This is a genomic window from Brachybacterium sp. AOP43-C2-M15, from assembly GCF_052446295.1.
Lineage (GTDB): Bacteria > Actinomycetota > Actinomycetes > Actinomycetales > Dermabacteraceae > Brachybacterium.
Map to the genome: position 1 here is coordinate 1 of NZ_JBQSWB010000015.1, position 57,671 is coordinate 57,671.

At 70.2% G+C, this 57,671-nt stretch carries 43 protein-coding genes (1 of these 43 running past the window's edge); 21 read left to right on the forward strand and 22 right to left on the reverse strand.

The genetic code is table 11. From position 1 onward, the window contains the following. Positions 1-197 precede the first annotated feature (197 nt). Together ACT3SP_RS15160 and ACT3SP_RS15165 are read left to right on the forward strand one after the other, a co-directional pair. Positions 198-1,259 (forward strand): hypothetical protein, encoded by a 1,062-nt coding sequence (locus tag ACT3SP_RS15160; RefSeq protein WP_444588139.1) that lies wholly within the window; start codon positions 198-200, stop codon positions 1,257-1,259. Positions 1,260-1,342: 83 nt separating this feature from the next. Beyond that, the gene (locus ACT3SP_RS15165) at positions 1,343-2,848 is read left to right on the forward strand and encodes a hypothetical protein (protein WP_444588140.1); all 1,506 of its coding nucleotides are present in this window, start codon (positions 1,343-1,345) and stop codon (positions 2,846-2,848) included. Here ACT3SP_RS15165 and ACT3SP_RS15170 read toward each other — a convergent pair. From ACT3SP_RS15170 to ACT3SP_RS15200, 7 genes are all read right to left on the reverse strand, one after another. Next, positions 2,811-4,136, reverse strand: a complete 1,326-nt coding sequence (locus ACT3SP_RS15170; RefSeq protein WP_444588141.1) for a D-glucuronyl C5-epimerase family protein — start codon at positions 4,134-4,136, stop codon at positions 2,811-2,813. The genes ACT3SP_RS15165 and ACT3SP_RS15170 overlap by 38 nt on opposite strands. 108 nt (positions 4,137-4,244) lie before the next feature. Further along, positions 4,245-5,681: a hypothetical protein gene (locus ACT3SP_RS15175; protein WP_444588142.1), complete on the reverse strand. Its 1,437-nt coding sequence runs from the start codon at positions 5,679-5,681 to the stop codon at positions 4,245-4,247. Between the two features lie 332 nt (positions 5,682-6,013). Continuing rightward, positions 6,014-7,276 carry a glycosyltransferase family 4 protein gene (locus ACT3SP_RS15180; RefSeq protein WP_444588143.1) on the reverse strand — a complete coding sequence of 421 codons (1,263 nt, stop codon included), beginning with the start codon at positions 7,274-7,276 and terminating at the stop codon, positions 6,014-6,016. A gap of 195 nt (positions 7,277-7,471) precedes the next feature. Then, positions 7,472-9,223 (reverse strand): hypothetical protein, encoded by a 1,752-nt coding sequence (locus tag ACT3SP_RS15185; RefSeq protein WP_444588144.1) that lies wholly within the window; start codon positions 9,221-9,223, stop codon positions 7,472-7,474. Between the two features lie 146 nt (positions 9,224-9,369). Continuing rightward, complete coding sequence (locus tag ACT3SP_RS15190) at positions 9,370-10,158, reverse strand: ABC transporter ATP-binding protein (protein ID WP_444588145.1); 789 nt, start codon at positions 10,156-10,158, stop codon at positions 9,370-9,372. Further along, complete coding sequence (locus tag ACT3SP_RS15195; RefSeq protein ID WP_444588146.1) at positions 10,155-11,240, reverse strand: taurine ABC transporter substrate-binding protein; 1,086 nt, start codon at positions 11,238-11,240, stop codon at positions 10,155-10,157. The genes ACT3SP_RS15190 and ACT3SP_RS15195 overlap by 4 nt, the downstream gene beginning before the upstream one ends. A 5-nt stretch (positions 11,241-11,245) precedes the next feature. Beyond that, positions 11,246-11,932, reverse strand: a complete 687-nt coding sequence (locus ACT3SP_RS15200) for an ABC transporter permease (RefSeq protein ID WP_444588147.1) — start codon at positions 11,930-11,932, stop codon at positions 11,246-11,248. Positions 11,933-12,457: 525 nt separating this feature from the next. On the opposite strand from ACT3SP_RS15200, the gene ACT3SP_RS15205 reads away from it, so the two are divergent. From ACT3SP_RS15205 to wecB (ACT3SP_RS15215), 3 genes are all read left to right on the forward strand, one after another. Further along, the gene (locus ACT3SP_RS15205) at positions 12,458-13,870 is read left to right on the forward strand and encodes a sodium/glutamate symporter (protein WP_444588148.1); all 1,413 of its coding nucleotides are present in this window, start codon (positions 12,458-12,460) and stop codon (positions 13,868-13,870) included. 50 nt (positions 13,871-13,920) lie between these two features. After that, positions 13,921-15,549, forward strand: coding sequence for an amidohydrolase (locus ACT3SP_RS15210; RefSeq protein ID WP_444588149.1), 1,629 nt, complete (start codon positions 13,921-13,923; stop codon positions 15,547-15,549). Between the two features lie 74 nt (positions 15,550-15,623). Further along, positions 15,624-16,688 (forward strand): non-hydrolyzing UDP-N-acetylglucosamine 2-epimerase, encoded by a 1,065-nt coding sequence (gene wecB / locus ACT3SP_RS15215; protein WP_444588150.1) that lies wholly within the window; start codon positions 15,624-15,626, stop codon positions 16,686-16,688. Positions 16,689-16,739: 51 nt separating this feature from the next. Here wecB (ACT3SP_RS15215) and ACT3SP_RS15220 read toward each other — a convergent pair whose 3' ends face one another. From ACT3SP_RS15220 to ACT3SP_RS15240, 5 genes are read right to left on the reverse strand one after another with little or no spacing between them, the layout of a single operon-like run. Then, positions 16,740-20,399 (reverse strand): glycosyltransferase, encoded by a 3,660-nt coding sequence (locus ACT3SP_RS15220; RefSeq protein WP_444588151.1) that lies wholly within the window; start codon positions 20,397-20,399, stop codon positions 16,740-16,742. Between the two features lie 52 nt (positions 20,400-20,451). Beyond that, the gene (gene wecB, locus ACT3SP_RS15225; RefSeq protein WP_444588152.1) at positions 20,452-21,624 is read right to left on the reverse strand and encodes a non-hydrolyzing UDP-N-acetylglucosamine 2-epimerase; all 1,173 of its coding nucleotides are present in this window, start codon (positions 21,622-21,624) and stop codon (positions 20,452-20,454) included. Between the two features lie 35 nt (positions 21,625-21,659). Then, positions 21,660-22,703, reverse strand: a complete 1,044-nt coding sequence (locus ACT3SP_RS15230; RefSeq protein ID WP_444588153.1) for an ABC transporter ATP-binding protein — start codon at positions 22,701-22,703, stop codon at positions 21,660-21,662. After that, positions 22,684-23,580, reverse strand: coding sequence for an ABC transporter permease (locus ACT3SP_RS15235; RefSeq protein ID WP_444588154.1), 897 nt, complete (start codon positions 23,578-23,580; stop codon positions 22,684-22,686). Before ACT3SP_RS15235 ends, ACT3SP_RS15230 begins: the two co-directional genes overlap by 20 nt. Beyond that, positions 23,570-25,378: a glycosyltransferase family 4 protein gene (locus ACT3SP_RS15240; RefSeq protein WP_444588155.1), complete on the reverse strand. Its 1,809-nt coding sequence runs from the start codon at positions 25,376-25,378 to the stop codon at positions 23,570-23,572. The genes ACT3SP_RS15235 and ACT3SP_RS15240 overlap by 11 nt, the downstream gene beginning before the upstream one ends. A gap of 297 nt (positions 25,379-25,675) precedes the next feature. Here ACT3SP_RS15240 and ACT3SP_RS15245 point away from each other — a divergent pair, with 297 nt between their 5' ends. Then, positions 25,676-26,392 (forward strand): hypothetical protein, encoded by a 717-nt coding sequence (locus ACT3SP_RS15245; RefSeq protein WP_444588156.1) that lies wholly within the window; start codon positions 25,676-25,678, stop codon positions 26,390-26,392. A gap of 9 nt (positions 26,393-26,401) precedes the next feature. On the opposite strand, the gene ACT3SP_RS15250 is transcribed toward ACT3SP_RS15245, so the two are convergent. Beyond that, positions 26,402-27,910 (reverse strand): sodium:solute symporter, encoded by a 1,509-nt coding sequence (locus tag ACT3SP_RS15250; protein WP_444588157.1) that lies wholly within the window; start codon positions 27,908-27,910, stop codon positions 26,402-26,404. A 234-nt stretch (positions 27,911-28,144) separates the two neighbouring features. Between ACT3SP_RS15250 and ACT3SP_RS15255 the strand changes: the two genes are divergently transcribed. From ACT3SP_RS15255 to ACT3SP_RS15280, 6 genes are all read left to right on the forward strand, one after another. Then, positions 28,145-28,468, forward strand: a complete 324-nt coding sequence (locus tag ACT3SP_RS15255) for a nucleotidyltransferase family protein (RefSeq protein ID WP_444588158.1) — start codon at positions 28,145-28,147, stop codon at positions 28,466-28,468. Between the two features lie 7 nt (positions 28,469-28,475). Further along, positions 28,476-28,760, forward strand: coding sequence for a hypothetical protein (locus tag ACT3SP_RS15260; protein WP_444588159.1), 285 nt, complete (start codon positions 28,476-28,478; stop codon positions 28,758-28,760). A gap of 117 nt (positions 28,761-28,877) precedes the next feature. Next, positions 28,878-30,116, forward strand: a complete 1,239-nt coding sequence (locus tag ACT3SP_RS15265; protein WP_444588160.1) for a hypothetical protein — start codon at positions 28,878-28,880, stop codon at positions 30,114-30,116. Positions 30,117-30,280: 164 nt separating this feature from the next. After that, on the forward strand, positions 30,281-31,009 hold the full coding sequence (locus tag ACT3SP_RS15270; RefSeq protein ID WP_444588161.1) for a CoA transferase subunit A: 729 nt from the start codon (positions 30,281-30,283) through the stop codon (positions 31,007-31,009). A gap of 1 nt (position 31,010) precedes the next feature. Then, positions 31,011-31,652, forward strand: a complete 642-nt coding sequence (locus tag ACT3SP_RS15275; RefSeq protein WP_444588162.1) for a CoA transferase subunit B — start codon at positions 31,011-31,013, stop codon at positions 31,650-31,652. Between the two features lie 202 nt (positions 31,653-31,854). Continuing rightward, a complete protein-coding gene (locus tag ACT3SP_RS15280) occupies positions 31,855-32,370 on the forward strand; it encodes a gamma carbonic anhydrase family protein (RefSeq protein ID WP_444588163.1) in 516 nt (171 codons plus the stop codon). A 116-nt stretch (positions 32,371-32,486) separates the two neighbouring features. Here ACT3SP_RS15280 and ACT3SP_RS15285 read toward each other — a convergent pair whose 3' ends face one another. Beyond that, positions 32,487-34,991: a sigma-70 family RNA polymerase sigma factor gene (locus tag ACT3SP_RS15285; RefSeq protein ID WP_444588191.1), complete on the reverse strand. Its 2,505-nt coding sequence runs from the start codon at positions 34,989-34,991 to the stop codon at positions 32,487-32,489. A 213-nt stretch (positions 34,992-35,204) separates the two neighbouring features. Here ACT3SP_RS15285 and ACT3SP_RS15290 point away from each other — a divergent pair, with 213 nt between their 5' ends. Together ACT3SP_RS15290 and ACT3SP_RS15295 are read left to right on the forward strand one after the other, a co-directional pair. Beyond that, a complete protein-coding gene (locus ACT3SP_RS15290; RefSeq protein WP_444588164.1) occupies positions 35,205-35,675 on the forward strand; it encodes a hypothetical protein in 471 nt (156 codons plus the stop codon). A 53-nt stretch (positions 35,676-35,728) separates the two neighbouring features. Beyond that, a complete protein-coding gene (locus tag ACT3SP_RS15295; RefSeq protein ID WP_444588192.1) occupies positions 35,729-37,057 on the forward strand; it encodes an adenosine deaminase family protein in 1,329 nt (442 codons plus the stop codon). A 167-nt stretch (positions 37,058-37,224) separates the two neighbouring features. Here the strand turns inward: ACT3SP_RS15295 and ACT3SP_RS15300 are convergent, their stop codons facing one another. From ACT3SP_RS15300 to ACT3SP_RS15320, 5 genes are all read right to left on the reverse strand, one after another. Then, entirely contained in the window at positions 37,225-38,511 is a 1,287-nt protein-coding gene (locus ACT3SP_RS15300; RefSeq protein WP_444588165.1) for a glycosyltransferase family 4 protein, read from the reverse strand. Continuing rightward, complete coding sequence (locus ACT3SP_RS15305; protein WP_444588166.1) at positions 38,508-39,155, reverse strand: PRC-barrel domain-containing protein; 648 nt, start codon at positions 39,153-39,155, stop codon at positions 38,508-38,510. Before ACT3SP_RS15305 ends, ACT3SP_RS15300 begins: the two co-directional genes overlap by 4 nt. Before the next feature lie 87 nt (positions 39,156-39,242). Then, a complete protein-coding gene (locus tag ACT3SP_RS15310; RefSeq protein ID WP_444588167.1) occupies positions 39,243-39,977 on the reverse strand; it encodes a TetR/AcrR family transcriptional regulator in 735 nt (244 codons plus the stop codon). A 133-nt stretch (positions 39,978-40,110) separates the two neighbouring features. After that, on the reverse strand, positions 40,111-41,223 hold the full coding sequence (locus ACT3SP_RS15315; RefSeq protein WP_444588168.1) for an aspartate-semialdehyde dehydrogenase: 1,113 nt from the start codon (positions 41,221-41,223) through the stop codon (positions 40,111-40,113). Further along, positions 41,220-42,587: an aspartate kinase gene (locus ACT3SP_RS15320; RefSeq protein ID WP_444588169.1), complete on the reverse strand. Its 1,368-nt coding sequence runs from the start codon at positions 42,585-42,587 to the stop codon at positions 41,220-41,222. Before ACT3SP_RS15320 ends, ACT3SP_RS15315 begins: the two co-directional genes overlap by 4 nt. Before the next feature lie 1,362 nt (positions 42,588-43,949). Here ACT3SP_RS15320 and ACT3SP_RS15325 point away from each other — a divergent pair. Beyond that, on the forward strand, positions 43,950-44,822 hold the full coding sequence (locus tag ACT3SP_RS15325; protein ID WP_444588170.1) for a hypothetical protein: 873 nt from the start codon (positions 43,950-43,952) through the stop codon (positions 44,820-44,822). Positions 44,823-45,223: 401 nt separating this feature from the next. Here ACT3SP_RS15325 and ACT3SP_RS15330 read toward each other — a convergent pair whose 3' ends face one another. Together ACT3SP_RS15330 and ACT3SP_RS15335 are read right to left on the reverse strand one after the other, a co-directional pair. Continuing rightward, complete coding sequence (locus ACT3SP_RS15330) at positions 45,224-46,807, reverse strand: mannitol dehydrogenase family protein (protein ID WP_444588171.1); 1,584 nt, start codon at positions 46,805-46,807, stop codon at positions 45,224-45,226. Positions 46,808-47,184: 377 nt separating this feature from the next. Next, entirely contained in the window at positions 47,185-48,258 is a 1,074-nt protein-coding gene (locus ACT3SP_RS15335; protein ID WP_444588172.1) for a sugar-binding transcriptional regulator, read from the reverse strand. 198 nt (positions 48,259-48,456) lie between these two features. On the opposite strand from ACT3SP_RS15335, the gene ACT3SP_RS15340 reads away from it, so the two are divergent. From ACT3SP_RS15340 to ACT3SP_RS15350, 3 genes are all read left to right on the forward strand, one after another. Further along, entirely contained in the window at positions 48,457-49,845 is a 1,389-nt protein-coding gene (locus tag ACT3SP_RS15340; RefSeq protein WP_444588173.1) for an ABC transporter substrate-binding protein, read from the forward strand. A gap of 56 nt (positions 49,846-49,901) precedes the next feature. Further along, on the forward strand, positions 49,902-50,873 hold the full coding sequence (locus tag ACT3SP_RS15345; RefSeq protein WP_444588174.1) for a carbohydrate ABC transporter permease: 972 nt from the start codon (positions 49,902-49,904) through the stop codon (positions 50,871-50,873). A 102-nt stretch (positions 50,874-50,975) separates the two neighbouring features. Then, positions 50,976-51,863 (forward strand): carbohydrate ABC transporter permease, encoded by an 888-nt coding sequence (locus ACT3SP_RS15350; protein WP_444588175.1) that lies wholly within the window; start codon positions 50,976-50,978, stop codon positions 51,861-51,863. A gap of 244 nt (positions 51,864-52,107) precedes the next feature. On the opposite strand, the gene ACT3SP_RS15355 is transcribed toward ACT3SP_RS15350, so the two are convergent. Then, on the reverse strand, positions 52,108-54,435 hold the full coding sequence (locus ACT3SP_RS15355) for an NAD(+) synthase (RefSeq protein WP_444588176.1): 2,328 nt from the start codon (positions 54,433-54,435) through the stop codon (positions 52,108-52,110). Between the two features lie 263 nt (positions 54,436-54,698). On the opposite strand from ACT3SP_RS15355, the gene ACT3SP_RS15360 reads away from it, so the two are divergent. The 3 genes from ACT3SP_RS15360 to ACT3SP_RS15370 form a co-directional block, all read left to right on the forward strand. Continuing rightward, positions 54,699-55,985, forward strand: coding sequence for an LLM class flavin-dependent oxidoreductase (locus tag ACT3SP_RS15360; RefSeq protein ID WP_444588177.1), 1,287 nt, complete (start codon positions 54,699-54,701; stop codon positions 55,983-55,985). Continuing rightward, positions 55,982-57,355 (forward strand): NtaA/DmoA family FMN-dependent monooxygenase, encoded by a 1,374-nt coding sequence (locus ACT3SP_RS15365; RefSeq protein ID WP_444588178.1) that lies wholly within the window; start codon positions 55,982-55,984, stop codon positions 57,353-57,355. The genes ACT3SP_RS15360 and ACT3SP_RS15365 overlap by 4 nt, the downstream gene beginning before the upstream one ends. Before the next feature lie 269 nt (positions 57,356-57,624). Further along, positions 57,625-57,671, forward strand: the beginning of a protein-coding gene (locus tag ACT3SP_RS15370; RefSeq protein ID WP_444588179.1) for a carbohydrate ABC transporter permease. Its footprint extends 817 nt past the window's final position; the window shows 47 of its 864 coding nt (coding positions 1-47); it begins with the start codon at positions 57,625-57,627; its stop codon lies off the right edge, out of view.

Below are 57,671 nucleotides of genomic sequence, written 5' to 3' on the forward strand. Positions count from 1 at the left end.
AGTTTACCAGCCGAACCGCTCGATCCCGGAGTGTTCGCAGACCGGTTCGCGCCTGATCTGCGTCGCTCACGAGACCATCATGATCCGGGCCCTGGGCTTCGCGGTCCGCGACTCGGACTCACCTGTCGCACGGCGGCCCCGGCTCGCCCTCGACGTGACGGCTCGTCGCACATCGGCCCCGGCTACAGTGGCTCGTCGTGAGCGAACTCTTCTCGGATCCCGCCCCCGACGACGCCCGTGAACGCAGATCGCCTCGGTGGGTCCGCTGGAGCGGCTTCCTCGCGGGGGCGCTCGTCCTCATCGTCCTCACGGCTGTGGTCACGCTCGGCGTGACACGGCCGAACACCCCGACTCCTGACCCGGGGGACTCTGGTTCGGAGACGGCCGAACCGCACAACGACGTCCCGCTGGCCTTCGGCGCCCAGGACACGGTGGTCGCCACCACCACGGTTCCCGCCGGTCCGAGCCGCTCGCATCTCCTCCAGTTCGACGTCGCCGTGGGTGCGACTCCGACGGCGACTCCGCGCGCCGCCATGGTCGGGCTCCGGGTCGAATGCCACGACGAGAGCGGTCGTGTCGAGATGCAAGCAAAGGGCAACCAGACGACGAACATGTTCGTCTCCAAAGGGGGCTCCATGTCGGGCCAGGCTCTGTCTCCTGAGACCGATCAAGAGCTGCGCTGTGATCTCCTGGCTTCCGCGCCGTACATCGAGGTGGAGGAGGATGGCCATTCCTCACTTCCCCTCACCGCCGAGCTGCGGGTCGAACCGACCGACGGGGCACACCACCTCGCGCTGCACCGCTTGGACGACGCCACGCTCGTTCGCGAGGGCAGGACCGTCAACGTGCTGAGCCGACAGATCGATGAGCCCCGTGATCTCGAGCGGATGAGCACCACCTTGCGCCTCACATCCTGCACGGTGGTCGGGGGCTCCCGCGATCGGGGCCCCAACCGATGCACCGCGTCTATGACCGGCGAGGAGTCGTCCACGGTGCGGGTGAAGGTCATCGGCCGGTGGCTCGACGACGAGGGGGAGATCCGGTCGGCATCGACCTACTGGGACGAGGTCCTGGCCATCGACTATGACACGCACCATGTGCCTTGGACCCTTCGGCAGGACGCCATGGGCGACATGGTGCCCGAGGACGCGTCGAGCATGGTCCTCGTGGTCCAGGTCGAGAGCATCGCCGGGACCCCGTTCGTCGTCCACGCGGACGGATCAGACTCGGTGATCACCACGGTGCCCAGGGGGTCTTGAGCGAACTCCCGGGCTGCCGCGGTAACCTCGCGGCTCGACTCGAAGAATCGCGCGCGCATCAGATGTGCAGAGGGAGGTGCTTCATGGATCACGATGCCGTCCCCTTCGGGATCTCCGGCCCGCGCACCCATCGGATCTCGGACCTCCGCGAGGCCTATCGGCGGTACACCGAGCACGGGCTCGTCACCATGACGGAGAAGATCGCTGCAGAACGTGCCTATGCCTCGAACGACGCAGGACACTTCGCATGGGACGTCTCGTACCTCGTGCGTGCGGCGTGCATCGCCTGGCGCGCAACGGGAGACTCCAGCCACCTGCGCCGGGCAGCGAACTGGGCCCAGCACATGGTCGGCCGCACCGATGAGGCCCGTGGGGTCGAGGACTGGCGCGGCAGGAGCGCTCCGGTCTGGTCGGCAGGGAGTCGCTACACGGCCGGCACCGCAGTCGTCGGAGAGGTCGGAGGCGTGCCGCTCTCCCTCCAGGCGATGGCGGCGGGAGTGCGCATCGAGCGTCCCAGTTCCGGCACCGCGATCATCCACACGCACCGGCCGGATGGATCGGGCTGGTCCTCGCCTGAGGGCTCTCTACTGCCGGGCGAGAAGGACTATCTCCCGGATGTCCTCGCCCGCCGCAGCGGAATGCACTCGGTTCTCCTCCGAGGCCTTCCTGCACCCGTCGACCTGACCTCGCTTCCGGCGGGCGAGCACTCGCTCCAGGAGCAGATCGCCCCGCACCTGGTGCACACGGGGCTGATCGCGCGCGCCCTGATCGAGGCCGCCGCGACGATCGAGGACGCGGCCCGCGACGGCGTGACCACCGAGGTCGAGGCCGAAGAGCTCTACAGCGCTGCGCTCCGGGCGCTGCTCGTCCACGACGACGAGATCCGGACCCGGTCCGGGCAGTCGTGGTACGTCACCCCCGAGGACTTCCCCACCCGGCGTCTCGGTCTCGAACTGCCGCACAACCACGTAGTGGACGCCGCGACCTCCTTCCTCCTGCTGGGACGGCGCCGGGGCGATGCAGGTCTCGAGAGCCTGGGGACATCGTTGACGAGGCGATTCCTGAAGGAGATCACCGCTTACGACGTCGGGGAGCTCCGCCACCCCTGGTTCTACTATCCCGTTGACGCCGACACCTTCTCCGGGGTCTCACGCTCGGCGCCCATGGCTGAGCGATCCGTTCCCCCTGTCGCTCGAGGTGAGGACAGCTCCCACACGACGATGCGCGTCCGCGCGCTCCTCGAGTGGCGGGCCTTCGACAGGGACCTGGTTCCGGATCAGGCGCTGAGCGTGGTCGCGCTGGCTTTCCGGCGCTTCTTCATGGCCCGACGGAACGGGATGGCGTCATTGCGCTGGCTCCCCGGGGACGACAACGACTCGCCCCGCTTCGGTCACAGCGACACCTTCTCCGGTGCGTGGGGGGCACTCGCACCTTGGGACGCCACCATCAAGCGTCGCATCAACTCGATGGCCTACCGCCACCCTCCGACCACGGTCTTCGGAGCCACCGTGATCTCCGCAGCAGAGATCCTCGCACTGAATACGGGCACGCCTACTTGTGCTTCTTGGGATCGAACCTCTCGAGGGTGATCCGCTCGTCCTGATATGCGGGGATCTGATGCCATCTGCTCGGAGAGTGCGCCCATCGGTCCCGGTAGTAGCGCAGGAGGTCGCTTCCCGTCTCGTCGACGATCTTGCCAAGGGTGTCGACGTGGATCCAGTGGTACTGGTTCACCTGTCGACCGGCGATCCTCTTCCCAAAGTTGGTCGGATACGCGACATGCTCTGCATGAATCCACGGGACTTCGATGTCGAGCTCATTGATGCCCTCGACCACGTCGAACCGCCCGAGCTCGTGATGGAACCTGACCGGGAGTGCGCTGGTCAGCGGGTCGTATACGGCATCTCCGATCTCCACCAGGACGGATCCGGCACCCTGGGCATGCACCGTGAGGTGCACCCGGTTCGGTGCCGGCCAGGTCATCCTGCTCAACAGGAGGTTCGCCGACGTGGAGCGACCGGCGGGGATCACCCGTTCCCCAGCCTTCAGCGCCTCCCCGGCGGGATCGCCCTGGAGGTTGCCTGCGAAGACTCCGCTGCCCGGCATCTCGACCTTGCAGTCGGACAGCACGAGGTCGGTCTCCTGTGCGGTGAGTCGGAAGCTGGCACGCCCCGTGAGCTTGTACCGCGACGACGCATAGTCGGGGGCGTCGTAGAGCGCGATGAGGTCCTCGATCCCCTTGACGGAATGATGGAAGAGGTCCCATGCCTGGTCGTCGCGCATCTCCTCCGCATAGTCACGGAGGATGCAGGTCGCGGTGGTCCACCCGTTGAGCGTGCAGTCAGGCGCCTCCGAGGGATACTCCTCGATGACCAGCCCGCCGGCGTCGGTGAAACGAGCGACACCGCCCGCCTCCACCGGCACTTCGAGGCTCTCGAGGATCATCGACATCGGCTCCCGGAAGCGCTCGGTCCCCGGAAGCGCGAGGAGCTTGCGGAACGCTTCGACATAGCGCGCCTGGGTCAACCCGCTGTAGAAGGGCCGGGTGCGGCTGGAGACCTTCGTGGCGTCCTGGCTGTACACGAAGGCCAGCCCTCCCCCGATCTCGGTCATCTGATCCACCGCCGCATCCGCGACCCGGCAGGCTGCCGCGAGGTACGCATCGTCCTTCGTGCGGCGGTACTGCGCGATGTAATCGGCGATGACGTACGACCCGTAGATCGGATGACCGTAGAGCACGTCGCCGGTGCGGCGCCCGGGGTACCCGCTGGGGAGGAACTCGATGCGGTAGTAGTCCCACACGGCTCTGCGCGAGGCCTGCAGCGGAGGCAGCCCGACCTCTGCCTCGTTCGTGATGTACACCGTCTCGTCGCTCATTCCTGCTCGTTCCCTCGTGATCTCTGTCGGAATCTCACGTCCGTGTGATCGACTCCCTGTCGCTGCCAACATTGTCGCGGGAGCAGTGCGCGAAAGCCGCGCGCCCGCTCAGCTGCGGGCGCGAAGTCGCTTCACACGATCGGCGGTCCGCGCCGACGCCTCCGCGATCTCCTTCACGAACTCCCTGAAACTGATCTCCCAGATGACCCTGGTCAGCGTGGTCTCATGGATGGCAGTCGCGGCACCGTCCTCCGCTTCGCGGATCATGGTGCGCACCACCTCGCCGTCGAAGGTCTCGAGATCCGCGACGCCGTCCCGGATGGTCTCCGAGATCTCCGTCCAGTCCGGGTTCTCCCACATCTTCGGCGCCGTCCTGGTCTGTGACGTCCCCTTGTAGAAGGGGATCTCCGCCCATTCGGGGATGAGGGAGCGCAACAGGCGCCGGTGCACCTCACCGTACGGCACCACGTGCTTCATCGAATACATCGTGCGCGGCAGGAGCTGGGGTGAATACAACGGCAGGAGCGTGGATCCTGTCGCCTGCGGATGCGACCAGAACGGCATCTTGCTGAAGTGGTAGAAGTGATCGAGGACCATGAACGCGTCATCATGGCCGAGCGCGACCGCGTCCGCGAAGAACGACTCCACGACGGCGCGGGAATCGTTCATCGCACTGTCCGAGACAGCCCTCGCTCGCATCCCGGCCAGCTTCAGCAGCTGGTCGCGCCCTGCTTCCGGGCCCTTTCCGGCCAGCCTCTCGCGCACCGATTCCCCGATGAGGGTCCTTCCCTGGATCGCCTCACCCCCCAGCCCGTTGATCCGAGCGGCGCGCTCCGGCTTGAATCCCGCAAAGCCCTTCGCGCGGTAGGCGGACGTCGCGTTGTACGCACCTTCCCACGCACGGTGCAACGAGGCGTACCGTGCGAGGGCGCCATCCTCCGGAGACGCAGGAGGCGAGACCTGGTCCACCCGATGCCGGATGTCCTCGCCTCCGTGGCGCATGAGCTCTTGAGCTGTCGTCACCTCGCCGGGATCCGTGTTGACGGTGCGCACGGTGTCCACGACGCCCGCCCTGATCGCTGCGGCAGCGGTGACGCGGGAATCCTTCCCGCCGGACAGGTCCGCCACCGGCCGACCGTCCCACCAGGAAGCAGTCTTCGCCGCTCGGATCATTCCCTCGGCAGCGGCCGGATCGTCTGGGATCCCACCGTCGATCGAGGCGTGGATCCACTCGGGAAGGTCCGCTGACCTTGACACCCTCCCAGAGGCGTCGGCGGCGCAGGTGACGCTCGCGCGCATCTGCTGTCCGTCTCCGAGCAGCGAGTGCCCGGCGGCCGACCAGCCGAAGGTCGCCATGTCGCTCCAGGCCGACTCCGAGACATCGGGCGACATCCCTCCGAAGACGTGAGCGAGTCCGGGGCGACTGCTCCACAGGTGACCGAGCCCGGGGACGTCGAACTCGTACAGTCGCACCATGCCCAGTCGGTCGTTGACGATGCGCAGTCCTTCGGCGTCCCAGTGAAAGGCGGCACACGGAGCACCCATCTCCGCACGATCGACGACACCCCGGGTGACGTCCCTGGCCAGCGTGAGAGCGTCGACGCCGCTGTCGCGGCCGCCTGCTGCGGCCGGCACGTGGAGCCACGCCGCTCCCTCCGCTCCGCGGCTCACGACCGTGGGCCATGTGAGGTGCCGATTCTGATGGAGCCAGACGAGGAGACCGGACCGGCGATCCCCGATGTGCACCAGTTCGAGCTCAGTCGAGGCCAGGCGTGTCAGGTGATCATGAGCGCCCTCAAGACGAATGGCGAACTCGTCTGCCGATGGTGGGTGCTCCTGGTCGAACGCGTACGCGAGGACGAACTGACTGCTCGACATCAGCGTGCCTCCTTCCCGAACAGCTGCACGATCTTCCGCCAAGCCGACTGCAGGACGCTCGGCGACTCCTCCGGCATGGGAACCAGCTCACGGTACAGATCCAGCAGGTGCGGCTCGTAGTTCTGCCAGTTCTCCGCGGCCGCGTAGGCACCGCAGTTCTGCTTCATGCGCGCGAGGTCGGCGTCCGACAGCCCGTTCACGGCGTCGGCGATGTCCTGAGGATCGAGGCGGCGGTCCACTGTCACTCCGATGTCGTACTCATCGATCTTCCTCTTCATCTCGGGCATGTCGCTCGCGAGGATCGGAACACCTGCTGCCGGGTACTCCCAGAGCTTGTTCGGCGAGCAGTAGAGATGGTTGAGACCGGTGTTCTCGTAAGGGATCGTCCCGAGCGCCGCACCTGCCGTCCAGCTGAGGAGCTCGTCGTGAGGCGCACTGGGGACCATGGCCACTCGCGGCCTGCCCGGCGGACGGTCCGCGAGGTCCTCGGCGTGGGACCGGATCTCGTCCTCGAGCTTCCCCCACCCCATGAACACGAGGGTCCAGCGCTCATCAAGCTGCCCGGATGCCTCGAGGAGTGCGGGGATGCCCCGATGCGGGGAGTACCCGCCCTGGAAGAGCAGCACTCTCTGATCCGCGACGAGACCCGCCGCCTCGTGAAGTCGGCCGTCGTAGCTGGACTGCGCGACGCGCTCGACGGCGTTGGGCAGCAGCACGGGAGGCGGCAGCTGCGGGTAGTTCTCCCGGTAGAAGCCACCGATGCTCTGGTTGAGGGTGATGAATCCGTCGACGTACTCCACGTTCTCCCGGATGATCCGCGCGTTGACCGCCGCGCGGACGTCCTCGATGCTCGCGAGGTCCTCGTAGATCTCGTGAGCGTCCCAGACGAGCGGGCACCCGAAGGCCTCCTTGTACCGCTTCGCAGCGGTGAGTGCCAGATGATCGTGGATGTGCACGATGTCCGGCACGAAGGTGTCCCGGAGGCTCTCGAAGACGAGGTCGCCCTGAGTCCGGAAGGACGTCCAGATGGAGCTCTCGCGCCCGCGCTCGAGCCCCTCCTCCTCCACTCTCGCCCGAACACCGGTGAGGTCGCGGTGCTGAAGATGCACCGGCACCCCGTTCGGGAGGACGAAGTCCTCGGACTCCTCGGCCGTCAGGCCGAAAAGTCGCACGTCGTGCCCGCTGGTCTTGAGGGAAGCAGCGCCTTTCAGCACCCGAGCATCGCGCTTGACCTCGTTATGTACTACGACCGCGATTCGCATGGCTCTGCGTTCCTCCATGAGGGTTGGTGGCAGGTCGGCGGGCTGCATGCCGACATGCATGATCGTACCCACTCGACGACGGTGCGCCCGCCGCGCAAGAGGAGGAGCGGCACGGATGCGGGGCAGGTGGCTCTTCATGCCGAGGACGAACTGGGGCAGACCCTCATGGACGGTGCTCAGGGACGGCGCTGCCCGTCAACGGACCAGCTCCCACGCGCTGCTCCGCATCGTCTCGAGGCCGGCGACATGGCCGGGCAGGGCGTCCACGACGTAGGCCTTGTTGAGAACGGACTCGTGGACCGAGGCCCCCGCTCCGGCGTGCACCTCCGCCTCCAGCGCGAGCATCGAGGACTCGTCGAACCAGTTCTTCCACTCCTCGCGTCCATGGAGCATCCGCTCCATGGAACCGGGTGAGGTGTTCCACATCCTGTTCTGCTGGACGAGGTCGGACTTCTTGAAGTCCTCGGCGCTCGCCTTGTAGTACGGGTGCCCGCTCCATCCAGGCACCAGTCGTCGCGTCATCTCGGCCTGCATGAACCGCTCGAGCCTCTGTTCCGGTGTGAGCGCGATGGCTGCTCTCACGAAGTGGGGGTTGGCCAGCAGGACGAACGAGGTACCGGTCAGCTGCGAGTTCAGCCATCGTCGATACTTCGCCATCATCTGGAAGATGTTGAGAGCGGTAGCGTCACGCTGCCCGAGGGACCGCAGGAAGTGCGCCATGCCCTCGAGATATGCGTCCGTACTCTCCGCGACGCGCTGCACGTTGCACCGGGGGGCGAAGGCCTTGGAGATCCGAAGGACAGGATGGTCGAGGGACCGGACGAGAGCGAGCATGCGCTCATTCCCGTAATACATCGGGTGCATGATCTCCCCGTTGCCCCCGCCGATCGAGAGGACGCTCCGCCGCGGGGGTCGGACGATCGGCGCGCGGAGGTTGCCGGGGGCGAAGTCGCCGTCCCATTGCCGCAGCCCTGCGGTGATGCGGTCCTCGAGGGAGTATGTCGCGGTCCTGCGCGGATTCGTGGTCGTGACCCGGTGGACCAGCCCGCGCGCCTCCAGAGACCGCTCCTCCTCGAGCACCGAGACCAGGGACGTCGCCACGTCGACCTCGCCCTGCAGGTTGCCGACAGTGCTGATCCGGCCTGTGCGGCCACCCGCGATCCAGGCGGCCGCGGTCAACCGGGAGTCCTGGCCACCGGAGAGATGAACCGTCGGCACGCTCATGGTCAACGCACCGACATTCGAGGTCGAGAGCGCGAGCGAGGCCGCCACCGCGTCGAGGTCCGGCCCGGGACGTCCGGACTGGAAGAACTCCTCTTCCGTGGCATACCGGCGGCGCGAGACCTCGTCGTGGATGCCGACCGCGACGACCTCCGCGGGGCCGAGGCGTCGGACAGCGGTCATCGGAGAGTTGTCGAGCGGCCAGAAGCCGATCTGCGAGAGCACATCCGCCCCGAACTCGTCGACCTCGAGTGGGGTCGAGGAGAAGACGGAGACCATCCCGATGTGATTTCCGACCGCGACGAAGTCTTCGTTCTGCACGATGTAAAGACGCGAGAAACCGAAGACGTCGCACCACATCTCCATCCCACCGTCCTTCCACAGGGAGATGCCCGTGTACCCCGGGTGGACGGTGCGTCGGCCCACGTCGCTGCGCAACGTCGCCAGTGCCCAGCGCGGCCACTCGGGCTGGGTCACCTCCGTCTCGTAGGAGACGGGCGGCTGGGACAGCGCGAGTGCGCCGTGCTCGTCCTCGAGCCACGTGGGCGCGTTCCAGGTCTCCTCGAGCGCTCGGGCGTTGATCACAGCACGCCGCTCGGTCTTCTCCATCCGCGCGTGCTCGAGATCGAAGGCCTCGCCACCCATACGCAGCGCCGCATCCCACAGCGGTGTCAGGAGTGCTCGCCCGCGTTCCGAGATCGCCGCCACCCCGAAGTTGATGTTCACTATCCCTCGCCCTTTCCCTGGCTGACGGCTTTCGCCATCGTGGAACCAGGTCTCGGGATCTGACTATATGTCAGCTCGGAACCGCGTCAGGTGCTCTTTCGTGAGCGGCCGACCGGTCACGCCCGTCGTCCCGTCGCGCACCGGTCTCAGTGCGCGATCGCCCCCGCGATCCTCTCCCGCAGCTCGATGAACTCCGGGAGGCGTCGCATCTCCTCGCCGAGCGTCCTTCCCGCCTGCGCGGAGAACGTCACGTCCTGATCGAGCACCATCCGTCCTGGCCGCGCACTCATCACCAGCACGCGGTCGCCGAGGAACACGGCCTCGTCCACGTCATGGGTGATGAAGAAGACGGTGCGCTGCTGGGCACGCTGGATCCTCAGCAGGTCCGCCTGCAACCTGGCCCGGGTGATGGCGTCCAGGGCACCGAACGGCTCGTCCATGAGGATCACGTCGGTCTCGTTCGCGAGCACACGGGCGATCTGAGCACGCTGCTGCATACCGCCGGAGAGCTCGTACGGCTTGGCATCACCGGAATCGGCGAGCCCCACCAGCTCGAGATGCTCCTGCGCCTTCTGCGCGCGCTCCTTCTTGCCCACCTTGCGCACCCGCATACCAAGGGCCACGTTGTCCCTCACGGTGAACCACGGGTAGAGGTTCGGCTGTTGGAAGACGACCCCGCGCTCTGCTCCGGGCTTGGTGATGACGCTGTCCCGGTAGAGAGCGGTGCCGCCGGTCGGGCTGAGGAACCCGGCGATGATCTTCAGCAGCGTCGTCTTCCCGCAATCGGAGGGCCCCACCACGCAGACGAACTGCCCCTGTGGGATAGTCAGGTCGGTCTCCGCGAGGGCATGGACCACATCTCCCCCATCGGTCACGAAGCGCTGCGAGACGCCGTCCAGGGTGACTACAGGGGCAGCAGATGCCGTGTCGTTCATTCCGTGGCCTCCGCGATCGAGTCGCCGTAGGGCATCTCCGTGTAGACCTCGTCCTCCGCGAGTGAGTCGATCTCACCTTGGTCCGCGAGGAACTCGGCCGTGCCAGCGAGAGCAGTCGAGAGCCCGTCGCCGCCGAAGTACTCCGGCCCGGCCTGCTCGTCGAGGGAGGGGTACAGGTAACCGCCCAGGAGCTTCTCCGCCTCCTCCTGGGAGATGTCGAGCTGCACCGCGACCGAGGTCGCTGCCGCCGTCGGCTCCTCGTTCATCAGTCGCGTCCCCTCGGCCTGGACGAGAGTCCACATCTTCATGAACTCGGGGTTCTCGCTCACGAAGCTGTCGGTCCCTGCGATCAGATCGTAGGTGGGCGCTCCGAGTCCGGCGCTGTCCTCGCTGGAGAGGATCGTGTGGCCCTCCGCGGCCAGGAGCTCGGAAAGGGTGGGCTCCCACACCCACGCCGCATCGATCTCGTCCCTCTGCCAGGCTGCGAGGATCGCGTCGGTCGCCAGGTTGATGACCCGCACCTCACCGATCAGACCCTCTTCGCCGAGCGCCGTGAGCAGGGAGTAGTGCGCCGTCGATCCGAAGGGGACGCCGATCGTCCTCCCGGACAGGTCGGCGAGCTGTTCGACCTCCGGGTCCTTGACCACGAGCGACTCGGCATCGCCGATCACGTCGCTGATCCAGAGCACCCTGACGTCCTTGGAGAGCGGCGGCGACGCGGACTTCACGACAGGGCTGGAGCCGACCTGCGAGATGTCCAGGGAGTTCGAGCCGAAGGCCTGGATCACGTCGCCGCCGGAGTTCAGCTTGAGCCACGAGATGTCGGCCTCCGGCATACAGGCCTCGAGCAGCTGGAGGTCCTTCACCACCAGATCGCCGTTCGGGATCGCCTGCCAGGCGATGCGCGCGGTGGTCGTGATGGTGGGGTCCGGGTCGACGGGGCAGGCGACCTCTCCGGCGAAGTTGTCCGGGTGGCTGGTGCGCCCGGACTGGACGCAGCCGCTGAGCGCCAGCACCACGGCAACGGCGGCCGCGACGAGGCGCCCCGCGGTGCCGCGGGAGGAGGGAGGAGGGAGGTTCACGTCGGTCAGACCTTTCCGTGCCAGGGCACCAGGCGATCGCCGACCCCACGGATGATCCCGTCGAGGGCGACTGCGACGAGGCCGATCACGATGATGCAGGCGATCGTGAGGGCCGTGTTCAGCTGAGTGCCGGAGATGCAGGCGAGCCCGCCGATGCCGGGGATGCCGTTGTTGAGTTCGGCGGCGACCACCGTGGTCCACGCGAAGCCGACGGCGAGACGCACGCCGGAGAAGATCGAGGCGGTCGCTGCGGGGAAGACGACGAAACGCGCCACCTGGGTGGATCCTGCCCCCATCGATTGCGCGGCCGAGACGTAGTCCCCGCGCACCCCGCGCACCCCGTCGATCGTCGCGATCACGATCGGCGGGAAGGCGGCGAGGAAGAGCAGAAGGTACTTCGAGGTGTCCCCGATTCCGACCCACACGATGATCAGGCCGATGTAACCGAGCGGCGGCAGCGCCCGCAGGAAGTTCAGGTACGGGGCGAGAGCAGTGTTCGCCGGCTCCCACATGCTCATCAGGAATCCCAGGGCGGTGCCCGCGAGGGCCGCGAGGGAGACGCCGACCCCGATCCGCTGGAGCGAAGCGATCAGGTGCTCCCACAGGTAGTAGTTCTGGACGCCGCACACCGACCGTCCGGTGCTCTCCTCGACCACGAGGCAGCGGTTCGCGTCGATGAAGGCTCCCGCCACCGCCTGAGGCCCGGCAGGTAGAGCGGATCGACGAGCTCGATCGCCGTGATCAACCACCACAGGGCCACGACTACGAAGAGCACTCCACCCTGCAGCAGCCGGTTCCGCCGTCTCCGCCGGGACCGTCCCCGCTTCGCGGCCTTCCTGACGTGGACGTGCTGGGACTGCGAGGACTCCGCGTCCGCCACGGGCCGCGATGGAGGTGGCGCCTCGGCAGCCGCTCTTCCTGCACCGTTGTTCATGGCCGCTTCCGCTCCATCGTCTCGTGCCTGGTCGCCGGGGAGGGACTGCTCCGCCAAGCGACCCTTCACCGTCCACCCAGAATGTACGCGCCCCCGACTCATCTGCGCACGCGTCCCCGGGCCCCTGCACCCCGGGCGTTGCCCGACAGTTCACTCCCGGTGAGCGAGCGCCTTCCCATCCGGATCCCCCGAGCCGGTAGCGTCCCCCTGTTACGACCACCACCAGCCGTGTTCGGATCGTCGGCCCAGTACGACGTCACCGGACGCGACGAGGAGCTTCCCCGTGTCAGCACTGTTCGGCCTGTCCCTCATCGGGATCTTCTGCCTGATCGGCATGGCGCTGCGGCGCTGGATCCCCGCCTTCCGCCGCAACATGGTCCCGGCCTTCGTGATCGCCGGGTTCCTCGGCGCGATCGCGATGAACGCGGGCCTGTCCGGCGTGCTGGACGGGGTGGACGCCGAGCTGTTCACGATGCTCACGGCGCAGCTGTTCACGATCTCCTTCATCTCGATCGGCCTCACCCCGCCGCCCCCGGGCACGAAGGATGACGGCGGGCGCACGCAGAGGGTGCTGCTGCGCGGCGCCTGGGCGATGGGGCTCACCTGGACGCTCGTGTTCTCGATCCAGGCGCTGGTGGGCATCGGCGTGGTCGGGGCGACCGGCGGCCTCGGCGGGATGGACACGATCTACGGATTCATGGTGCCGTTCGCCTTCGCGCAAGGGCCCGGTCAGGCCGTCACCTTCGCCGGCATCTTCGAGCAGCAGGGCTGGACCGATGCCGTGGACGTGGGCCTCGCCTTCGCCTCCGCCGGCTTCGCCGCGGCGTTCCTGGTGGGCGTCCCGCTCGCGAAGTGGGGCATGAACAAGGGCCTGGCCACCCATTCGATGGGGATCTCCGACTCGGTGGGCAAGGGGTACTACCGCGAAGAGGAGGACACGGAGTCGATGGGCACCGAGACCACCTTCTCCGGCAGCATCGACACCCTCACCGTCCACATCACGATGATGGGCATCGCCTACCTGCTCGCCCACGGCCTGGCCTGGATCTTCGGCCACATCCCCGGCTTCGTGGGCGAGACCATCAGCGGGATGATGTTCATGAACGGCCTGCTCGCGGCGTACTTCGTGCGCTGGGTGATGGGGCGCCTGCGGGTGGAGCACCTGCTGGACCGCCAGATGCAGGCCAAGCTCACCGGCTTCACTACCGACTACGTCGTGGTCGCCTCCTTCATGGCCGTGCAGGCAGCCGTGGTGGTGTCCTGGCTGGTGCCGATCCTCGCCACCTGCCTGATCGTCACCGCACTCACCGTGGGGCTGTGCTTCGTGATCGGTCAGCGCTACGGCAGCGACCACGACTTCGAGCGCACCATGGGCATGTACGGCACGCTCACCGGAACCACCCCCACCGGCCTCGCACTGGTGCGGATCCTCGACCCGCGCATGCGCACCACCACCATGGCGGAGATGGGACTGATGAACCTCCCCGAGCTGCTCTACATTCCCGCGATGCTCGTGATCTCGGGGGCCTTCGCGGGCGAGCTCGGACTGCCCGCCGCCGTGGCGGTGATGGCCGCGCTGACTCTCGCCTACTTCGTGATCATGCTGCTCACCCGCAGCTTCGGCCGGCGCACCTGGAACCTCGGCGGGCCCGTCGACGAGCGCGCCGAGCGGACCGCAGAACCGACCTCACCGTGAGCGCGGCTCCCGCCGCCGCCCACCACCCCCTCGAGCGAAGGAGCTCTCCCATGGAGACGATCTACCACTCCGGCCGCATCCTTACGATGGTCGGTCCCGACGACGCCCCGGAGGCGGTGCTGGTGCGAGAGGGGCGGATCGCCGCCGTCGGCGCCCGGGGGGCTGTGCGCGCTGCGGCGTGCCCGGAGGCCGACGAGGTGGATCTCGCCGGTCGCACCCTGATGCCCTCCTTCATCGACCCCCACGGGCACCTGCTCCAGCACGGCATGCTCGCCGCCCTGGTGGACCTGGAGCACGCCCGCAGCATCGCCGAGATCGTCGGCGCCTTCCGCGAGCGCCTCGCGGGGCGCCACGCCGAGGACCGCGCCCCGTTGGTGGGGGCGAAGTACGATCCGCAGCTGCTGGCAGAGGGCCGCCACCCCACCCGTGCGGATCTCGACGCCGTGAGCACCGAGCTGCCGGTGTTCGCCCTGCACCGCAGCATGCACGTGGCCGTCGGCAACTCTGTGCTGGTCGACGGCGCGGGCCTCACCGCCGAAACCCCGGATCCCGAGGGCGGACGCTTCGGCCGTTTCGCCGACGGCACGCCTGACGGGTACGTCGAGGAGCATCCCGCGATGGCCGCGTACCTGCCGATCCTCTCCCCGGGCGGTGGCGGGGGCCTGCTGCCCGCCGGGGTCGCCGATCCGCTGCGGGCCGCCGAGCTCGCCGTGGCCGACTACCTCCGCCACGGCATCACCACCGCCCAGGAGGGGGCGGCGGACCCATCCACCGTCGAGGGACTGATCGAGGCCTCCCGTGCCGGGGCGCTGGGCCTGGACGTGGTGGTCTATCCCGTGGTGCAGTCCGGCACCTCCGCCTTCGACCAGCACTCCGAGTACGCGGGCGACTACCGCAGCGGGCTGCGCCTGGGCGGGTACAAGATGATCCTCGACGGCTCTCCGCAGGCGCGCTCGGCCTGGATGAGCGAGCCCTACGCACCGATCGAGGGGGATGAGGAGCCCGGCTGCGCCTATCCGATCCACACCCCCGCCGAGGTCGAGGAGTTCACCCGTGCCGTCGCCGGGCAGGGCAGGCAGCTCATCGCGCACTGCAACGGGGACGCCGCTGCGCAGCTGTGGGTGGAGACCGCCGAGCGCATCGGCGCGGAGATGCCGGCGCTGCTGGAGGCACGGCCGGTGATGATCCACGCCCAGACGGTGCGGGACGACCAGCTGGACCGCATGGCGCCGCTGGGGATGATCGCCTCGATCTTCTCGGTCCACACCTGGTTCTGGGGCGACGTGCACCTGCGGAACCTCGGCCCCGAGCGCGGGCGGCGCATCTCCCCCGCCCGCTCGGCGCTGGATCGCGGCGTGCGGGTCACCCTGCACCAGGACACCCCGGTCACTCCCCCGGACATGCTGCTGACGATCTGGGCGGCCGTGAATCGGATCAGCCGCACCGGGCAGAGCATCGGCCCGGAGCAGCGGATCTCCGTCTGGGAAGCGTTGCGCGCCGTGACCTGCGAGGCGGCGTACCAGTACGGCGAGGAGGAGTCCAAGGGGCAGCTCCGCGAGGGGATGCGGGCGGACATGGTGATTTTGTCGGCCGATCCGCTGGCAACGGCGCCGCAGGACTTGCGAGAGATCGCAGTCATCACCACGATCAAGGACGGAGTCGTCGTGCACCAGGCGTAGACAGCTGGCCTCGTCGCCCTCCACCCTTCCGTACAGTGACGACGTCATCCCTGAGTCCCCCGAGAGGTCCCCTCATGAAGATCCTGTCCGTCGTGGGCGCGCGCCCGCAGTTCGTCAAGCTCGCCGCGATCGCTGATGCGGCCGCGCAGCGGGAGGACGTCGAGCACGTCATCGTCCACACCGGCCAGCACTACGACGCCGCGATGAGCGATGTGTTCTTCGCGGACCTGCGGATCCCGGCGCCGGACGTGAACCTCGCCGTCGGCTCCGGCTCCCACGGCCGCCAGACCGGCGCGATGCTGGCCGGGATGGACGAGGTCCTCGAGGAGCACCGCCCCGACTGGACCCTCGTCTACGGCGACACCAACTCCACCCTCGCCGGCACCCTGTCCGCGGTGAAGATGCACCTCAAGGTCGCCCACCTCGAGGCCGGGCTGCGCTCTTTCAACCGTCGCATGCCCGAGGAGCACAACCGCGTCCTGACCGACCACGCCGCGGACCTGCTGCTGGCCCCCACCGACGTCGCCCGCGACCACCTCGCCGCCGAGGGACTGGCCGAGCGGACCGTCGTCACCGGGGACGTGATGACCGACGTGTGCCTGCGCGTGGCCGCCTCGGTGAAGGACGCCGAGCCCGCCCTGCCCGAGGGCATCGACGCCACCGCCCCGTACGCGGTCGCGACCATCCACCGCGCCGACAACACCGATGACCCCGAGCGCCTGACCGCGATCATCACCGCCCTGCAGGCCCTGGAGATGCCGCTGGCCCTGTTCGCCCACCCCCGCCTGGCCGCCAAGGCCGAAGCGGCCGGGATCCAGCTCGCCGGCGGCGCCGTCCACGTCGGCGACCCGGTGGCCTACCCCGAGCTGATCGGCGCCGTGCAGCGTGCCGCGGCCGTGGTCACCGACTCCGGCGGCCTGCAGAAGGAGGCCTACCTCCTGGGCACCCCCTGCTCCACGGTCCGCACCGAGACCGAATGGGTCGAGACCCTCGAGAACGACTGGAACCGACTGGTCACCGACCCCGCCCAGCTCACCGCGGCCGTGTCCCGGCCCCGCCCCACCGCCGAGCGGCCCGCCCACTACGGCGACGGACACGCGGCCCTGCGCAGCATCGACGCCCTCCGCGAGCACGCATGACCCGGAGCCGGCGGACCCTCGGAGCGGATCACGCTCCGGGGGCCCGCTGAGCTACTCGGCGGGCTGCGACCGCGTCAGGCGCTGGATCTCTCCGACGAGGATCTCCCGCTCGCTCTCCCAGGTGTTCTCCCGGCCGAAGGTCTCGGCGTTGCGCCGGTAGGCCGGATACCGCTCGGGGTCGAGGACCGCGCGCACGGCATCCGCCAGCTGCGCGGGATCGAAGGGGTCGTACACCTCGCCGCAGCGGGCCGTCTGCGCGATGCGACGCAGCTCCGGCAGGTCCGCTGCGACGAAGGGGATGCCGGCGCCCGGATACTCGAAGGCCTTGTTCGGCAGTGCGTACTCGTTGTTCCGCGAGACCGGCTGATACGGGATGACCCCGACGTCCGCGGCCGCGGTGTATGCGGGCAGATCTCCCGGAGGCACGGCCGGCAGGAAGTGCACCCGGTCCAGGATGCCCAGTGAATCCGCCAGGGCGGTGAGCTCGTCGAGTGACCTCCCCCTGCCGATGAGGACCAGGTGCACCCCGTCCGCGAAGTGGGCGGCCGCGCGGACGAGCACGTCGAGCCCTCGGCCTGCGACCAACCCACCCTGGTAGATCACGACCTTCTCGTCCCGTCGGAGCCCGGCCAGGGCACGGAGGTCGACGGGGTTCGCACGCACCTCCTCCGGCACGGCCGGGGCCGCGTTGCGCAGCACGGTGCCGCGCACCCCGTAGCGCTTCTCGTACTCGTCGCGGATGGTCTCGTTGACGACCACCACCGAGTCCGCGCGCCGGAGATATGCCTTCTCCACGGGCCACAGGGCCTTCCGCTCGTAGGGGCGCAGCGTGGTGCTCTCCAGGTAGAGCTCGTGACAGTCGTGCAGGTGAGGGACCCCGAGCCGCCGGGCCGCGATGTTCGCCCCGACGAGTCCGGGGAGGTCGGAGCTCACCACGAGATCCGGGTGATGCTCGGCGATCCTGTCCGGGGAGAGCCGCCAGAACTCCACGAAGCGGTTGAGGAGGTGGACCTGCTTCAGCTGGTCCCGGATCGCCAGGTCCCGCTTGCTGCGTGAGTCGCCGGCGAGCTTCCTCCAGCGCTTGTGAGCACGCGTCGACAGCTCGTCGAGCCTCTGCCTGGTCTCCCGGCCCGTCTCCGAGGTCCATCCTCGGTGGAGCAGCTGTGTGCCGGGCACGCCCTGCGTCATCCAGGCCGGGGCATCCGGTGCGGGCGCGCGCACTGTCAGTGCCCGTTCCTTCTTCTCGCGGTCCCAGGCGACCTGGCGTTCGTTCTTCTTGCGCGTCATCCGGGACTGATAGCGCACTGCCATCGACCGGACGTCGACGAAGTCGGCGCTGAGCTGCGGGTGCTCGAGACCCTGGAAGAAGTCGCCGCGGGGGGTGGTGTTCACGACCGTCACCTCGAACCCGAGGTCGAGCAGGGTGAGGATGTTCCGGCGGATGCGTCCGGCGATCTGAGGCTTCATCGCCACCACGACGGCCCGCCGACCGTCGCCCCGCCGATCCGCGGGCCGCGGCGCAGGGATGCTCACGACATTCTGCGGCTCGCGGAGCACCACCTGCCCGTCCGGATCCTCCGGGCGGTCCTCCGCCCCGACGGCGCGCGCGCCCTGCGCGCGGTGACCGGCGCGCTCCCCGGACTCGGCCGCACGCTTCCGGGACCGCGACCCCTTCACGAGAGCCGGATCCGCCGGGCCCCGATACCCCAGCTCCTGGTAGACCCGGTAGTACTTCAGGACGTTACGGTCCCAGGTGCGGTGGCCGCGCACCCAGCGGGCGCCGCGCACTCCGAGGTCCCGGCGGAGCTGGGAATCCTCGACGAGCGACACCAGCTTCCGCCCCAGATCACGGGAATACCCGGCGCGGAAGGTCTGCGCCGCGCCGGAGTCCTCCGCGATCTCCTTCAAGGCCTCCACATCGGACAGGACCACGGCCCTCCCAGTGGCGAACGCCTCGAACGGCTTGAGCGGCGTGACGAGATCGGCGACGGAGGACTTTCCTCGCGGCACCACGAAGATGTCGATCAGTCCGTAGTACCGAAGCACGTCATCGTGCGGCACGGCGCCGGTGAAGATGACGTTCGTGGTGCCCGTCCTCTCGGCGTGCGCACGGAGCGCCTCGAGGTGCTTGCCACCACCCACGAGCAACAGATACAGCGGGACGGAGACCCTCTCGGCCGCCAGCCGGAAGCCGTCGACGAGCGTCTCGATGTTCTCGTACTCGACCATGGAGGAGACGTACCCGACGGTCACGGCTCCCTCGGGAAGCCCCCACCGGGCGGCGAGCGCCGGGTCGCGGTCCTGGATCGGGAACTCCTCGGGATCCACGGCGTTCGGCACGACGGAGACCTGCTCCTCGCGCAGGGCGCCTCCGGCCGAATCGAGGATGTGGTCCCTCATCACCCCGGCGAGCGTGATGTTGCGATCGGTGAGGGTTCGCGCCGTCTCCTCAGCACGCTTGCGCAGCGCGTAGGCCGAGGGGAGCCCGTAGGTCTCGAGCAGGCGATCGGCATCCCGGCCCCAGCCGTTCGCTGCGATCGCCCGGGTCAGCCAGGACTCCTCCCAGAATCCCCGCGTCTCGTACACGGTGGGGATTCCGTACGCCTTCCCCACCACGCTGACGATCACCGCGTTCTGGAAGTCGGAGTGCGCGTGCAGGATGCTCGGACGGAGGCGTCGCACCAGCTTGCCGAACTCCTGGATGTCGTGCTGGAGCCATTGGTCGATCGGCACGCCGGCCCGGTGCGGCCCGGGGAGCCGGTAGTAGTCGACGTCGTCGATCGTGAAAGGGACCGCCTCCCGCGCGGAGTCCGCGACGATCCCGGACTGGCCGACCACCACCGCAGGCAGTCCGCGGCGCACCTGAGCCTGGGCGGTGTAATGGGTACGCAAGGTGTATCCGGACTGCGTCTCCGACAGGAGCTTGCCCACCATGTGCACCACCGGACCGGACGCGTCATAGGCCGGGGAGGCCGGCAGGTCCGCGCTCACGCTGTCCGGCCGGGAGAAGACCGCGATGTCCTTCTCCAGCGCGTGCACTGCCTTCCGATCGCTGCCGCGGCCAGACTTGTCCGCGATCTGCCGGAGCGTCGTGGCCGCGAGATCCCAGTGCCCGGTCGCCTTGAAGAAGCGATAGAGGGACCGCAGAGTGCCCAGGTCCCTGTTCATGAGCCCGCGATAGTTCCGAAGCAGCGGAGCCGTCTCCAGCAGCCGGCCCTCGTCGAGATAGTGCTCGAACAGCTCGGTCGCCTGCTCGGGCGAGAGGAAGGAGCGTGGCCTGCGGCCGAGCTGCAGCGCCGTCTCGGTGCTCAGCTCCCACGATCTCCCGGTGCGAGTCCTGACCTCGGCCAGCTCGGCACCCACCCGCTCGTCGAGCTCGGTGAGCTGCGCAGCCACGGACGCCCTGAACTCCGTGCTCGCCTCCTCCCGCGCCTCGGCGGCGGCATCCGCCCCACCCATCTGCTCCTCGAGGGTCGCGACGCTCCGGTCGAGATGGGAAATCCTGGTCGAGCTCCGATCCCTGCCGCGAAGGATCCGCTCGATCGCGGCGTTTCCCACCAGCACCGCGCCGACCACCGCGAGGAGCCCGATCCCGGCAGTGACCGCGGCGAGGGCCCACGACCTGGTCACCGCTGTGGCGAGCAGCAGCCCGAGGAGGACCAGCGCCGCTCCCCCGAACACGACGGAGACAACGCGAAGCTTCGCACGCATCAGAATCCTCTTCCTCCGGGACGTTTCGGGTCCTCGGTCCGCACTCGTGGGCTCAGTCGCTCTGGCCGGTGAAATCTGTCGGGCGGGGACCGTCAGCGAACTTCCATCGGAGGGCGCTGATCGTGCGCTCTGCCGCGCGGCCGTCCCCGTAGGGGTTCACCGCGTTGGCCATCCCGGCATAGGTCTCCGCGGAGTCCATGAGGAGGGACACCTCATCGACGAGGCGCTGGTGCTTCGTGCCGATCAGCTTCACCGTGCCCGAGACGACCGCCTCGGGGCGCTCGGTGTTCTCCCGCATCACCAGCACCGGCTTGCCCAGGCTGGGTGCTTCCTCCTGGACTCCCCCGGAATCGGTGAGGACGATGTCGGCGAGGCTCAGGGCTCGGGTGAACTGCGCATAGGGAAGCGGTTCGATCAGGAGCACGTTGTCGAGCCCCGCGAGCGCCGGGCGGATCGAGGCACGCACCTTCGGGTTCTTGTGGATCGGGAAGACCACCGTGAGGTCCGGATACTTCCGAGCCAGCTCCGCCACGGCACTCCCGATGTCCTCCATCGCGGAGCCGAGGTTCTCGCGACGGTGCGCGGTGACCAGCAGGATCCGGCCGCCGTCTCCCCGTGCGACGGCCTGCTGGAGCGACTCGAGCCGCTCGTCGTCGAACTGCACCTCGAGGGTCGCGGTGGCGATCAGCAGGGTATCGATCACGCTGTTCCCGGTGACGACGATGTCGTTCTCGCTGATGTCCTCCCGGGTGAGGTTCGATCGGCTCGTCGAGGTGGGAGCGAGGTGCAGCGAGGCGATCTGGCTGGTCAGCTTCCGATTCGCCTCTTCGGGGAAGGGCGAGCTGATGTCGCCGGAGCGAAGACCTGCCTCGAGATGGACGACCGGCACCTGTCGGTTGAACGCGGCGACCGCCGCACCCATCACGGTGGAGGTGTCGCCCTGGACGATCACGACGTCCGGCTGCTCGGACTCGAGGATCGCGTCCACCCCGCCGATCACCTTCGCGACGATGCCGTTGAGGCTCTGCCCCGAGGCCATGATGGCGAGGTCGTGGTCGGGGACGATGGAGAACATCGAGTTGACCTGGTCGAGCATCTCACGATGCTGGCCAGTGGCCACGATGATGTTCTCGACGCCCGGCTCGCGCTCGATCGCCTTGATGATCGGGGCGACCTTGATCGCCTCGGGGCGCGTGCCGTAGATCGTCATGATGCGTAGTGTCATCGGAACCACTTCTTCGGGCTGAGGAGGGAGGATGGTCAGGGACGGGGGGTGTCGTCATCGCCGGCCGTGGGGAAGCGGCCCGCTTTCATGTCCCGGCGGAATATCTGTGCGAAGGGGTCCGGTTCGATTTCCGGAAGATCGTTCGGAAGCTCGGAGACCCCGTCGGCGGGCAGCGTGAGCTTCGAGGCGGCACGTCGCGCCTCCCCCTCCTCGAAGGCCTCGCGCAGGTACTCCATGGCCTCGGCCTCGCGGCTCTGCGCCATGCGGTAGGCGAAGGACCGGTACTTGGAGGTCACGTCGAAGGTCTCTCCATCCATGACGATGCGCCCCTTCTCCATCCAGATCGCGCGGGAGCACATGTTCTCGATCGTCTTTGCCCCGTGATTCACCATGAAGACGGTGCCGGCGTTGCCCAGCATCTCGTTCATCTTGTTCTTCGACCGCTCGGCGAACGCCGCGTCACCGGTGGAGAGTGCTTCGTCGATCATGAGGATCTTCGGCTCCGCCATCACGGAGATCGCGAACTTGAGCCGAGACCCCATCCCCGAGGAGTAGGTGCGCATCGGGAGGTCGATCGCGTCCCCGAGCGCAGTGAGCTCGGCGGCCGCCTCGAACTTCTCGTCCGCCTCCTCCGGTGTCATGCCCAGGGCGAGGAATCCGAGCCTGATGTTCTCCGCTCCGGTGAGCTCGCTCATCAGGGCCGCGCTGACCCCGAGGAGCTGAGGGCGCGCGCTCGTGAGGACCACCCCGGAGGTGGGCGGCTCGACCCCGGCCAGCATACGCAGGAGGGTCGACTTCCCCGACCCGTTCCTGCCGATGATCCCCACGAACTCACCTTGCCGCACGGTGAGATCCACTCCTCGCACAGCGGGGATGGAGACCATCTGCCTGCGGGAGAGCACCTTGGCCGCCACCCCCTTGCGGGGCGCGCGATCCGTGCGCGGCGCCTTGTAGCGCATCCGCAGCTCATGGGCGACGACGGTCACCGCGGATTCCTTCGGAGCGACCCACGGGGTGCTCTCGTCCCCGAGCCCGTCCTCTTCTCCCGTGGTGGTCCAGTCAGCTGAGCTCTCGGCCATAGCTCGCCTCCTTCCTCCAGAAGAAGATGAATCCAGCGGCGACCAGGAAGATTCCCCAGGCGAGAACGATCAGCCAGGAATCGAGCGCGGGCACCTGCCCGTCGATGAGCGCGGTCCTCGTCATGTCGATGATGCGGTACAAAGGGTTCAACGAGATGAGGTCCATCACGGGACCGGGATCGATGAACCTGCTCAGCGGGAACATCACGCCGGAGCCGTACATCAGGAACCGGCTGATCACGCTCATCATGTTGGTGAGATCGGGGAAGTAGAAGCCGATCCTCGCCGTGATCAGGGTGATGCCCATGTTCACCAGCATGTGCAGCAGGAAGATCGGGATCAGCAGGAACCAGGTGAACTGGGGAAGAGCGTGCGGGGGCACCAGGATGATCGCGACACACATCGCGCCCATCGTGAACACCGCGGTCATGGCGCTCTGGAGCACGTTCGATATCGGTATCGATGCCCGCGGGAAGGTGAAGGCCTTGATCATCGATCGGCTGCCGCGCAGCGAGTTCGCTCCCGAGGAGATAGCGCTCGAGGTCGACCGGAACATGAGCACGCCGATGAGGAGGAACGCCGGGAAGTTCGAGAGTCCGCGATCGACCTCCAGGATCAGCCCGAAGATCACGTAGTAGGCCGCCGCGTCCAGCATCGGGCGCAGCACGAGCCAGACATTCCCGAGGCGGTTGCGCGTGTTCTGGGTGGCGGCACGATGCTGTGAGTCGTACCAGATGAAGTGCCGACGATCCCACAGCTGCTTCAGGTACTCGCCGAGTCCGGGGCGCACCCCGATAGGGCTCAGCTCACTCGCATCCTGACCCCGTGTCTCGAGCGCCCGGACGACGTCAGAAGCGCTCTTCACCTCATTCGCCACGGTGGTTCTCCTCAGTCGACTTCTGCACGGCCGCACAGTATGCGAGCTCGTACCGTTTCATCATCGCGGGCCACGTGCGCTCGCGAGCGGCTCGCCGTGCTCCATCGGCCAGGGTACGGCGCGACGCCTCGTCCCCGAGAAGGTCGACGAGTGCTGCGGCGAGCGCCTCGGGGTCGTCGGGCGGCACCAGCACCCCGTGCGCGCGCCCCTCGACATCCGTCACGGTCTCCCGCAGGGCGGGCAGATCGCTGAGCACGACCGGCCGACCCAGGGCCATCGCTTCGACCGGTTTCTGCGGAGTGACCGCGCGGGTGACGTCGAGATCCCTGCGGGCCACCACCACGGCATCCAGTGCCTGCACCCAACGACGAGCGTCCGCTCGAGGCACCCTCCCGGGCATCAGCACACGGTCCCCCAGGCCGAGCTCCTGGGCGGAGCGTGCGAGCGACGGTGCGGCGGTGCCGTCACCGATCAGGGCGATGCGCAGGTTGTCACGCAGATGCTCGGGCACCTCGCTGTCACCCGTGATCTTCGCGACAGCCTGCAGCAGCACGTCGAAGCCTTCATAGCCCACCAGCGCGCTGACGGCCCCGACGACCAGGGCGTCGGGCGGGAGGTCGACGCCGAGATGGGCTCTCGCCTCGGCAGGGGAACGATTCTCCTCGAGCAGATCGGGGTCGATGCCGTTGGGCACGAGAGTGATCCGGTGGGGCGGAATCCCTCGCTGCTCGAGCTCGTCGGCCATCGTGCGGCTCAGGGTGACCACGGCGGAGGCCTCCTGTGCCAGGTCGGCCTCCGCAGCCGCGACCAGTCGCACCTTCTCCGCCGCTGCGGCGCGCTCCTGCGCCGCCGCAGTGCTGTGCGAGGCGATCCACGTCTTCTCCATCAGGCCGCGCACCTCGAGGATCCACGGAATGCCGGTGGCGGCGCTGACGGCCTGGGCGACGAGGGCATTGCGATAGTCGGTCGTCGCGTGCAGGACATGCGGCCTGAACTCGCGGACGATACCGATCGCCTCGCGCACCTCCTGCAGCAGACGCGCTTCGGGCGTGGTGCCGAGCGCGGCGGGGAGGGTACGGCGATAGCGGATGTCGTCGATCACGTCCTCGTCGGCGCACCACGGGCGCCCGATCATGACCGGATAACCCGTGCGGGTGAGCGCGATGGACTGGATCCCGTGATCGCGGAGGCTGCACAGGATGTTGTGGGTGCGGACCGAGTACCCGGACTGGGTGTGCGGCAACGAGTTCGTGAGCAGATGGAGCACGCGGAGCGGCTCTCCCTCTGCGCGCTCGGAGCCCTCGGCTGCTTCGAGGTCGTCCACCGACAGTCTGTAGCCAGGGCTCACCAGCCGGCGCTCGCTGCGCAGTCTCTGCGCATACCGGGAGCCACCGCGGTCCGACCGCTCCAGGATCTCCGCCGCACCGCTGAGATCGCCGGCCATCCAGGCCATCCTTGCCCGAGTGACGGGCGAGGCACCGGAAGGGATCAGGTCGGTGCGGCCCAGGAGAAGCGCCACTTCGTCCCGGATCCGGGAACGGGCGGTCCCTGCCTTCAGGAGCAGGCGACCCGCCTCGTCCACGTCTCCTGCCATGAAGGCTCCCAGGGCCGCCGTGCCGTCACCGCGAGGCGTGCGCTCGGCAAGACCCTGCAGGACGGTACCCACCGTCACTCGAGTGCGCAGCGGCAGCCGCCGGGTCACCTGCACGACGAACAATGCCGGGTCATCCACCAGATGCTGAACAGCAGAGTGGACGAGCAGCTGCGCATTGTGCACGACGTGTCGTCGGATCGGCACGGCCCTCCTTGTTGCAGATGTCCACCGGGGTGACGGCTCGGCAAATCTTACTCACCCGCGAGACGACGGCTCGTCGCAGCCATGGACGCTCTCGCCTTCGCGTTTCGGATTCGGACGAGTGGAGCGCCCCGTCGCGTCGCAGCTGACCGGCCGCCGTCGGCCATGCTCCGCCTGGACCCGACTGAGGGCCGTCGCCGCGAGCTCCGCCACCACCGCCCCACCCCTGCAGGAAACCCCCGCCGACGCAGGGAGCGCACCCCGTCGTGCCCCTCCCCCGACACCTCGTAGCCTTCCTCCATGACTCCCGCCGGCCTCCTCGCCTTCTTCGGGCTCGCCGTGGTGACGATGGACGTGCTGGGCGGGGTGATCGCGATGGGGGTGCTGCTGCGCGGGGGCACGCGGCGCCACCTGCTCGCCTTCGTCGGCGGCTACGCGGTGATCGTCACCGGCGCGACGCTGATCCTGCATCCGGTGCTCGAGCTGCTCAGCCGGTGGCTGCGCCCGATCCTGGAGTCCAACGACGCGATCGGGGCTGTCGAGTTCGCGGTGGGGCTGGCGCTGATCGCCTTCAGCGTCCACCAGTTCCGCGCCGCAGCGCGATCGCGGCCGCACGGCCCGCTCGAGCAGCGCGCCGCCCCGACCCGGCTGGCCACCGTGCCGCTGCTGCTGGCCGGCGTGGCCTTCGCCGGCACGGCCCTGGCCGATCCCGGGTTCGCGGTCGCCGTCGGCATGGCCTCGCAGGAGCCGCACCTCTCGCTCCGCGTGGCGCTGCTGGTGCTGTGGAACCTACTCTACCAGTTGCCGCTGGTCGCCGTGCTCCTCGCGGCCGCGATCGGCAGGCACGAGCAGCTGGTCACGCGGGTGCTGGAGATCGTCGGCCCCCGCCGCCGCACCCTGCAGACGGTGCTCGCCGCGCTGCTGGCCCTCGCGGGACTGGCGGTGCTCGGCGACGGCCTGGTCGCCCTGCTCAGCGGGCACGTGCCGTGGCTGCGGCAGCTGATCATGCTGCGGTGAGCGTCGCCCTCACCCGCGCACTCCCTGTGCGGTCCGGTCGCCGGAGGCGACATCCGTCGGCCGCTCGTGCCGCAGCGACAGCGTCCCGCCCACGGCGAGCGTGACGAGCACGCCCAGCAGCGGATACCACTGCCAGGCCACCCACACCTCGCCGATCACGTACTTCTCCATCACGAAGAAGAACGCGTTCACGGCGACGGCGAGCACGAACGCGATGTTCGCATCCGCCGCGCGGGCGTGCCGGTTCACGATCCCGAACACGAAGGCGCCCAGCAGCCCGCCGTAGGTGATGCCGGCGACGCCGAGGGCGAGCACCACGATGCTGCCCTCGTCGGAGCGGAAGATCGTGGCCGGGGCGATGAACGCGAGCCCCCAGCCGATCGTGGCCCAGCGACCCACCCGCAGTCCCTGCGCGTCGGTCAGCGGCGTGCGGCGCAGCTTCGCGACCACGTCCGTGACTGTCGAGGAGCTCAGCGCCGACAGCGAGGAGGACAGCGTCGACATGGCGGCGGCGAGGATGCCCGCCAGCAGCAGCCCGGACAGGCCCGTGGGCATGCCCTCGATGATGAACAGCGGGAAGATCTCGTCGTCCCGCGTCAGGCCCAGCTCGTCGGTGCCCGCACCCTGGTAGTAGCCCCACAGGGCGAGGCCCACCGCGAGGAAGATCGCGAACTGCACGGTGACGATCACGCCGGAGACGATGATCGCCTTCTGCGCCTCGACCTTCGAGCGGCACGCCAGCAGGCGCTGCACGACGATCTGGTCCGAGCCGTGGGAGGCCATCGCGAACACGGCGCCGCCCAGCAGGGAGGCGAGGAAGGAGTCGTCGGCGCTGATCGGGCTGCCCGAGAACACCAGCAGCTGCGTCTTGCCGGCCTCGGCCGCCTCCCCCAGCCAGCCCGCACCGATGCTCGAGGTCACGAGCACGATCGCGATGATCCCGCCGAGCACGTAGAGCAGCATCTGCACCACGTCCACCCAGACCACCGCGGTGATCCCGCCGATGAAGGTGTACAGGATCGTCACCACCGAGAGGATCACCGTGATCGCGAAGTAGGAGAGGTCCACGCCCAGGCCGTCGAGGATCACCTTGAGCGGGATCGCGGCGGCGAGCACCCGGATCCCGTCCGCCAGCAGGCGCGTGATCAGGAAGGTGACGCCGGCGGTGGTCTGGGTGGAGCTGCCGAAGCGCTTGCCGAGATAGGCGTAGGCGGTGACCATCTCCCCGTCGTAGTAGCGCGGCAGCATGACGAACGCGACCACCACGCGCCCCAGGATGTAGCCGAGGCCCAGCTGCAGGTAGGAGAGGTCGCCCAGATAGCTCATCACCGGGATCCCGATGACGGTCAGGGCGCTGGTCTCGGTGGCCACCACCGACAGGCACACCGCCCACCAGGGCAGATCGCGCCCGCCCAGGAAGTAGTCCTTCAGTCCGGTCTGCTTGCCGCTGAGCCGCAGCCCGAGCCAGGCGGTCGCGATCAGGTAGGCCGCGATCACCAGCAGGTCGATCGTCTGCATGTCCGCTCTCCTTCGAGGTCGTTCCGGGCGTCGGTCCGGGACGAGCGGCCCGGTCCGGCACGGCCCGCTCTGCTCGAGCACGGCGGGCACAGCCCTCCATTGGGTCACAGAGCGGCGACGAGGACAAGGTGGGTGAGGCGTGGGAGTGGGCGCGCACCGGGTCTGCACGCTCTGGTCGGGGCCGTCGGCGCGCGACAGCCGCATGTCGGCGGCATCGCATCGGGACCGCGGACCGTGTCGAGGGATCTGCTGGATCGTCTGCTCGCTGCGGCGGACTACCGCCCGTCCCTGGCCCTCGCCGCCCGGCGGGAGGAGCCGATCGATCTCGCGGCCCGCCATGGCCTGGGCGCCCTGCGGGTCTTCGGCTCGGTGGCTCGCGGTGCGTACCATCACGCCTCGGACATCGATCTCCTCGTCAACGTGGATCCCGCGGCGGACCCGCTGAGGTACTCGATGTTCGTCGCCGAGGCGACCGAGATGCTCGGCTTCCCCTTCGACGTCGTCGTCGACACGGCGGACCTCGCTCCGCGCATCCGGCGTTTCGCGGTGCCGCTGTGACATTGCCATGACCGTCGTCGGCCGTCTGGCGGCTCAGTTGGAGGACGGGAAGCGGTTCGCCCCGCACCTGGACGTGGTGACCCACGAGGAGCAGCGTGGCATCACGACGCCGCGGAACATCGCCGTTCACAGCGACTATGGAGCGATCGACCCCGACATCTTCTGGCGGACGGTCACCGAACGGACCCCCAAGGTGACCAGCAGGATCCGTGCAGTTTACGAGCTCGAAGCGCAGACTCCAGCACCCCAGTCGACGCCGCGGCTACGTCCTCAGAGCAATCGCTCACCTTGACGCCTGCTCAACTGGCAAAGTCATGCCATGGACAAAAGTATTCGAGACGGAATCTTCGCCACCCTGCCCTTCCTCGGCGACGCGAGCGGTCTGCTCTCCGTCGAGCACGGGCGACCCGTGCTCCACCTCGACCTCTCCCTGCTGGACGCGGCGCAGATGGTCCAATCTCCCGTCATCGAGGGATACACCCGCAGCGGCGCTCGATTCACCGCGGTGCTGGATGGCTCGTTCTCCACCACCGGCCGCATCAGCTGCGTGCTCGATGATCTTCTCGTCGACGACCCATGGGACGAGAACCGCAGCGGTTTCGACCGGGACATCGTCCACACAGTTTTCGCGCTTTTCGACCCTCGGGCGATCGATCAGTTCTTCTTCCAGGACTTCCGTGGACTCGGCAAGGCCATCGACGGCGAGGTGCTGGAGCTGGTGGGCACCGACCTGGTGCACAAGTACTCGCCGGCACAAGTTGATGGACTCTCGCTGTCCATGACGACGAAGTCGGCGCAGTTCTCACGGGCTGCGGAAGAGCTCGCACGCAGCAGCCAGGAACGGATAGCCCTGCGCCTGGATTTCGAGCACCCCGTCCCACTCGAGGCGGCCCGCCGGAAAATAGCCGCGATGCAGTCCCTCATCGAAGCGGTCGGCAAGCCGTCGTTCCACTACCTTCGCGAGCTCACGATCTACTCGTCGAACCGCGGCGAACCCGGCTCCTCCGTCGTCGACTGGTGGTCACGGGGACTGCTCGGTGATCGCGGCACGGTCCCCTCCTCGAAGGTGGATCCGCTCCGCAGCGGCGGCATCGGAGACAGAAGGCTCGGACCCGCCGGGCTGAAGGAGCTTGGAGGGCTCCCCGCGCTCCTGCGGTGGGTCGCACTCTGCGACGAAGTTCCCCATTTGCTCTCCGTCCTCGATGCCCACGCCCGGGGACTCGCGATCGATGCCCGCGGTTCGATACTCTCCCTCGCCGTCGGCTGGGAGCATCTCGCGGCTCGCTCACGCGGCACGATCGAGTCCGCCGCATGGCGGGAGATCGCACAGCTGCTCACGGGCGATGAGGATCGCCTGCTACTCCACCGCCAGATGATCGAGTTGTGCTGGAACACCTACCTTCAGATCAAGCACGTGGCCCTTCGAGGAGGCGCCACGGACAACCGACGTGCCGTCCCCGATGACGACCACGACGCTCTAGCACTGGCCGCGGATTTCATGTACTCGACGGTGCTCGCCACAGCCTTCACGATCGCCGAGATACCGATCCCAAACGCCCTGACCCAGCGTCTCTTCGCCCACGATGACGCCAGGGGGTGGTGGCCGCTGTGGACGACCGTGGCGGAGAAGTACCGCCCTGCACCTTGACCAGGTCAGCGGATCTCGAACGACCACCGCCGGCCTCAGCGTGGACCCTTCGGACATGGCGACGCCTGTGCGGCGCGCATAAGCTCGGAGTAGACCCGTTCTCCCATCGCCGCGGCACCGCCGCCGCGCGGGACGGGCTGACTCACTCGACAGGAGGGACAGTGATGTCCAAGCTCTCGGAGGACGCAGCGGACCGGCTCACCGCCGTGCTGCGCGACGGCATGACGATCGCGGTGGGCGGCTTCGGCCTGTGCGGGATCCCCACCGACCTGATCAGGATCGTGCGCGACAGCGGGGTCACGGACCTCACCATCGCCTCGAACAACCTCGGCGTGGACGGCAAGGGCCTGGGCCTGCTGCTCGAGAACGGGCAGATCACGAAGGTGCTCTCCAGCTATGTCGGGGAGAACAAGCTGTTCATGCAGCAGTACATCGACGGGCAGCTCGAGGTGGAGTTCGTGCCCCAGGGAACGCTCGCCGAGCGGATGCGGGCCGGCGGCTCCGGCATCCCCGCCTTCTACACCCCCACCGGCTACGGCACCCCGATCGCCGAGGGCAAGCCCACCGCCGAGTTCGACGGCCGCACCTACGTGCTCGAGCGCGCGATCGCCGCCGATCTCGCGCTTGTCCACGCCCACACCGCGGACGTCAACGGCAACCTCCGCTACCGGCTCACCGCCCGCAACTTCAACCCCGTGGCCGCGATGTGCGGGGAGGTCACCTTCGCCGAGGCCGAGCACGTCGTCGAGCCCGGCGGCATCGCACCCGACGACATCCACACTCCCAGCGTGTTCGTGCACCACCTGATGCAGGCCACCGCCGAGAAGGACATCGAGCAGCGCACCGTGCACCCCCGCCCCGAGAACCGCCCTGAGACGCAGGAGGTGGCCTGAGATGGCCTGGACCCGTGACGAGATGGCGGCGATCGCCGCCGCCGAGCTGCGCGACGGCGACCACGTGAACCTCGGCATCGGCATGCCCACCCTGGTCGCGAACAACCTGCCCGAGGGCGTGGACATCGTGCTGCAGTCCGAGAACGGCGTGCTGGGCATGGGGCCCTGGCCGATCGAGGGCGAGGAGGACCCGGACCTCATCAACGCCGGCAAGCAGACCATCACCCTGCTGCCCGGTGCGACCGTCTTCGACTCCGCGACCAGCTTCGCCATGATCCGCGGTGGCAAGATGGCCACCGCCATCCTCGGCGCCATGCAGGTCACCGGCACCGGTGACATCGCCAACTGGCAGATCCCCGGCAAGCTCGTCAAGGGCATGGGCGGGGCGATGGACCTGGTCGCGGGGGCCCGCCGCGTGGTGGTCATGATGCAGCACGCCGCCAAGGACGGCACGGCGAAGATCGTCCACGAGTGCTCCCTGCCGCTGACCGGTGTGGGCGTGGTGGACCGCATCATCACCGAGCTCGCCGTCTTCGACGTCACCGACGGCGGCCTGGTGCTCACCCAGCTCGCCCCGGACGTCACCGAGGAGGAGGTCCGCGAGCTCACCGAGCCCGAGTTCACCGTCGGCCTCTCCGCCTGACCCGTCCCACGGCCTGACCCGTCCCACGGCCTGACCCGTCCCACCGCTCGTCCCGTCCCACCGCCCGACCCGCACCACTGCGGACCCGCACCACCGCTGACCCACCTCGCGCGAGGCGACCTCGCTCCGCGCGGCGATGCCGGGTCCACCCGGGTACCGTCGTGCCCGAGGTTCATCCGCCGACGCATGAAGGAGCCACGCTGTGACCACGATCGAGTTCGACGGCAGCACGCCCGAGGTGGCCGACTCCGCATGGGCGGCCCCGAACGCCACGTTGATCGGGACGGTGTCCCTCGCCGCGGAGGCGAGCGTGTTCTACGGCGCCGTGCTGCGCGGGGACATGGAGCCGATCACGATCGGCGAGCGCAGCAACATCCAGGACGGCTGCGTCGCGCACACCGATCCCGGGCATCCCGTGGTGGTGGGCACCGGGGTCTCCGTGGGCCATCGCGCCGTGCTGCACGGCTGCACCATCGAGGACGATGCCCTGATCGGCATGGGCGCCGTGGTGCTCAACGGTGCCGTGGTGGGGGCGGGCAGCCTGGTCGCCGCAGGTGCCGTGGTCACCGAGGGCATGCAGATCCCGCCGGGATCCCTGGTCGCCGGCGTGCCTGCGAAGGTGCGCAAGGAGCTGGACGAGGACGCGCTCGAGGCGCTGCGCCGGAACGCCCGGGTCTACGTCGACCTCTCCGCCCGTCACCGCGCCGCGACCGACTGACCCGTCCCGTCCACGGTCCGCGGGCACGCACCGTCGCGGGCTGCGCCCGGACCACGGCACTCAGGTGACAGCACCCACGTGACCATGCTCAGGTGACGGTGCTCAGGTGACAGGGCTCAGGTGACGGTGAAGGTGATCGTCCGCAGCGCGCCCAGACGGCCCGTCGCCGGATCGCGGTAGGCGATCTGGACCCGGTGCTCGCCGTCGGCCAGCGCGACCAGATGGGACACGAGGCTGCCCGGGGCCCGGGCGGCCATGTCCCACCGCCGTCCATCGACCCACAGGCTGTACTCCTGCTCCTCGCCGAGCCCGTAGGTGATGAAGGTCAGGAGCACGGAGCTGGTGCCGTCGGAGGTCTGCCCCGGGATCGTGGACCCATCGGCCGGGCTGAAGATCTGCGGGGCGAGATAGACGTACTCCTCGTCGGCCCCGACGCTCTCCGAGACCTCGCCGTCCTTCTCCTGGAGCACGCGGTAGGCGGTCGGGACGTCCGGAGCACCCGGAGCGGGCGAGAGGCTCCAGCTGCCGTCCTGCGCGACCTCGGTCGTGCCGACCTCCTGCTCGGTGTCGTCCAGGGCGCGCACGGTCGCACCGGGCTCGCCGGTCCCGGTGAGGGTGACCGGGAGCGCGAAGGTGCCGCCGGTCGGGAACTCCACCTCAGGAGCCGCCAGGGCCGGGTCCACCGGCTCGTCGGGCTCCGCCGGCTCGTCGGGCTCCGTCGGCTCCTCCGGTTCCTCCGGCTCCGTCGGCTCCTCCGGTTCCTCAGGCTCGGCCGGTTCCTCCGGCTCCGTCGGCTCGTCGGGCTCCGTCGGTTCCGCCGGTTCCTCCGGCTCCGCCGGTTCCGCGGGCTCGTCCGGTCCCGTCGGTTCGGCAGGCTCCTCGGGCACGGTGGGCACGTCCGGCTCCCCGGGGTCCGCCGGCACGGAGGGCTCGGTCGGCGCCGTGGGACCCTCAGGCTTCGCGGGCTCCTCCGACTCCGTCGGCTCGGCCGGGTCCTCCGGTGCCGTCGGGGCCGCGGGCGCCTCGGGCTCGGTCGGGGCCGCGGGCCCTTCCGGCACCGGCGCACCCGGCAGCGGGATCAGGACCGGGGGCACGGGCATCGACGGGCCGCGGTCCGACGGATCGTCGGGCTCGATCATCACCGACATCGACTCGTCCGCAGGCGGGTACCCCACGGACGGCGCATCCCCCGGGGGCACGGACCCCGGGGACCCGGACTCCGGGACCGCGGTCTCCGGGGCCTGCGCAGCCTCCGCGTCCTCCCCGGTCCCGTGCTGCCCGTCCCGGGCGCCGCCCTCCTCCGGCGCGGACCCCGGCTCCTCGCCGTCCTCGGGCACCGCGGACGCGCTCTCCTGGCCCCGGGCGCCGGGGATGGTCGACTCCGAGGTCGACTGCTCGGACTCCTCCTCGACGACGGGCACCTGCAGCGGCGAGACCGCGGACCTGCTCCCGTCGGCCACGTCGGAGCGGACCGGCGCCTCCTCGCCCTCGTCATCGCCCCCGTCGGCGAACACCCCCGCGGGAGAAGGAGGGTCGATCTGCGGGTTCGTGAGCACCACGAGACCGCCGACGACCACGGCGCCGACCGCGCCGCTCGCGGCGATGGTCGCACCATGCGCCATCAGCGCGGTCCTGACCGCCGAGACGGCACCGGCCGAACCCCCGCCCAGGGCCGTGCTCAGCCCCGAGGCCGCACCTCCGTCCACCGGGATCAGGGTGCCGGGACCTCCCGCGCCGGTCGATCCCGCGGCGACCGCACCCGCCTCGACCAGGACGCCCTGCCCCACGACCGAGAGCACCGGGGAGAGGTTCTCCAGCAGTGCGGAGGTGCCCAGGACCACCGGCAGCAGCACGCCCCGCATCCGGGCGGAGATCTGCCGCAGCTCGGCCAGCGCCGCGGTGCAGCGCACGCATCCCTCCAGATGCGCCTCCACGCGTGCGGCGCGCGAGCCCTTCAGGCGGCCCCGCTCGTACGCCCCCAGGTCCTGCGCCACCTCTCGGCAGCCGTCCTCGCCCGAGGTGACGTCCACGTGCACCTGCAGCCACGCCGCCCGCAGCCCTTCCCGCGCCCGTCGCGAGAGCTGCGCGACCGCGTTCGGGCTCTGCTTCAGCTGCGGAGCGAGGCTGCGCGGGGTCTCGCCCTCGACCTCCGTCAGCCAGAGGATCCGCTGCCACTTCTCGGGCAGGCCCACGAAGGCCCGTCGCATCAGCTGCCGGTCGAACAGCTCGTCCACGCCGTCCGAGACGACGAACCCGTCCGGCGCGATGGTCTCGACGTCGTCGACCGCGAACTCCCGTGCCCGTCGGGAACGATCGATGGCCTCGTTGCGCACCACCCGCATCAGATACCCGGCGAACCCCTCGCGCGGACCGCCTCCGCGGAGGGTGGACCTGAGGATCTTCAAGAACGCCTCCTGTGCGACGTCATCGGGATCATGAGCTGCTCCGAGGCGTCGCGCATGGTGGAGTGCGTCAGCGAAGTGGCGGTGGTAGAGCACGGAGTAGGCACCGGTGTCGCCGGAGCGCACAGCAGAGAGCAGCTCGTCGTCGGTGAACGTCTCGAACGACGCCTCTCCGGTGAGAGGGCTGGTGTCCATCATCTGCTGGGCCTGTCTGTTCACTGCCAACCGGGCATGCGTCCGCGCGTCCGGGTGCGAGCCGGCCGATGACCGCCACCGGGTACCACGGGCGATACGCCCGATTATGTCGTGCATGTGTCGTGCATCTCGACGGAACCGGAACTGGGCTTGACACGCGTCATAGAAGCCGACGTCGGACGTGGGGTGAGTGCACGGGGCTGAGGAGCCCCGTCGCTCGGAGCCGCACGGAGGACCATGAACAACATCGAGATGACCGACGTCGACGGTGACGCCCTCACCATCATCAGCCGCGAGGGGTCGACGTGGATCACATGCACCAGCGGCCGCGACGAGGTGACGGTCGGCCCCTTCCCGACCCGGTTGGTGGACGGCGTCCTCGAGCGCGGGCTGGGCCGGATGGGCGGGCTGGACCAGGAGGGCGGCATCACCGCCTCCCTGATGGGGAAGCCCGTGCCCTCAGCCGCCTCCGCCGAGGCGCCCGACGACGACGCGCGGGACCGTGCCTGGGAGGCCTTCGTGCGCGGCTCGGAGACCGGCTCGGTGCGCGACGCCTTGGACAGCGCGATCGCGGCCGCCGCCTCCGCCCCGCCCCGTCCGACGAGGACGGCCGAGCTCGCCGCGGAGCTGCGCCGTGTCGCGGTCACGGTCGAGGACGCGGACGACCTGGCCGCGCATCTGGTGACCCTCGGGTACCGGAAGGACTGACGAGCACGGCGGATGCCGAGCCCGACGCCCCCGCGTATCCTGCCGTGATGGACATGACGCCTGCCCTGATCGACTCGCTGCCGAAGGTCGTGCTCCACGACCACCTCGACGGCGGTCTGCGCCCCGCGACGGTCCTCGCACTGAGCCGCGAGGTGGGGGTGGCGGTGCCGGGCCTCGACACGGCCGCGTCGGACTCGAACGCGGCTGACTCGAACGCGGCTGACACGAAGGCTTCAGCCACGGACGCGGTGAACTCGACCGCAGCACCCGCCCCCGACACGGCGGAGCACCCCGCAGCCGACGCGACCGAGCACCCCGCGGCCGACGCGGCGGAGCTCACTGCGGCCGAGGAGACCCGAGCGGTCGCCGACTGGTTCCACGCCGCCGCCGACTCGGGCTCCCTGCCCGCCTACCTGTCCACCTTCGAGCGCACCCTCGCGCTCATGCAGACCGCCCCGCACCTGCGCCGCATCGCCCGCGAGTTCGTCGAGGACATGGTCGCCGACGGCGTGGTCTACGCCGAGACCCGCTGGGCCCCGCACCAGCACACCGAGGGCGGGCTGACCCTCGACGAGGCCGTGCAGGCCGTCCAGGACGGGCTCGACGAGGGCGTGGCCGCGGCGGCCGAGTCCGGGCGCCGCATCGTCGTGGGCCAGCTGCTGTGCTATCTGCGCCATCTCGACCCCACCGACGAGCTGGTGGACATCGCCCTGGCCCGCCGCGACTCCGGCGTGCTGGGCCTGGACCTCGCCGGGCCCGAGGCCGGCCATCCCGCCTCCTGGTTCCGCAGCCAGTTCGAGCGCGCCCGCGAGAACGGGCTGCGGGTCACCATCCACGCCGGGGAGGCCGACGGGCCAACCTCGATCGCCGACGCCCTGGACTGCGGCGCCGAGCGGATCGGGCACGGCGTGCGCCTGGTCGAGGACATCACCCTCGGCGGCGACGGGGGTGACGGCGGCGGCGCGGACGCCGACCGGCTGGGCCGCATCGCCCGGCGGGTGCTGGACGAGCGGATCTGCCTCGAGGTGTGCCCCAGCTCGAACCTGCAGACCGGGGTAGCCGAGGACATCGCGGGCCATCCCGTCGCCACGCTCCACCGCCACGGCTTCGCCCTGGCCCTCAGCTGCGACAACCGGCTGATGAGCCGCACCAGCACGAGCCGGGAGACGGCCCTGGTCGCGCAGGCGCTGGGCTGGGGACTGGACGATGTCCAGCGAGTGGTCCTCACCGGTCTCGAGAACGGATTCGCCCCCGCCGAGCAGCGGCAGATGCTGCGCGACGAGGTGGTGCTGCCGATCTTCGACGCCGTGCGCGGCACGGGACGCGGCGGGCAGGACGAGGAAGAGAGCAGCGGGGAGCTCGGCGAGGAGCTCGGCCCGTAGCGAGTCCTGCGGGCGGTCGTCGCCGCCCGTCGGCCGCGAGCGCCCCCTCCGCCGCGCGCACGGCCCGTCGTCGGTCGTCGCCGCCCGTCGGCCGTGGCGCCACCCGTCGGCCGTGGCGCCGCCCCTCGGCCAGGGCACCGGGCCCTTCGTCCGGTGCCGGCCGGGCCTCAGCTCTGCGTGACGCGGTGCAGGATCTCCAGGTAGCGGCGCGCGAGCACGTCGTCGTCGGCGTGCTCGGCGACCCACGCGCGACCGCTGGCCCGCACCTCGGTGCGGGAGCGATCCGCCGCCAGCTGGCGCCACAGCCGCGTGAGCGCCTCGAGGTCCTCGGGCGCGAGCACGTCCCCGGCCTCCGCCTCGCGGACCACGTCGGCCGCCTCGCCGTCCAGCAGAGCGGTGATGTGCCGGCCGGTCGCGAGCATCTCGTAGAGCTTCGAGGGCACCGTCCACGCGAACGGCGCCCAGTCGCGCAGGGACACGATGACGGTGTCCGCCCAGGCGTACTGCCGCCCCACCTCGCGATGCGGGATCCGCGGGATCACCTCCACGGGGGCGTCGAGCTCCTCCGCCAGGGCCGCCAGTGAGTCGGCCTCGACCCCGTGACCCACCATCCTGACCTGCACCTCCACCCCCTCACGACGCAGCGCCGCGGCGGCCTGCACCACGGTGTCCAGTCCCTGGGAGCGGCCCATGTTCCCCAGGTACAGGCAGCGCAGCTCGGGATGGTCGTCCGCGACGTGGTCGCGCTGGGCCGGCACCAGGGAGAGATCGGTGCCGTTGCGCACCACCTGCACGGGCTCCACGCCGCGCTCCCGCAGCACCTGGGCGAACCGTCCCGTGGTCGTGACCACGCCCCGGGCCCCGCTCTGCCAGCTGGTGACCTGATGGTGCACCTCGCCCTTGACGAGAGCGACGGTCCAGGCCAGCACCCGGCGCGAGATCCTGCGCCGTGCGGAGTGCACCTGCTCGGGACGGAGCGCGCCGACGGGGCCGACGTGCGTGACCAGATCCGGCCACGCGTCGCGCATCTCGACCACCAGCGGCACGTCCCACAGCACCGAGAGCAGTCGCCCCAGCATGAGCGTGGGGATGGCCGGGGCGGTCGCGATGATGACGTCGGGCCGGGTGCCGGGGCGGCGGAAGCGCCGACGCAGCCGACGCCACGAGTCCGCAGCGGCGACGAGGTGATCGGCGGTGCGGCTGCCGATGTCCGCCCGGTGCGGGAGATAGGCGGTGCGCAGCACCGTCTCGCCGTGCCGCCCCGTCTCGACCGCGCCCACGCGGTGGCTGCGGCGCTGCGTGGGGGTGGGGCGCCCGGCCGGGTAGTGGGGCACCGGGGCCGCGACCGTCACCCGGTGACCGGCGGCGAGGAAGCGCTGGACCAGCGCCGACCAGCGACGCTGCGGAGCCCCGAACTCCGGGGCGTAGTAGTGGGTGAGCAGCAGGAGTCTCATGCGCCGTCGAGGTGGTCGGCGGGCGTGGTGCGCTCGGCGGCGACGGACGCGGTGGGCGCGGTGCGCTCGGCGGGATCGGCGGGTTCGGCGGGTTCGGCGGAGGGATCGCCCAGGCCCAGCGCCGCCGCGGCGTCGCGCAGGTCCTGCGGGGTGACATGCAGGGTCTCCGGCGGCTCCGGCCCGTCCTTGGCGGTGGCCGTCTCGACCAGCAGCTCGATCTCCGCTGCCGCGGTCGAGCTCTCCCGCCCGGCGCCGTCGGAGCCGGCGTCGGCCTCCGACCGATCGTGCTCCCCCTCCGCCGCCGACTGCGCGGGCAGGGAGGCGATCGCGGCGGCCGGGATCAGCACGGTGCGGGCGCTGAGCTGGCGCGGCATCACGGAGATCGCTGCCAGCTCGCCGCCGGCATCCTGCTGATAGAGGTCCCGCACCCGCCCCACCGTCTTCCCGTCGCTGCCGCGCACGGGCAGACCGGCCAGCTCCTGGAGTCGGCGGGCCGCGGCGGCTCGCGACGGCAGAGCACGCTCTGCCGCCGAGGCCGAGTCCGGGCCTCCCGTGAGACCGGAGGTGCGGTCATCGGGGGCCTGGCCCGAGACCGGCTCACGGGCCGGCTCGGGGGCTGACTCGGGGGCTGACTCAGGGGTCATCGGTCACTTCCGCAGGATGTCACAGCCGTCGAGTCTACCGACCGGTGAACGCCGAGCGCGACGCCCGCCCACGCGCACGAGGGGACGTCAGCTGCGCACGAGGTGGCGCACGTACTCCTGGACGTCCTCCAGCGGGTCCGCGTCGACCTTCTTCTGCAGCTCACGCACCGTGTGCTCGCGCACCGTCAGGCTCAGCAGCAGCGAGAACAGGGTGCGGGCCGCCACCTTCGGGCTCACGTGCTCGGCGAGCCTGCCGTTCTCGGCATACCCCACGAGCACCTGCTCGAGCACGTGCTCGTGCACGAGGCGCAGGCGCGCGATGCGGAAGCGACCCGGATGGTCCGGGTTCACCACCTCGGCGGAGAACGTGGACAGCAGCCACATCGGGTGCTGGCGCGGATCCCACGGCCCGGACAGCGCCGCGATCAGGGACTGGGGCGAGGTCCGGAGCGCCTCGACCGAGTCCAGCAGCCCCTGCGCATGCGCCTCGAGGCGATCGACCACGGCGCTGAGCAGGGCATCCTTCGAGGAGAAGTGGTGCAGCATCCCGGGATGGGAGATACCCACCCGCCGCGAGATGTCCCGCAGGCTCGCGCCGTGATATCCGCGCTCGGCGAAGAGGGCAGAGGCCGCGTCGAGGATCTCCTCGCGACGGGCGGATCCGGGCCGGGACGGCCGGGCCCCCGGCTCGTCCAGCGCGCCGCCGGCGAGGCCCTCGGTCGAGGTGCCCACGGCGGTGCGCAGGTCATCGCCCGTCTCGAGCCCGTCGGCCGTGATCGAGTCCAGAGTGCGCAGCGCCTGGGAGAGCGGATCGACGCTCATGGCCACGCCCCCTCCCCCGGCGGCTTCCTCGCCCACGCGGTCCGAGAACATCGATGACAGCGGCGAAGGGCCGGTCCCGGTCCCGGGAGGGCCATTGGAAGCAGCGAGCGTCATCGATGGTTCTCCTGACTTGTCAGCTCTTGGCGGCGAGCAGCTCCGCGATCTGGATGGCGTTCAGGGCGGCGCCCTTGCGCAGATTATCCGCCACGGCGAAGAGGACGAGACCTCTGCCGTCCGGCACGGACCGGTCCTGGCGGATGCGGCCGATGAACGTACCATCGCGGCCCGCCGCCTCGAGCGGGTTCGGGACGTCGACCACCTCGACCCCGGGGGCCGCGTCCAGCAGCTCCCGCGCGCGCTCCGGAGTGATCTCCCGATCGAACTCCGCATGGATCGCGAGCGCGTGACCGCTCATCACCGGCACCCGCACACAGGTGCCCGCGACCGGCAGCTCCGGCAGACCCAGGATCTTGCGGGACTCGTGGCGCAGCTTCTGCTCCTCGTCGGTCTCGCCCGAGCCGTCGTCCACCAGGTTCCCCGCCAGCGCGACCACGTTGTAGGCGATCGGCTTGACGTACACCTCGGGCTCGCCGAGGTCCACGGCGGCGCCGTCCACGGCGAGCTTCTCCACGTCGTCGACACCCTTGCGGAGCTGACCTGCGAGTTCGGCGACGCCGGCGACGCCGGACCCCGAGACGGCCTGGTAGGTGGCGACCTTCAGACGGGCCAGACCGGCCTCGTCGTGGAGGGTCTTCAGGGCCGGCATGGCCGCCATCGTGGTGCAGTTCGGGTTCGCGATGATGCCGCGCGGCGGGCTCGCGAGCGCCTCCGGATTGACCTCGGAGACCACCAGCGGGACCTGCTCGTCACGGCGCCAGGCCGAGGAATTGTCGACCACCGTGGCACCGGCCTCGGCGAAGCGCGGCGAGAGCGCCTTCGAGGTGGAGCCGCCGGCGGAGAAGAGCGCGATGTCGACCCGCTGCCCCTCGGAGGTCAGATCGGCGGTCTCGGCGTCCTCGACGACCAGGTCCAGGCCCGCGTACTGCACGGTGCTGCCGGCGCTGCGCGCGGAGGCGAAGACACGGATCGCGCGGTGGGCTACCGATCGGTCGGCGAGCAGGGTGAGCATCACACGGCCCACCTGTCCGGTGGCGCCGACGACCCCGATGACCGGCCCATCGGCCGTGTACCCCGGGGTGGCGGTGAAGTCGGGAGTGCTGGTGCTGGCGTCGGTGCTGGCGTTCATCGTCCGGTCCCTCCGTAGACCACGGCCTCGGTCTGCTCGGCGTCGAGGCCGAACGCCGTGTGGATCACGCGCACCGCGTCGTCGAGCCGAGCCTGCTCGGTGACCACGGAGATGCGGATCTCCGAGGTGGAGATCATGTCGATGTTGATGCCGGCCTCGCCGAGCGAGCGGAACAGCGTCGCGGAGACGCCCGGGTGCGAGCGCATCCCGGCGCCGACGATGCTGACCTTGCCGATCTGGTCGTTGTAGCGGACCTCGGTGAAGCCGATCTCGCCGTGCGCCTCCTCGATGGCCTTCAGGGCTGCGGGGGCGTCGGACTCCGGGAGCGTCAGGGAGATCGCGACGGTGTCGTCCACGGTCGAGGAGTTCTGCACGATCATGTCGATGTTCGCGCCGGTGCCGGCGACCACGTCGAACAGCTTCGCGGCGCGGCCGGGCAGGTCCGGCACCTCGACCACGGTGATCTTGCCTTCGCTGCGGTCGTGGGCGACGCCCGAGATGATCGGCGCCTCGAGGCCCGGTGCTGAGATGTCGTGCATGGGGAGCTCCTTGCTCGGGTCGGCGGCGTCGCGTCGCACGACGTCCGCGGTGCGGAGGGTGACGTCGGGGTCGAGGGGGATCTCGCGCTCCGCGTCGTCGGCGACGATCGTCCCCAGACGGCCCGAGTACGAGGAGCGCACGTGCAGCGGCACGCTGTAGCGGCGCGCGTACTCGACGCTGCGCGCCATCAGGATCTTCGAGCCGTTGGCGGCCATCTCCAGCATCTCCTCGCTGGAGATCAGCGGCACCCGGCGCGCGGCCGGCGCGATCCGCGGGTCCGCGGAGAACACGCCGTCGACGTCGGAGTAGATCTCGCAGACGTCCGCCTCGAGCGCCGCGGCGAGCGCGACGGCGGTGGTGTCCGAACCGCCGCGGCCCAGGGTGGTGATGTCCTTGGTGCTGTCCGAGACGCCCTGGAAGCCGGCGACGATCGCGACGGAGCCGCCGTCGAGGGCCTCCTCGATGCGGCCGGGGGTGACGCGCAGGATGTGCGCCCTGCCGTGCACCTCGTCGGTGATCAGGCCCGCCTGCGAGCCGGTGTACGCCCGGGCCTCGATGCCGGCGTCGTTCAGCGCCATCGACAGCACGGCCATCGAGATCCGCTCACCGGCGGTGACCAGCATGTCGAGCTCACGCGGCGGCGGGTTCGGGGAGACCTGCTCGGCGAGATCGATGAGCTCATCGGTGGTGTCGCCCATCGCGGAGACCACGACGACCACCTTGTGGCCGGCCTTCGCGTAGAGGGAGATGCGCCGTGCGACGCGCTTGATGGAGTCGGCGTCAGCGACGGAGGATCCTCCGAATTTCTGGACGACCAGGCTCATGGGGCGGTTCCTTTGACTGTCGAGGACGGGGCGGGGGTCGTGCGGGGTGCTGCGGGCCGTGCCGGCGGTGCCGGCGGTGCTGATCCTGCTCGCGGCGCCGACGGTGCCGTGGTGCTCACGGCACCGAAGCGCCGGTCGCGGTCACGCTCGCGGCACCGAAGTGCCGATCGCGGTCGCGCTCGCGGCACCGAAGTGCCGGTCGCGGTCGCAGCACCGAAGTGCCGGTCATGCTCGCGGCACCGAGGGCGCCGTGGTGCTGGTGGCACGGGTGTGCCGTCGTGCTGCCGCGAGGTGCGGAGCGGCGTGCCCTCACGCACCGGGCACTGCGCGTTGCGCGCCGCCGAGGATCCGGCGGCGACTTGCAGGCGCAGCGGCCAGTCTACGAAAACGCCTGGTAAGAACCCCAGTGACCTCGGCATTCGAGACGAGACCCCTGGTCACGGGGGTTCCGCGGCGTGACCAGCACAACATCTCCCCGGGCGCGGCGGGATCGGCATCGGCCCGCGCGGGGCGTATTCTCCCCCGGCCCAGGACCCCGCCCGCGGCCTCCATGTGGCACCCCCGGCGGCCATGGCATCCATGTGGCATCCCCGGCGGCCACGGCATCCATGTGGCATCCACAGTGACCACAGCTCCCATGGCTCCTCCACGGGCAGCCGCGCACGTCACCTCCCCGGTCAGCGCTGCAGAGTCGGGGGAAACCGAGCTCCAATCCCCCAACTCTGCCCCGCTGGCCGGAGGCCTCGACGACCCGCGGAGCGCACCTCGCCCGCTTCACCCGCCTCACCCCTCACGCGCTTTACCCGCCTCACCCGCCTCACCCGCTTCACGCCTCGCCCGGCTCGGACCCGTTCGCCTCACCAGCTTCACGCCTCGCCCAGCTCAAGCCCACCCGCCCCACCCGCTTCACGCCTCGCCCACCTCGGACCCGTTCGGCCCAGCCCATCCGGCACCCGTCACACTCCCCCAGGCACCGCACACAGGCCAACGCAACGAAACTCGGGGAAACAGGGCTCGATACCCACAACTCTGCCCCGCTGACGGGGGTGCGAGGAGGTCGACCGCGTCAGGGCGGCCCGAGTACGCGAGACGCTGGAGATGCTCGGCACTCGAGCCCCGGGAAGGAAGGGCGTCCTCGTGAACCGGGAGAGGGAGGACCCGCGGCAGCCGGAGACGTCGTCCCGTCGGCCCTCCGCCATGGGGAGGAGCAGTGCGCCGGGCCGAGGACCTCGAGGTTGTGGACGACCTGCGATGCTCGAGCACCCGCTGTCCGAGCATGAGCCCATGTCCCGCCGTCCGTCGCCGCTGCCACCCTCGCTGCCGCACCCCGTCTTCAGGACGTCAGAGGCTCGGCGGGCCGGAGTGAGCACCGACCGGCTGCGGGCTCGCGACCTCCGCCGCCTCGGCTACGGGCTCCATGCCCGCATCGATGTCGACCTCACCGAGGCGGCGATCCTCTCCGCGCTGACCCGCACTGATCCGAGGGTCGTCGCCCGCGGTCTGAGCGCGGCGCGCTTCTGGAAGCTCCCCCTCCCCCGGCCCGAGCAGAACTGGGTCACCGAACCAGAGATCACCCCGGTGGAGGTCTCAGCGAACGGTCATGCCCGTCGGGACACCGCCGTCGTGCGCTGGAATCGCCAGCGCATCCGTCCCGAGGAGATCGTCGTCGCTGACGACGTCCGCGTCACCGACAGGGTGCGCACCTGGCTCGATCTCGCTCAGCTCCTGCCCCTCGACCCGCTCGTCCACATCGGCGATCACCTCATACGACACCCTCGCAGTTCCTTCGAGAAACGGAACAGCGCCTTCGCCTCGCCGTCGGAGCTCCGCGATGCCATGCAGGGGTACCCGGGCCCCGGGCGGCCGCTGCTGCGTCAGGCTCTCGCGCTGATCCGGGTGGGGAGCGACTCGCCCGCGGAGACTGCGCTGCGCCTCGCCGCCGAGAGGGCGCACCTCCCCCGCCCCGTGCTCAACACCCGCCAGTTCGTCGATGGCTACGACCTCGGGGAACCCGATCTCGCATGGCCCGAGTGGAAGGTGTGCGTCGAGCACGACGGGCCGAGTCATCGCACATCGGCGCAGCAGCAGAGGGACATCGCCCGCCGCGAGCTCCGGGAGTCCCTCGGCTGGGTCGAGGTCCAGACGGTCGCAGTCGACCTCCGCGATGGGTGCTTCCGGGGAGTGCGTCGGATGCGGGAGGCGCTCGTCCGTCAGGGTTGGCGCCGGGGAGAGTGACCGAAGCACTCCCCTGGCCGGACCACGAGGAACACTCCCCGGTCCCGCGAGCGCGCTACCCACCCCGTGAGCTCGTCCCACCCCGTGAGCCCTCAGCCCACCCCGTCAGCTCGTCCCACCCCGTGAGCGCTCAGCCCACCCCGTCAGCTCTCCCCCATGAGCTCTTCCCACCCCGTCAGCTCTTCCCACCCCGTCAGCGGGGCAGAGTTGGGGGTATCCAGCCTTGATTCCGCCACCTTTGCCCCGCTGGCGCTGGAGGGATGACGGGTGAGGATGGGGTGCGGCGGGTGAGGGCGGGGTGCGGAGGAATGACGGGAGAGGGCAGGAGCCGGTGAGGGCCGCGGGCGACGGCAGAGGGCAGAAGGCCGCGGGCGAGGCCGCGGGCGAGGGCGGAGGGCGGATCAGGCCTGCTCGGTGAGCTCCGTGAGCAGGGCGCGGGCGCCGTCGGCGCGCAGCACTTCCAGGGCGTGGAGGTAGGGCGCCGTGAACGCCTCCTGGGCCACCAGATCCCCGAACAGCTCCTCATCGCGGAGGAAGGCGAGCAGGTCCTCGTCGTGCCGCGCGGCCGCGGCCATCACCCGGTCGTGGAGGCGGTCCACCACGGGCCATTCCTCCCCGTGCTCCCCCGTGCCCTCCGCGTACCGCGCCCAGGAGGCCACGATCGCAGCGCTCGCGGTCACGTCCCGCCCGGCCTCGAGGTTCTCCCGGATCACGGGCACCAGCCAGGTGGGGATGCGGTCCGAGGACTCGGCCGCGAGGCGTGCGAGGGTGTCCTTCACGCTGCGGTTCGCGAAGCGGTCCATGAGCTCGTCCTTGTAGGCGGTGAGGTCGATGCCCGGCACCTCGGGGACGGTGGGCGTGCCCTCGTGATCCATGTAGAGGGTGCGGGTGAAGGGGGCGAGGCGCTCGTCGACCGCGGCCTCGTCGGCGAAGGTGTGCCCGAGCAGCAGGCCGAAGTAGGCGATCGCCTGGTGGGAGCAGTTCAGCAGGCGCAGCTTCATCAGCTCGTACGGCTCGACGTCCTCGACCATCTGCACCCCCACCTCCTCGTAGGCGGGACGGCCGGCGGGGAACTCGTCCTCGAGCACCCACTGGACGAAGTCCTCGCTCACCACCGGCCAGGCGTCGTCGATGCCGTACTCCGCCGAGACCATCTCCACGTCCGCCTCGGCGGTGACCGGGGTGATGCGGTCCACCATGCAGTTGGGGAAGGCGACCTCGGACTCGATCCAGTCCGCGATCGGCGCGTCGCCGTGCAGGCCGTTCTCGTCCCGACGCCGGGCGTAGGCGAGGATCATGCGCCGGGCGAGATCGCCGTTGCCGCGCACGTTGTCGCAGGACATCACGGTGAAGGGGGCGGTGCCGGCTTCGCGTCGGCGGCGCAGCGCCTCGACCACGTAGCCGAACATGGTGCGGGGATGTCCGGCCCGCTGCGCGGAGTTCGCTCCCCCGTCGTCGGAGCCCGCGAGGCCCGCGGCCTGGGCGCCGACGGCGTCGAAGCGCGTGGAGAGGTCCGCGGCGACGGCCTCGGTCTCGTACTGGAACCCGCCGGTGGAGGGGTTGTAGTTGTAGCCGCCCTCGGTCACGGTCAGCGACACGATCCGCACCGCGGGATCGACCATCTGCGCGAGCACCGCCTCGGGGTCGTCGGGCGCGAACAGGTAGCGGGCGATCGAGCCGATCACCCGCGGATCCTGCGTCCCGTCGGGCGCCTTCGTGACCAGCGTGTACAGGCCGTCCTGGGACGTCAGCGCGTCGCGCATGCGGGCATCGCCGGGCAGCAGGCCCACCCCGCAGATCGCCCAGTCGCGGTCGCGGCCGACGTTCATCAACCGGTCCAGGAACATGGCCTGGTGGGCGCGGTGGAATCCGCCGACGCCGAAGTGGACGATGCCGATCCGGCGGTCGTCGAGCGGGTAGCCGGGCACCGCGACCTCGCCGCGATCGACGATCTCGGGCAGGGCGGAGGCGTTCAGAGCAGTCATGGCTCATCCTTCATCGACGAGTGATGGTGAGGCCGACGATACACAGTCCGACGTCAGATGAGCAGGGAATCGTGCTCACCTGTTGCCGGGGGCCGGTGCCCGGCCCGACGGATCCCGCAGCGCCCGACGACCCCGCGCCAGCAGCCTCGCCGGGCGACAGCCCAGCCACCTCGCCGGGCGACAGCTCGGTCTCCTCGCCAGGCAGCAGCGCGGTCGTCTCGCCGGGCGACAGCTCGGTCTCCTCGCCAGGCAGCAGCGCGGTCGTCTCGCCGGGCGACAGCTCGGTCTCCTCGCCAGGCAGCAGCGCGGTCGTCTCGCCGGGCGACAGCCCAGCGGCCTCGCCGTGCGCAAGCTCAGCGGCCTCAGCGTGCGGCGGCTCAGCCGAGCAGCGCCGCCACCTGGTCGGCGAGCTCCGGGGCCAGGACGATGTCGTCGACCAGTCCGGAGCGGGCGGCCGCGATCACGGCCTCCGGCCGACCGACGGCGGGCGCCGCCGCGATCACGCGCGCGCGGCGCAGCTGGTCGGGACGCACGCCGATCACCCGGTCCTCCATCGCCGAGTGCCACACCGCCCCGCTTCCGGTCAGCAGGATCCCGCAGATCTCGGCGACGACGCCGGCGTCCTGCGCCCGCTGCTGCTCGTCCGGGCGCAGGCGGGCCCACAGGGTCGAGGCACCGGCGGACCACGCGCCGACCGACACGGCCGCGAGGTCGAGGCTGTCGGCCGCATCGAGCGCGGTGCGCACCTCCTCCATCGACCGCAGCGAGGCCGCGACCTGCGGGGAGTCGACGAGCAGCGGTGTCGGCAGCGCCCAGACCTGGCCGCCGGAGCGCCTGCCGAGGGCGTGGACGAGCCCGGAGGACTGCGCCGTCGAGTAGCCGGCCGTGCTGAGGGGGCCGACGAGCTGGACGATGTCCGTCGAGGGCAGGGTGCCGAGGGCCTCCGGGAGGTGCATCAGGGTGCGGGACCAGGCGACGCCGAGCCGACCGCTCTCGGGCAGATGCGCGTGCAGCAGCCCTGCCACCTGCCGGGCGATCGCCGCGCGCATCGACTCGCCCGGGCGCGACGCCGTGACGGTGACGGAAGAGATCCCGAGCTGTCGGGCGAGCGGGGCGAGCTCGCGGCCGGCCGCGGCCGGGTCGACGATCTCGATGCGCACGATGCCCTCGTCGCGCGCCTCGTCGAGCAGTCGAGCGACCTGGAAGCGGGAGAGTCCGTGGCGTCGGGCGAGCTCGACCTTGGAGGCTCCGTCGAGGTGGTGCTCGGTGGCGAGGGTGACCTTGAGGGAGTCGGTCGCGTCGCCCACGGCCACCCGGTCGGCCCCGTCGGCCGCACCGCCGTCGGCCCCGTCGGCCACCCCGTCGACAGTCCGGCCGGCCCCGTCGGCCGCCGCATCCATCGCGCGTCCGGACTCAGCGCCCGGGCGCTCGAACGACTCGCTGCTCCCCATCTGAACTCCCTCCACACCCACCCCGGGCCATCATCTGTGCCTCGAAGGTTGCTCAGCTGAGCGTATATGACTACTCTCCATCTCAAGTGAGAACGTGTGCCCCTCACATGAGCGATCGGCTGTGCCGTCGCCCCGCCCCTCCGCGACGACGCGACCTCCCCAGCGCCGTGCACGGAGCCGTTCACAGGAGAACAGCGCATGGGACCCCACCCTCCATCGCCGTCCGGCCCCACCCCGCCCTTCCGGCCCCGGCGTCGCACCGTGCTCGGCGCAGGTCTGGCCGCCGGCCTGGGTGCCGCAGGTCTGGCCGGCTGCAGCGGATCCGGCGACCGGGAGTCGATCGTCGTCGCGATCGTCTCGAACCCGCAGATGCAGGACGCGATCAGCCTCATCGACCACTTCACCGAGGCTCATCCCGACATCGACGTGCAGTTCGTGTCGCTGCCGGAGAACGAGGCGCGCGCGAAGATCACCGCCTCGGTCGCCTCCGGCGGCGGCGAGTTCGACGTCGTCATGATCTCGAACTACGAGACCCCGCTGTGGGCGCCCAACGGTTGGCTCACCGACCTCGAGCCCTACATCGCGAAGACCGAGGGCTACGCGCCCGAGGACTTCATTCCCACCATCAAGGACGCCCTGACCGTGGACGGCTCGATGTACTCGGTCCCGTTCTACGGCGAGAGCGCCTTCCTCGTGTACCGCCAGGACCTCTTCGACGAGGCGGGTCTGACGATGCCGGACCATCCGAGCTGGGACGACCTGCGCGACTTCGCCTCGACCCTGCACGACCCCGACAACGGCATGAGCGGCATCGCGCTGCGGGGCCTGGCCGGCTGGGGCGAGAACCTCGCCCCGATGAGCACCGTCATCAACACCTTCGGCGGCTGCTGGTACGACATGGACTGGGCGCCGCGGCTGACCTCCCCCGAGGTCCACGACGCGGTCTCGATGTACGTCGACACGCTGCGCTCCTACGGCCAGCCCGGCGCGGCGACCTCCGGCTTCGGCGAATGCCTCACCCGGTTCAGCCAGGGCAACGCGGCCATGTGGTTCGACGCCTCCTCGATGGTCTCCGGGGTCGAGAACCCCAGCTCGTCGACCGTCGTGGGGAAGACCGGCTACGCCCTCGGGCCGACGCTCGAGACCGACTACGCCGGCTGGCTGTACTCCTGGGCGCTGGCGATCCCCGAGACCAGCCAGAAGAAGGACGCGGCCTGGGAGTTCATCGCCTGGATGACGCATCCGGAGTACTTCCAGCTGGTGGGCGAGGAGATCAGCTGGGAGGCCCTCCCGCCCGGCTCGAGGCTGTCCACCTACGAGATCCCCGAGTACGCCGAGCTCTCGAAGAACTACGCCGAGCCCACGCTCGACTCGATGGAGAACTCCACCCAGGAGAACTCGATGACCGTGGAGGTCCCGTACGACGGTCTCCAGAACGTGGTCATCCCCGAGTTCCAGGACCTCGGCACGCGGGTGGGCCAGCAGTTCTCCGCCGCGATCGCCGGGCAGAAGAGCGTCGACGAGGCGCTCGAGCAGTCGCAGGGCTTCGCCGAATCGGTCGCCCGCACCTACGGATGGGAGGGCTGAGCGATGAGCACAGCCTGTCGACGCACTGCGAGGCACGAGCGGAAGGAGACGGAGCGATGAGCACAGCTCTCGATGCCCCCGCGGGCCCCGAGCCCCGCACCCCGTCGGCCGACGCCTCGCGGGGCCGCCGCGCGGACGACGCCGAGTACTCGAAGGCCGAGGCCTGGCGCCGACGGCTCCCGCTGATGCCCGCGTTCCTCTTCGTGGTCGTCTGCACCCAGATCCCGTTCCTGCTGACGATCTGGTACTCGCTGCGCTCACGCAACCTGCTGCGCCCCGAGGGCGAGACCTTCGTGGGACTGCGCAACTACCTCGACATCTTCGTCGACTCCACCTTCCGCACCGCGGCGCTGAACTCGATCCTGTTCACGCTGGGCTGCGTGCTGGCCTCCCTGGTGCTGGGGCTGGGCCTGGCACTGCTGCTGGACCGGAAGTTCGTCGGCCGCGGCTTCATCCGCACCCTGCTCATCACGCCGTTCCTCATCATGCCGGTGGCCGGGGCGATGCTGTGGTCGATCTCGATGTTCGATCCGACGTACGGCCTGGTCAACTGGCTGATCGGCACCGTGGGGATCTCCCCGGTGGATTGGACCAGCCAGTTCCCGATGCTCTCGATCATCATCGCGCTGGTGTGGCAGTGGACGCCGTTCATGATGCTGCTGCTCCTGGCAGGCCTGCAGTCCCAGACCGGGGACGTGCTCGAGGCCGCCTCGATGGACGGGGCCGGACCGCTGAAGACCTTCACGCACATCACGCTCCCCCACCTGCGGTTCTACCTCGAGCTGTCGGTGCTGCTGGGCGCGATCTACGTGGTCAACACCTTCGACCAGATCTACCTCATGACCGCCGGAGGGCCCGGCACCGCGAGTGCCAACCTGCCCTTCTACATCTACCAGCGCGCGTTCCTCGGTTTCGACATCGGGCAGTCGGCAGCGATGGGTGTGGTCACCGTGATCGCCACGATCGTCATCGCGACCTTCGCGCTGCGCCTGATCTTCACGAGCATCAACTCCAAGGAGCAGTCATGAGCCTTCTCTGCCGACGCACTGCGAGGAACCAGCGGAAGGAGACGGAGTCATGAGCGCTCTCTGCCGACGCACTGCGAGGAACGAGCGGAAGGAGGGGGAGTCATGAGCGCTGCCACGGCCGCCGGAGCCGCACCCGTCTCGACGCCTGCCGCACCGATCCGCCCCCGTCGGCCGAAGGGCCGGGTGACGGGCCATCTCCTGACCGTGCTCGCCTGGGCCGCGGGGCTGCTCTTCTTCGCCCCGGTGGCCTGGATGGCGATGACCAGCTTCAAGCAGGAGTCCCAGGCGGCGTCGAATCCGCCCACCTTCTTCTTCACGCCCACGCTGGACCAGTACGCCTCGATCGTCGGCTCCTCCGGGGCCGGGTCCTACCTGCTGAACTCGGTGATCGCGACCGTCTGCTCGACGCTGCTGGTGCTGGTCCTCGCCGTGCCCGCCGCCTACGCGGTGAGCATCCGCCCGGTGAAGCGCACGCAGGACTTCCTGTTCTTCTTCATCTCCACGAAGATGCTGCCGGTGGTCGCCGTGATCATGCCGATCTACGTGATCGCCGGGCAGATCCGGATGCTCGACAACATCCTCACGCTCATCGTGCTGTACACGGCGATGAACCTGCCGATCGCGGTGTGGATGATGCGTTCGTTCTTCCTCGAGGTGCCCGGCGAGGTGCTCGAAGCGGCGTCGATCGACGGGGCCTCGCTGCTGCGCACGATGCGCACGGTGCTGCTCCCGATGGTCGCGCCGGGCGTCGCCGCCACCGCGCTGATCTGCGTGATCTTCGCCTGGAACGAGTTCTTCTTCGCCCTGAACCTCACTGCCGCGAACGCCGCGACGGTGCCGATCTTCCTCATGTCGACCATGACCTCGGAGGGGCTGTTCCTGGCACGGCTCTCCGCGGCCTCGGTGCTCGCTTCGCTGCCGGTGGTCCTCGCCGGCTGGATCGCGCAGAAACAGCTCGTGCGCGGCCTGTCGATGGGTGCGGTGAAGTAGGAGGGGTCGGCGCGTCCCGGGGTCCCCGCGTCGTCCCGTCGTCGAATCCCCGCATCCCCGCATCCCCGCATCCCCGCCCAGCGATACGAAGTGGGGGGAATCGCGCCCCGATTCCCCCCACTTCGTCACGCGGCCCGAGTCTCGCACCCACCGACCCCGAGTCAGCGTGACGAACCCGGGGGAAACGCACCCCCAATCCCCCACCTTCGTTGCGCTGAGGCTGGCGGGCGCGGGGCGGTGCAGGTCAGGCCTCCGGCACCTCGCGCTCGAGCTCGGCGATCCAGGCCCTGCTCGCCGCGTCCGAGGGCATCCGCCAGTCCCCGCGCGGGGAGAGCGATCCGCCGGCCAGCACCTTCGGGGCGTTCGGCATCGCGGAGCGCTTGAACTGGTTGGAGAAGAAGCGGCGCGTGAACACGCTCAGCCAGTGCTTGATCTCGCCGCGCGTGTAGGAGCGCTTGTCGACCTCGGCGTATCCGGCAGGCCACTCGCCCGCCTCGAGATCGCCCCAGGCCTGGTGCGCGAGGTAGGCGATCTTCGCGGGGCCGTAGCCGCGGCGCAGCTGATGGTAGAGCGCGAAGTCGTGCAGGGCGTAGGGGCCGATCGAGTCCTCGGTGGACTGCGCCTTCTCCCCCGCCTTCGTGGGGATCAGCTCCGGGGAGATCTCGGTGTCCAGCACCGCACGCAGGACCTCCGCGGTCCCCGCGTCGAACAGCCCCTCGGAGATCACCCAGCGGATCAAGTGCTGGATGAGGGTCTTGGGCACCCCGGCGTTCACCCCGTAGTGGGACATCTGGTCCCCCACCCCGTAGGTGCACCAGCCCAGCGCGAGCTCGGAGAGGTCGCCGGTGCCCACCACGATGCCGCCGTGGTGATTGGCCAGGCGGAACAGGTAGTCGTAGCGCATCCCGGCCTGGACGTTCTCGAAGGTGACGTCGTAGACCTCCTCGCCGCTGCCCGCCGGGTGGCCCATGTCCTTCAGCATCTGGGTGGAGGCGGGGCGGATGTCGATCGTCTCGAAGCTCGCGCCGATCGCGCGCGAGAGCAGCTCGGCATTGGAGCGCGTGTGCTCCGTGGTCGCGAAGCCCGGCATCGTGTAGGCGAGGATCTCGGAGCGGTCGCGGCCCAGCAGGTCCATCGCCCGCGCGCACACGATCAGCGCATGGGTGGAGTCCAGGCCGCCGGAGACGCCGATGACGGGGCGGGTGCCGCCGGACTCGCGCCCGCCGATCGCCTCGAGCCTGCGCACGAGACCGGCGACCTGGATGCTGTACGCCTCGTAGCAGTCCTGGGCGAGGCGGGCCGGGTCGTCGGGCACGAAGGGGAAGCGGTGCAGCGGCCGACGCAGGGGCCCCGTCGCGGGCGGGGTGCGCAGGGCGGGCACCTCGACGCCGGGCACCTCGACGCCGGGCACCTCGATGCCGGGCTCCCCGCCGTCGGGCACGCCGACGCCCGGCTCGTCGCCGCCGGTCGCCGCGCCCTCGACCCAGAAGTCCCCCGGCTCCCACGGACCGAAGAGGCGCGTGCTCTGCCAGGTCGTGAACTTCTCGAGGGAGTCGGCGTGGGTGCGGCGGTTGTCGTCGAAGGTGTTCTGGCGTCGGCGCTCGGCGACGACGCGGTCCAGGTCCACGTCCACGACGGTGGTGCGCACCCCGCGGGGGAAGCGCTCCGACTCGCCCAGCAGATCGCCGCACTCGTACACGAAGGTCTGCCCGTCCCAGGCGAGGTCGGTGGTCGACTCCCCCTCCCCGGCGGCGGCGAAGACGTAGGCGCACTGGGTGCGGGCGGAGGCCGAGCGGGCCATGAGCTTGCGGTCCTCGGCGCGACCCACGGTGATCGGGGAGCCGGAGAGGTTCACGACCACGGTCGCACCGGCGAGCGCGGCCTCTGCCGACGGCGGGACCGGCACCCACATGTCCTCGCAGATCTCCGTGAACAGCTTCAGCCCCGGCACGTCCTCGACGGTGAGGAGCGAGTGGGGTTCGACGGTGTAGAGCTCACCGCCCAGGCGCACCTCCTCACCGGCGGCGTCGTCCCCGGGCGCGAACCAGCGCCGCTCGTAGAACTCCCGGTAGGTGGGGAGGTTCTGCTTGGGCGAGATGCCGAGGATGCGGCCGCGGTGGATGGTCACGGCACAGTTGAAGACCCGTGTGCGGTCCTGTGCCCGCAGCGGTGCACCGAGCACGATGATCGGCATCAGCTCCGCGCTGGCCTCGACGACGGTGAGCACGGCCTGCTCGGCGGCCTCCAGCAGCGGCTCCTGCAGGAACAGGTCGTCGAGCGAGTAGCCGGTCAGGGACAGCTCGGGGAACACGGCCAGTCCCACCTGCTGGGCGTCGAGGTCGCGCAGCACCTCGAGGTGCCGCTCGGCGTTGGCGGCCGGGTCCGCGAGCGCGACCGGCAGCGTCACCGCGGCGACGCGCAGGAAGCCGTGGTCGTAGACCGAGGCGTGGGGGTCGGTGCCGGTGGCAGTGGCGGTGGCCACGGAGCCGGTGGCGTCGGCGGCTGTGGCCGCGAGGACGGTGGCGTCGTCGTCTGTGGCCTCGGTGCCTGCGGGTTCCGTCGCTGAGCTCATGGTGCCGAGCGTAATCCAGCGGGGACCTCGAGTGCCGACGACCGTCGTGCGCGGCGGTGCTCGGCGCGCACGTGCGGCGCCGTCGGCGTCGCCTGTCGCGCTGCCGGCGGCGCCGCCCCTCCCGGGTCGCCGGCATGACGGGGGATGACGCGGTGTTGCCCGCGGTGATGGGGCATGTCAGAACGCGTGACGGCAGCGGGGTCGGAGGTCCAGGGTGGCGCCACGGGCAGGAACCGGAGCACGAGAACCAGGAGACATCGAGCATGACGACTTCACGAAGGATCCACGTCGGCATCGCCCTCGACGGGGCCGGATGGCACCCGTCGGCCTGGCGGGAGCACGTCTCCAGACCCACCGAGCTGTTCACCGGGCCGTACTGGCAGCACCTCGCCCAGGAGGCGGAGCGCGGGCAGCTCGACTTCCTCACGATCGACGACTCGTTCGGTCTGCAGTCCGCGGAGCCGTTCGACGAGGACGATCGCACCGACGAGGTGCGCGGACGGCTCGACGCCGTGCTCATCGCCTCCCGGATCGCGCCCGCCACCACCTCGATCGGTCTGCTGCCGGTGGCGACCACCACCCACACCGAGCCGTTCCATGTCGCCGCGGCGATCGCGACCCTGGACCACATCGGCGAGGGGCGCGGCGGGTGGCAGGCACGGGTCTCCGCCCTGCAGCGCGACGCCCTCCTGACCGGGCGCCGCGAGATCCCGGCGCTGACCGGCCGGGACGATCCCGCCGCCACGGCGCTCACCGAGGAGCTGTTCGAGGAGGCCTCCGCAGTCGTCGACGTGGCCCGGCAGCTCTGGGACAGCTGGGAGGACGACGCGGAGATCCGCGACCGGGCGACCGACCGCTTCCTGGACCGCGAGAAGGTCCACCGGATCGACGCGGAGACCCCCTGGTTCTCGGTGCGGGGCCCGTCGACGGTGCCGCGACCGCCGCAGGGGCACCCCGTGGTCACGGCTCTCGCGCACGCGGCGGAGCCCTACCGCTTCGCGGCGCGGTCCGCGGATCTCGTGTTCGTGACCCCGCAGGACACGGACGATGCCCGACGCATCCTCCGCGAGGTCCGGGGGCAGGAGTCGGCCGTCGGGAGGGAGGGCGAGCGCCTGCGGGTGCTCGCCGACCTGGTGGTGCTGCTGGACGGGCCCGACGAGAACGCCCGCGCCCGCCTCGCACGGCTCGACGCGCTGGGCCGCCCGCTCACCTCGGACGCCCGGATCGTCGCCGGCTCCGCGTCGGCGCTGGCCGACGTGATCGAGGAGCTCGCCGGGCTGGGCTACGACGGGGTGCGCCTGCGGCCCGCCGTGGCGCTCGCGGACCTGCCGCGCGTGGCCGACGACCTCGTGCCAGAGCTGCGCCGACGGGGCCGACGCCCGGACGGCTACGAGGCGGGCACCCTGCGCGGCCTGCTCGGCCTGCCCGAGTCCGTCCCGAACCGCTTCGCCACGGCCCCGACGACCGCGACGGCCGCGCCGACCTCGTCGACCTCGTCGACCTCGTCGGCAGCGTCGGCCCCCACCACCACCGACCGGAAGGCGTCATGAGCACCTCGCGCGAGCGGAAGCAGATCATCCTCGCCGCCTACGTGGGCGGCGTGAACGAGCACACCCTGTGGGAGCATCCGGACGCGGGCAGCCAGATCGCGTTCTCGAGCTTCCGTCAGGTCGCACAGACCGCCGAACGCGGCGTCTTCGACTACTTCTTCCTCGCCGAGGGCCTCGCCCTGCGCGAGCGCGACGGGCAGGTGTTCGACCACGACATCGCCGGGCGACCGGACACCCTCCCGGTGCTGTCCGCCCTCGCCGCCGTCACCGAGCACATCGGGCTCGTCGGCACCCTGAACGCCACCTTCAACGAGCCCTACGAGCTCGCGCGGCAGATCGCCTCCCTCGACCACCTCTCGGGCGGCCGTGCCGGCTGGAACGTGGTGACCAGCTTCGACGAGTTCACCGGCGGCAACTTCCGCCGCGGCGGATTCCTCCCCCGCTCGCAGCGCTACGAGCGGGCCGCGGAGTTCCTCGCCGTGGCCCGCGAGCTCTGGGACTCCTGGGCCGAGGACGCGATCGCCGTGGACGTCGAGGACGGCCGCTTCCTCGGCGACGCGGACGCCGGCGCCTTCGCGCACACCGGGCCGCAGTTCGACATCCGCGGCCGCTTCACGGTGCCCCGCAGCCCTCAGGGCCGACCGGTCACCGTCCAGGCCGGCGTCTCCCCCCAGGGACGGGACTTCGCCGCCGCCCACTCCGATCTGATCTTCTCCCCGTTCAGCCGGCTGCCGGAGGCACGCGAGTTCTACGCCGACGTGAAGAGGCGCGCCGCCGGGTTCGGCCGCGACCCCGAGCACCTGAAGATCGTCCCCAGCATCGGCTACGTGCTCGGCGGCACCGAGGAGGAGGCCCGGCGCAGCGCCCGCGCGATCCAGGACCAGATCCTCACCGAGAAGACGGTGCGGGTCCGCTTCGAGCAGGTGTGGAACCGCGACCTCTCCGAGTACGACATCGACGGTCCGCTGCCGGACGTCGAGCCCGACGAGTCCGCGCCGCCGTTCATCCAGGGCCGCGCCTTCCACATCCAGGACCGTGCCCGGGCGGTGCGGGAGTGGCGGGAGCTCGCGGCGGAGCAGAACCTGTCCCTGCGCGAGCTCGCCGCGGAGGTCTTCGCCCGGCCGCAGCTGGTGGGCACCCCCGAGCAGGTCGCCGACCAGCTCGACGACTTCGTGCAGCAGGACGGCGCCGACGGCGTGGTGCTCGGCGGGCACGTCACCCCCGGCGGGCTCGACGAGTTCGTCGACCACGTGGTCCCTCTGCTCCAGGCGCGGGGCTCGCTGCGCACCGAGTACTCCGGCAGCACCCTGCGGGAGAACCTCGGCCTGCCGGTGCCTCAGCGGCGCGCCGCCCCGGCGGCTGCGTGGTGAGCGGCGCGGACGCATGACGGGCACCGGCTGGGGCACGGGCTGCGGCACGGCCTGCGGCGCGGGCTGCGGCACGGACTGCGGCATGGCCTGCGGCGCGGACTGCGACGCGGCCTGCGACGGGTCCGCGGGGGCGGCGCGGCCGGGGAGTGCCCCGCGGCGTCGATGACACCCGCAGGGCGGGGGCGGCGTCACGGACCGCAGAGCCCCGCCGTCCTGCTATACGTTGTCCCGGTGGATCGTGGACCGCGTCGGCCGGAGGAAGGGGCGGCATGAACTCTCGCAGACCCCTGCTGGGCTGGCTGCTGATCGCCCCCAG

Excerpts from the sequence above, each read along its gene's own strand:
- ACT3SP_RS15165 (WP_444588140.1), top strand. The coding sequence starts at position 1,343 with ATGGATCACGATGCCGTCCCCTTCGGGATCTCCGGCCCGCGCACCCAT.
- ACT3SP_RS15170 (WP_444588141.1), bottom strand. The coding sequence starts at position 4,136 with ATGAGCGACGAGACGGTGTACATCACGAACGAGGCAGAGGTCGGGCTG.
- ACT3SP_RS15175 (WP_444588142.1), bottom strand. The coding sequence starts at position 5,681 with ATGGGTGCTCCGTGTGCCGCCTTTCACTGGGACGCCGAAGGACTGCGC.
- ACT3SP_RS15180 (WP_444588143.1), bottom strand. The coding sequence starts at position 7,276 with ATGCGAATCGCGGTCGTAGTACATAACGAGGTCAAGCGCGATGCTCGG.
- ACT3SP_RS15190 (WP_444588145.1), bottom strand. The coding sequence starts at position 10,158 with ATGAACGACACGGCATCTGCTGCCCCTGTAGTCACCCTGGACGGCGTC.
- ACT3SP_RS15210 (WP_444588149.1), top strand. The coding sequence starts at position 13,921 with ATGGAGACGATCTACCACTCCGGCCGCATCCTTACGATGGTCGGTCCC.
- wecB (WP_444588150.1), top strand. The coding sequence starts at position 15,624 with ATGAAGATCCTGTCCGTCGTGGGCGCGCGCCCGCAGTTCGTCAAGCTC.
- ACT3SP_RS15220 (WP_444588151.1), bottom strand. The coding sequence starts at position 20,399 with ATGCGTGCGAAGCTTCGCGTTGTCTCCGTCGTGTTCGGGGGAGCGGCG.
- wecB (WP_444588152.1), bottom strand. The coding sequence starts at position 21,624 with ATGACACTACGCATCATGACGATCTACGGCACGCGCCCCGAGGCGATC.
- ACT3SP_RS15230 (WP_444588153.1), bottom strand. The coding sequence starts at position 22,703 with ATGGCCGAGAGCTCAGCTGACTGGACCACCACGGGAGAAGAGGACGGG.
- ACT3SP_RS15245 (WP_444588156.1), top strand. The coding sequence starts at position 25,676 with ATGACTCCCGCCGGCCTCCTCGCCTTCTTCGGGCTCGCCGTGGTGACG.
- ACT3SP_RS15250 (WP_444588157.1), bottom strand. The coding sequence starts at position 27,910 with ATGCAGACGATCGACCTGCTGGTGATCGCGGCCTACCTGATCGCGACC.
- ACT3SP_RS15260 (WP_444588159.1), top strand. The coding sequence starts at position 28,476 with ATGACCGTCGTCGGCCGTCTGGCGGCTCAGTTGGAGGACGGGAAGCGG.
- ACT3SP_RS15270 (WP_444588161.1), top strand. The coding sequence starts at position 30,281 with ATGTCCAAGCTCTCGGAGGACGCAGCGGACCGGCTCACCGCCGTGCTG.
- ACT3SP_RS15275 (WP_444588162.1), top strand. The coding sequence starts at position 31,011 with ATGGCCTGGACCCGTGACGAGATGGCGGCGATCGCCGCCGCCGAGCTG.
- ACT3SP_RS15290 (WP_444588164.1), top strand. The coding sequence starts at position 35,205 with ATGAACAACATCGAGATGACCGACGTCGACGGTGACGCCCTCACCATC.
- ACT3SP_RS15295 (WP_444588192.1), top strand. The coding sequence starts at position 35,729 with ATGACGCCTGCCCTGATCGACTCGCTGCCGAAGGTCGTGCTCCACGAC.
- ACT3SP_RS15300 (WP_444588165.1), bottom strand. The coding sequence starts at position 38,511 with ATGAGACTCCTGCTGCTCACCCACTACTACGCCCCGGAGTTCGGGGCT.
- ACT3SP_RS15305 (WP_444588166.1), bottom strand. The coding sequence starts at position 39,155 with ATGACCCCTGAGTCAGCCCCCGAGTCAGCCCCCGAGCCGGCCCGTGAG.
- ACT3SP_RS15310 (WP_444588167.1), bottom strand. The coding sequence starts at position 39,977 with ATGAGCGTCGATCCGCTCTCCCAGGCGCTGCGCACTCTGGACTCGATC.
- ACT3SP_RS15315 (WP_444588168.1), bottom strand. The coding sequence starts at position 41,223 with ATGAACGCCAGCACCGACGCCAGCACCAGCACTCCCGACTTCACCGCC.
- ACT3SP_RS15320 (WP_444588169.1), bottom strand. The coding sequence starts at position 42,587 with ATGAGCCTGGTCGTCCAGAAATTCGGAGGATCCTCCGTCGCTGACGCC.
- ACT3SP_RS15330 (WP_444588171.1), bottom strand. The coding sequence starts at position 46,807 with ATGACTGCTCTGAACGCCTCCGCCCTGCCCGAGATCGTCGATCGCGGC.
- ACT3SP_RS15335 (WP_444588172.1), bottom strand. The coding sequence starts at position 48,258 with ATGGGGAGCAGCGAGTCGTTCGAGCGCCCGGGCGCTGAGTCCGGACGC.
- ACT3SP_RS15340 (WP_444588173.1), top strand. The coding sequence starts at position 48,457 with ATGGGACCCCACCCTCCATCGCCGTCCGGCCCCACCCCGCCCTTCCGG.
- ACT3SP_RS15345 (WP_444588174.1), top strand. The coding sequence starts at position 49,902 with ATGAGCACAGCTCTCGATGCCCCCGCGGGCCCCGAGCCCCGCACCCCG.
- ACT3SP_RS15350 (WP_444588175.1), top strand. The coding sequence starts at position 50,976 with ATGAGCGCTGCCACGGCCGCCGGAGCCGCACCCGTCTCGACGCCTGCC.
- ACT3SP_RS15355 (WP_444588176.1), bottom strand. The coding sequence starts at position 54,435 with ATGAGCTCAGCGACGGAACCCGCAGGCACCGAGGCCACAGACGACGAC.
- ACT3SP_RS15360 (WP_444588177.1), top strand. The coding sequence starts at position 54,699 with ATGACGACTTCACGAAGGATCCACGTCGGCATCGCCCTCGACGGGGCC.
- ACT3SP_RS15365 (WP_444588178.1), top strand. The coding sequence starts at position 55,982 with ATGAGCACCTCGCGCGAGCGGAAGCAGATCATCCTCGCCGCCTACGTG.